Origin of the sequence: Brevibacillus sp. SKDU10 (assembly GCF_001645205.1) — a bacterium.
Lineage (GTDB): Bacteria > Bacillota > Bacilli > Brevibacillales > Brevibacillaceae > Brevibacillus_B > Brevibacillus_B halotolerans.
This window is the reverse complement of record NZ_LSSO01000167.1, coordinates 1-54,648: the sequence shown is the minus strand read 5'-3', so window position 1 is coordinate 54,648 and position 54,648 is coordinate 1. Positions and strand designations below refer to the sequence as shown.

Below are 54,648 nucleotides of genomic sequence, written 5' to 3'. Positions count from 1 at the left end.
GTATTTATTTGTAATATATTCTTAAAATTCAATAATGGCCTATTTTTTCATAATAATAAAAGAATTACCTTTTTGAAAAAAAGTGAATATAGTAAATTTTAGCTTTTCGTCATATAGACATCGCTTGAAAGTTTAGGTATATTAAAAATATGGAAAATTTTTTTCAATAATATGCTTTTATAGTAAAGATTATCTTAAAAAGTCATTTTATTTCATAGCAGGAATGTGAATGCTATTTGCAATTTGTTTTGAATTTACTCACAATTCACTTATTAATTATTCGCTTCTAACAGAAAGTAGTTAGAGCACTTTATTTTGTTTGATTGAAGGTGATAGCTTAATCAGCATGCACTTTTATGAAAAGGAATGCAAGCGAAGTGTTGCATTGGGGCAATACGAATACCAAAGGGAGAGGTAATTTATGCTATCAAAACTAGACGAGCTACAGTCATTTATTGGTGATACACCTCTTTTACATTTGAAAAACGATACGATGAACCTTTATACCAAGCTGGAATTTCAGAATTATAGTGGAAGTGTGAAAGTTCGGCCGGCTTATTACATATTAAAATCTGCAATTGAGAGAGGCGAAATAACCTCTACTACTACTGTAATTGAATCTACTTCCGGAAATTTTGGCATTGCATTAGCCTATTTATGCAAAAAGCTCGAAATTCCCTTTATACCTATTATTGATAATAATATTAATGAGATATATGAAAAGATTTTACGTGTCACCGCTACCAAGGTGATAAAAGTAACCGAGCGAGACGAGACTGGTGGTTATTTATTAAATCGAATAAGAAAAGTAAATGAACTTCTACGTACAATCAAAGATTCATTTTGGACAAATCAGTATGCAAACCGGGATAGCTTCCTGGCTCATTATCATGGATTAGGCAGAGAAATTGCCGACGCCTTTGAACAACTGGATTATGTGTTTATCGGTGTTAGCTCGTGTGGAACCATTGCTGGTGTGTCCCGCAGATTAAAAGAAAAGTTTCCATCTGTTAAGGTTATTGCAGTAGATACAGAGGGTTCGGTGATATTTGGAAATAGTCCGAAAAAACGCTTTATTCCAGGGATTGGATCTAGCATGGTCCCAGAAATACTGAAGGAGGCTAGGATCGACGAGGTAATTCATGTACCTGAGTATCGAGCAATCCAAGGGTGTCACGAACTGCTAGAAAAGCACGCTTTATTTGTAGGTGGCTCATCGGGCAGCTCCTATTATGCTATCAAGCATTATTTTGCAGACAAGACATTTCAAACACCGCCGAATGTAGTCTTTATTTGTCCTGATAGCGGTTTATCTTATGTGGATACAATTTATAACAAAGATTGGGTAGAAAAATTCTGCCTACACCAATCATAACGAGATAAAACGTCCTATCACGATTATCTATCATCAAGCATCTATTTTTGGGGCGTTATTTATGACTAGTAAACCAAAATACGTAATGGGGGAGTGATGGATACATGAGAGATTTAGCATTTGTGTTTTCTGGACAAGGCTCACAATATGTCAATATGGGAAAAGAGTTATGCGATCATTACGCCATTGCTAGAAGGACCTTTGAAGAGGCCGAGCAGATCGTAGGATTTGATTTACGTAAACTATGCATCGAAGGCGATCTTGAGGAGCTGACCAAAACGGCCAATGCTCAACCAGCTATTTTAGCTACAAGTATTGCTCTTTGGCGTGTTTATATGCAGGAAATAGGTGTCAAGCCTCATTTTGTCGCTGGACACAGCTTAGGTGAATACTCCGCACTTGTTTGCGCTGGTGCAATGAATTTTTCACAGGCAGTTCGTTTCGTTCACAAGCGCGGTCTACTTATGCAGGAAATAACGGCTCAAGGAACTGGAGCGATGGCATCTGTTACGGGAATAGACAAGGCTGACATTGAAAAGGTTTGTTGTGAATATTCAGATGAGGCGAACTTTGCGCATCTTTCTAACATTAATTCTTCACGTCAAGTAGTTATTTCCGGTCATCGCCAAGCGATTGAAAAGGTAGCAAAAAAACTGGAACAGATGGGAGCTACAGTCATATTCTTGCGTGTTAGTGCCCCGTTTCATAGTCCACTGATGCAATCAGTTGCTTCCTCTTTACAGGCGGAGCTTCAACAAAATAGCTATCAGCCTATGCGTTACTCTGTCATTGCGAATGTCGATGGACAGCCATACACAAGCAGTGATCAAATTGTAGAACATTTGACTACACAAGTGACGGCCCCGGTTCAATGGCTTGCCACTATGCAGTTTTTATACCAAAAGGGCATTCGAAAAGTAATCGAGTTTGGACCGAATAAGGTCTTGCGCAATTTAATGAAAAAGGAATATCCTGATGTACTTGCCTATTCATATGATGCAGCACAGGATGTTGTTGGCGTGAAAGAAATGATGGGATTCCCGACGGATTATCAAGCATTTATTCCTAGTGTAATTACAAAATGCCTAGCTGTTGCTGTTGCAACACCAAATCGAAATATGGATGCTGAAGAATATCAAAAAGGTGTGATTGAACCATATCGACGGATTCAAAAGCTACAAAATGAGCTGGAAGAGACAGGTGCAGAACCGACCGTAAAACAAATGCGTGAAGCCCTTGATATGCTGACATCAGTATTTTTAACCAAAAAAACTTCAACTGAAGAACAGAAAAAACGCTTTGATGAAATTTTAGACGAAACAGGGACGGGCTATTTGCTTCCTGAGTTTCAGAATTACCGATTTGAAAATTGATTGTACCGTCACCTTTACTATGGGAAGGAAAAGGAGCTTTTCACTTGGAAAAAAAACCAGAAGTAACCAAAATTTATCCGCTGACTCCCTTACAAGAAGGCATCTTATTTCATTCCATTGTACATAAAGATTCAGGTGCCTACTTTCAGAGCTTGACTTTTTCGATTGAAGGTCATGTAGATATTGATCTGTTTTTAAAAAGCGTCAATGTATTAATTGAACGACATGATATTTTACGAACAGCCTTTGTATATGAAAAAGTAAAAAAGCCAATGCAACTAGTGCTTAAAAAACGGGAATTGACTAGCATTCATTTTGAGGATATTTCCAGCGTGCGTGATCAGGAGGAATATGTACAAGATTATTTGAAAAAAGACAAAACACAAGGATTTCATTTATCTAAAGAAGTCCTTATTCGAATTGCTATATTCCAGACATCAAAAGAGTGCTATAGAGTGGTTTGGAGCTACCATCATTTAATTATGGATGGCTGGTCACTTGGTATTATGTTCCATGAATTTCTACAAATTTACGATTCCTTTGCGTTCCATAAAACGCTAAAGCTGGAACCGGTCCATTCCTATCAGCAATTTATTCAATGGCTAGAAAAGCAGGATAATGAGCAGGCCAAGGAATACTGGGGAGGTTATCTGGAAGGCTATGATCAGTTGGCCGTAATGCCAAGTTTGATCAATAAAACGAATGCTACTGGGTATGAGGCAAAAGAAGCGGAATTTGAGATCGATAGGGAAAAAACACAACAGCTTAATAAGATTGCACGGCAAAATAATGCTACATTAAGCACGGTATGGGAAGCAATATGGGGACTGGTGCTCCAACGATATAACAATGTAGACGATGTAGTGTTTGGATCTGTTGTGTCTGGCCGAAATGCTGAAGTAGCAGGCATTAACCAGATGGTCGGATTATTTATTAATACAGTTCCCGTACGTATTAGAACGGACCGGGTAGAAACGTTTGCACAGCTTGTACAAATGGCTCAGGAAAGCTCAACTAGAGCAAAGATGTATGATTTTTTCCCGCTTTATGAGATGCCAGTAGGCACAAAGATGAGTCAAGGCATCATTGATCATGTTTCTATTTTTCAAAAGTCACCAATTGATATGAGTGAATCAAGCAATGATTCAGGCACGAGGGGACTTGCTCAAGCAATCACTCATATTGAGTTATTGGAACAAACCAACTATGACTTTAGCATAATGGTCATCACGGGAGAGTCCTTGATCATTCGTATGGGCTACAACGCGAATTTACATAGCTACGACTTTATCAAAAGAATCTTTGGTCATATCGAAGAATTGATAGAGCAAGTCATAGCGAATCCAGAAATCGAGCTTAGCCAGCTCAAGATTACGACTCTAACAGAAGAGAATGAGCTGCTTGAGCGATTCAACGACACCATGCTTCCATATGATCGTAGTAAGACTATTCATGAATTAATTGCGTTACAAGCTAAAAAAACACCGGATCAGATAGCGGTCGTATGCGAAGGAGCTCAGCTAACATATTGTGAATTGGATGAAAAAGCCAAGAGAGTCGCTTGCAGTTTGATTGATAAAGGAGTAGGTCCCAATACGATTGTTGGGTTAATGACCGAACGTTCATTGGATATGGTAATCGGCTTACTTGCGATTCTTAAGGCCGGAGGAGCATATTTACCAATTGATCCGACATATCCTGAGGAGCGTGTGAAATACATGCTTACAGATAGTGGCGCTGCATTGATTCTTACCCAACGGCATTTAGTCTCAGATAACCAAATGGGGAAGGAATACATTTATCTTGACGAGACGTTAGCGTATGAAGAAGAGCCCTTGTGGAAAGCAGATACTGCTGTGTCAGAGGATTTAGCGTATGTGATTTACACTTCTGGTTCAACTGGGCAGCCAAAAGGAGTCATGATTCCTCATAGGGCAGTTCATAATTTTATCCAAGGAATCACTGAGAAACTTGCCTTTACTGAAGGAAAATCAATCCTGGCTCTTACTACCATTTCCTTTGATATTTTTGTATTAGAGACGTTAGTGCCACTCACTCAAGGAATGCGTGTAGTTGTTGCAACAGAAGCACAGCAGCGTGACCCAAAATTATTAAATGAGCTGATCAAGGTCCAACATATCAATTTCTTGCAACTCACTCCTTCTCGACTGCAATTGCTTTTATACAGTGAGGCAGATTGTTTTAGCCAATTAGAACAAATTCTGATAGGAGGAGAAGCTCTTCTCCCTTCCCTATTAGCTCAGCTTAAAGAACGAACACAAGCTCAGATATTTAATATGTACGGTCCTACAGAAACAACGATCTGGTCGTTAATACAGGATGTGACGAATACAACTGCTATTACAATTGGAAAACCAATAGCCAATACACAAGCTTACATTCTCAATAAGCACAATAGCTTACAGCCAATCGGTATGACAGGCGAATTGTGTTTAGCAGGTGACGGCTTATCTAAAGGTTATCTGAATCGAGAGGAACAGACTTCCGAAAAGTTTGTGATAAATCCATTCCAAACAAATCGAATGATGTATCGCACTGGTGATTTAGCGAGATGGCTTTCAGACGGAACGATTGAGTTTAAAGGTAGGATCGACCATCAAATCAAGATCAGGGGCTTCCGAGTTGAGCTTGGCGAGATTGAGAATTGCTTGGTAAAACACCCAGCGGTTCACGAAGCAGTGGTGATCGTGGAGGAGGTTGGCGCTTCGCAGAATCTCTGCGCTTATTACGTAGGGCAGCATGATGTAAATCCGCATGAACTCCGTCAGGTACTTAGTCAGGAATTACCAGAATATATGGTTCCAGCACACTTTGTTTTTTTAAAGGAGCTTCCGCTTACAGCTAACGGGAAGATCGATCGAAAGCAATTACCTAAACCGAGCGAAGGTGTACGATCAAGTGAAGTGCTCATTCAGTCTCCTAATACGGAGGTTGAGCGAGAGCTGGTGGAGATCTGGAAAAATGTATTGAACCGGGATGTCATTGGTTTACATGAAAGCTTTTTCGATTTAGGCGGAAATTCCGTTCTGCTAGTTCAGATGCATGCCCAAGTAGATAAAAAATATGCGGGGAAAATAGATATTGGAGATGTTTTTTCCTACTCTACCATCGCGAAGCTAGCCAGCTATATTGAATCAAGGACAGTAGAGAATCTACCATTGATTCAAATTCCAGCCATCCAGCTCCCTTCAGAATATTTTCATGTAAATGAGGGTCATAACAGTACGCTATTCACTTTTGCTTTTCAGGAAGAAATGGTTGCTGGCCTACATATGGTAGCAGATCGGTACAGTGTCGAGATAGCTGATATTTTACTTGCAATGAATCTGTATTTGTATGCTGAAGTCGGCGAACTGACTGATGTCACTCTTCAGTTACAGACAACGGATAATAGAACCATAGCTATTCACGTAAATATGAACAGCATTGAAGATTTTGGAGACTTATTTAGACATGTAAGAGAAACGCGAATACAGCCAAATCCCCTTTCTCTATATTCTATTCAGTCATTGGAAAAGAGCTATACAAGTAAAACGAATGAACAAATATGGCCGTTATTTACCGAATATTCTTCTCAGTCAAATGAATTTAATCGCTTGTTTGATCTCATATTTGAATTGCAAATCGAGCCAAAAATGATTGCTTTTGAGTGTCGATATGATCAAAACAAATTAAACCATGGAAAAGTCGAAGAACTCATTTATGGGTATCTCAAGCTGCTTTCTCTCATGCTAGAAAATGAGCATCATGCAACTATCTAATTGAGCTGGAAAAGAGGGGAGATAAGTGAAGAAAAAATTACTGGATTTAACCGGGGTGAATTTAACACAAAAAGACGAGCGTACGGTTGTTCAGATGAAAAGTGTGAAAAAAAATGACATCGCTATAATCGGAATCTCTGGACGCTTCGGTGAAACGCAAAATTTGAAGGAGTTTTGGGAGACATTACGTAATGGAAACGATTGTATTCGTACGATCCCAGAGTCACGACAAAAGGATATTGATCGATTTATTAACCATGTTCAGCCACATATCCAAAAGCGGTATTTACATGCTGCCTATTTAGAAGAAATTGATCAGTTCGATTATCAGTTATTCTCGATTTCACCTAAAGAAGCTAGTTTAATGGACCCTAATCAACGTCTATTTTTAGAAGAAGCATTCTCAGCAATTGAAGATGCTGGTTATGGCGGTCAAAAAATTATGGGAACCAGAACAGGTGTTTTTGTTGGTTATAGCGCAGATGCAGACTCAGGGGAGGACTATAAGCAATATATTAAAAATGTTGCTCCAGCTCTGTCTGGGGCAGCCATTCCCGGTAACATAAAGTCTATCATTGCGAGCAGAATTGCCTACACGCTCGATTTGCACGGGCCAAGTATGGTAGTGGACACAGCTTGTTCTTCTTCTTTGGTTGCTGTTCATCTGGCGTGTCAGGCGATCATTAATGGTGAATGTGATATGGCTCTTGCAGGGGGAGTCAAAATTATCATGCTTCCCTTAGAAGGAGACTTTAATTCAGGAATCGGCATTTCTTCACAAAATGGACGAGCGAAAACCTTTGACAATCGATCAGATGGAACTGGCTTTGGCGAGGGTGTTGGCGTTGTAATGCTAAAAGCCCTTGATCAGGCTATACAAGATAAAGACCATATTTACGCCGTAGTCAAAGGCAGTGCTTTCAACCAGGATGGTCATTCAATTGGAATAACGGCGCCTAATTCACTAGCGCAGGAAGACGTGATTGTCAGGGCTTGGAAACATGCAGATATAGAACCGGCGACTATTCAATATATTGAGGCACATGGGACCGGGACCTCACTAGGTGACCCTATTGAAATTAATGGGATTCAGCGAGCTTTTGCAAAGTATACAAATCAGCAGCAATTTTGCGGTATCGGTTCGATAAAAACGAACTTTGGGCATCTCGACCATGCAGCAGGAATTGCTGGTTTACTCAAAAGCATTTTATCGCTAAAACATAAGGAACTTCCTCCTACAGTTAATTTCCAATATCCCAACCAAAAAATCCTGTTCGACAGTTCACCGGTCTATGTTAACGACTGTCTAAGGGAATGGGAATCGAATGGGCATCCGCGTCGTTGTGGAATCAGTTCATTTGGCTTGAGTGGTACGAACTGCCATATCGTCTTGGAGGAAGCGCCTGCACCTAAGCTGCGTCCTCAATTATCAGATCAAGCATCTAAGCCACACATTTTGTCCCTCTCCGCAAAAACTGAGGATGGACTGCGTCAGCTAGTGGATGCTTACATTCAGTATATGGAGAAAAATGAAAAGGTAAGTATAACTGATCTTGCCTATACGTCTAACACAGGCAGAGGACATTATGAATCGCGATTGGCGTTGGTAGTGCGTGATCGTACTGATTTAATAGAAAAGCTTTCCTTATGTAAAAAGGAATTATTTGCAACGGAGGAGCGGATTGGTTGCTATTCGAATTCATTTAAGATCATACATGATCAGAAACCAAACCGAAGTGAAAAAGAGATTACGGAAGCAGATATCAGACAATTGAGCGAACAGGCAAATGCTTTAATTAGTCAGCTTGTTATGGCAGAGTCTTCCGAAGTGCTTCTTCATCAGTTGAGCCAATTATACGTCCGTGGAGCAGAGGTGGATTGGGAAAGACTGGTGCAGAAAGAACATGCTCATAGGATAAGTCTTCCCGTATATCCATTTAATCGTAAGCGGTGCTGGGTGGAGCCGGAAGCCGTAAATTCTTACCCGCTTATAAAAAGATCAGAAAAAGAGCTTGATTTGCCTCTGCTAGATCGATTAGAAGCAGAATCCATTGATACTATTATTTATGCAACTGATTTTCATGTAGATAAACACTGGGTGCTGCATGAACATATCGTCAATGATAAATTTGTTGTGCCGGGAACTACGTATCTCGAAATGCTGCTTGAAGCCTGCTATCAACAAATACCAACTAGACAAGTGAAAGTAGAAGATATTGTTTTCCTTGCGCCATTCATTTGCGAAAAAGGAGAGTCTCATAAGGTCCAGACCATTTTAAAAGAAAATGGACAAGCTTATGACTTTATCATTGCCAGTCGTTACAACGGAGAGTGGGTGCGGCACGCTCAAGGGAAAGTAATAGTTGGCTTAGATGATCATGCTCCGTTGTTACAACTTGAAGAAATAAAAAATAGATGCAGCATCGAGCGCAAAGAATTTATTCAATACGAAGAGGATTTCTCTGGTTCAGGGGCTATCATTACAGGACCTCGCTGGAATAATGTGCAGCAGGTATATGTTGGTGATGGTGAAGTGCTCGCACACTTTAGTCTGCCAGAACGCTTTGCAGCAGATATAGATTTGTATCATTTCCATCCTTCTCTGATGGATAATGCTGTTAACTTAGCGATTAACACAGTTAGTCAGGATTTTTATCTGCCGTTTACCTACCGTATTTGTAAAGTGTACAACACAATGCCCAGCAGATTTTACAGTCATCTCAGACTAAAGCCTGATCAGTCTGAAAGTAAGGAAATTATTAATTTTGATGTGACACTAGTAAATGAAGAGGGCGTCGTATTTGCAGAAATTGAAGATTATGCGATAAAACGTGTACACCAAATGGATTTGGGAGTAAACAAAGCAAAAAATGCTAGCTTTTATTATGGCTTGCATTGGATTGAGAAGGAAATAAATCTTAAAGATGAGCGCTCCAAAGATATGGGGACTGTACTTATCTTTAAAGATGAGACAAGCATTGGTGAACAAATGATTCAAGCATTTGATTCCATGGGCAGGCCGTGGATTCAGGTTGAATGGGGAGCCAAGTTTGAAGAGCTTGACCAGCGCACTTATAAAATAAACGGCCTTCAATCCGACTATATGACTTTAATCGGATTACTAAAAGAAAGAGGCATTACTCAAATCGTGCACTTGCTATCTATTGTGAAAAAGCAGGATGTCAACGATCTTGTGGACTTGGAAGAAACGCAGAAAAGAGGCTATGAGAGTCTCGTTCGCCTGACGAAAGCTCTTTTAGAGCATAACATTCATGATGAGATAGAGATTTTGCTTGTAGCTCCATATGTATACGAGTTGAATGAACAGCAGGAATACATTCAGCCGCATCACGCTACCTTGTTCGGATTGGGAAAAGTGGTAACGCAGGAGTACCCGCATCTATTGTGCAGAGCAATCGATATTGACAAATGGACTACTGCAGAAACCATCCTTGCTGAACTAGGGAGTAAAGACAAGGATTATCTTGTGATGCACCGTAAGGATCAACGATTTGTAGAGGAATTCTGCGAGTGGAATTTAGATGATATTGCAGATGATTCTATCGAAATTCGCGAAAATGGAGTTTATTTACTTACAGGTGGTCTTGGTGCAATTGGGCTCGAAATGGCTAATTATCTTGCTTCGCAGGCTTCTGTCAATCTTGTATTGATTAATCGCTCTTCGTTGCCAAGTAGAGAGCTTTGGGATCAAGTAGAAGAGAAGTCCCAGCCAAAATTATATCGACAAATCACAGCTATCCGCCAGATTGAAGCGTTGGGAAGTCATGTCACGGTTCTAAGCGCCGATATTAGCGATCAGGATGAATTACAAGCTGTACTTGCTCAAGTTCGGTCACAATTTACGACGATCAATGGCATCATCCATAGTGCGGGTGTAGCTGGCGAGGGATTTATCCTGCGTAAAGAGGAAGCTAGTAGCCAAGCGGTGTTATCTCCAAAAGTAAAGGGTACATGGTTATTAGACCATCTGACGAAAGGTGATCAGCTTGATTTTATGGTACTGTTTTCCTCCATTAACTCACTGTACGGTGGAGTTGGACAAGGGGACTATGCGGCTGCCAATGCTTACCTAGATGCATTTACTTCCTATCGTAATCGCCATTCTGGGAAGACATTGACTATCAATTGGGCGGCATGGAAAGAAGTAGGGATGGCTGTAGAATACGGAGCTAATCATGATGTAGGATTCTTTAAGTCCTTGTCAACTCATCATGCCATCCAAGCATTTCAGCAGGTTTTGCATAAGCAATTGAAAAGAGTAACCATAGCAGAAATCAATTATGATAACACCTCTGAACATTTGGATGCTCTATCATTTAATCTCGCAAACCCAATTAAAACCAAATTGGCAAAAATGGGGAGATTAAAAGATAGAAGACAAGGAGCAGTACCATCCCAAGGATTACCAGACATTACGTTGCTAGGGCGTAATGCTGGTGAGAGTTATTCTGCCAATGAGCGATTATTAGCGCAGGTTTTTTGCTTGGAATTAGGACTCGATGAAATAAATATCTATGATGACTTCTTTAGTCTCGGCGGAGATTCTATTATTGCCGTCAAGATTGTCAATTCGGTTCAAAAGTATCTGAATAAGAATATTGGGATAAGTGAAATATTCCAAAACTTAACGATTTTTTCACTTGCGGCACATCTTTCTTCTCAAGAAGAGGGTACGAAAGAAAGCACCAGCTCTGAGCAAGCTACAGAAGCATCGAATTTGGTGCCGAAGTCAGAGGAAGGAATTGAGCTAACGGGTATGCAACGTCATATCTACTTCCTTCAATCCTACAATCCTTTGATGACTGAACTTACCCTATTGATTGAACAAGAGCTTTCTTCATCTATTGACATTGAGTTGTTTCAAAAGGCGATTGACGTAGTTACTCAACAGCACGAGGCTCTGCGGACAATTTTCCGTGAAGAGAATGGACTACCCAAACAAGTTATTTTGCCAGCTTTGAGTGTAGAGACAGAATATGAGGACCTCTCCTATGAGTCAGATGCACATCAATTAGCTAGAAGAAAGCTGAAAGAAGCTAGAATTCGAGCTTGCGAGCTTTCAAAGTCAACATGGCGTCCCATTTTATATCGTTTACCAGAAAAGAAAACGCTCTTTGCTCTCATTATCCATTCACTGATTGCAGACCAATCAAGTTCTGAGTATATTGCGAGTGAGATTCTTCAGGTCTATCACGCTCTAAAAGAAACTAAACAAATAGTGCTTTCACCAGAGGGTAGCTATATCTCCTGGATACACGATCAGCTTAGCTGGGAAAAGAGTGAAGGATTTCAATTAGACCAGGCATACTGGCAACAGGAATTACGGAATCCACTTCCTCAATTAAACCTAGCAACAGATTTTCAACGTCCTAAGACTCCAAGCTATCAAGGAAGCTTTTTTCCTTTTCAGGTAACGGATAAAGAGGTCTATACATCCATTCAAGAAGCAATCAAACGAATAGATATTCCTTTGGAAACCTATCTATTGTCAGCCTATTATCTTCTGTTACACAAGCTTACTCTTGATACGGACATCATCATAGGGATGACAGCTCGTCACCAAGGCCATTCAGATAGCAATGAAATGGTGGGAGCACTAACGAACATCTTCTGTATGCGTGTGAAGATAGAAGAAACAGATACAATCCAAGCGTTATTTGCCAAGGTAGAAAAAACGAGAATCGCCGCTACTACACACAGTCGTTACCCATTTGATGCTCTTGTCGCCCAGGTTAATGCCAATCGTAGTCAACGAAGTCCGATCTTTTCTACGATGTTCCAATGGCATGAATCAATGCCTGCTAGAAACGATGGTGTAAGTTTGTATGATCTAAGCTTGGTAGGCGGAGCTGACACAGAACAACTGGATTTTAGATTCGAATTTGATGTGAATCTTTTCAAAATAGAAACGATAAGTAAGCTAGCCGACTATTATTTGAATATCTTGTATGAAATCAGCAAGAGTGGTTTGCGCATTCCTGACGTACAGCTTTTGTCCCAAAATCAGATGCAGGAATGGAAAGAATCACAGGTATCAAGCATCATGGGAGAGTTTGAATTTAATTTCTAACTTATAAAACAAACTAGAGGAGAATCTCTATGCTTACGCAACCAACTTCCATATTCGAACAACTAGAGTCTAATGTCCGTTCTTATTGCAGATCCTTTCCAGATGTATTTATAAAAGGAAAAAACTCAACGATGTATACCAGATCAGGAGCAAAGTTCATTGATTTCTTTGCAGGAGCCGGGGCTCTCAACTACGGGCATAATAATGATTTTATTAAAAAAAAGCTTATCGATTATTTAGAAGGGGATGGGCTTGCTCATGGTCTAGATATGCATACCTCTGCCAAGGAAAGTTTTTTGCAGACCTTTGATGAGTTGATTCTTCGTCCCAGAAATTTGGAATATAAAGTAATGTTTTGTGGTCCAACGGGAGCAAATGCGGTAGAAGCGGGACTAAAGATCGCCCGCAAGACGAAGCAACGCTCAGGTATTTTTGCTTTTACAGGTGGCTTTCATGGTATGTCTTTAGGTGCTTTGTCTGTTACCGCCAATAGCTACAATCGGCAGGCGGCAGGTGTTGATTTGCCTCAAGTCACATTTATGCCGTTCCCTACTGATTTTACGTTCGATACGATTGAATATATGGATAAAATGCTTAGCGATAGCCATTCGGGCATTGCTAAACCAGCCGCAGTCATTTGCGAGACGATTCAGGCAGAAGGGGGCATTAACGTTGCCCCTATCCAGTGGCTTCAACGATTACGCCAATTGTGTGACAAGCATGATGTGCTGATGATTTGCGACGAGGTTCAGATTGGATGCGGTCGAGCAGGTTCCTTCTTCTCATTTGAAAGAGCGGCCATTGTTCCGGATATTGTCGTACTTTCCAAATCTATCAGCGGTTATGGTCTACCAATGTCTCTCCTGCTGTTTAAACCAGAATTAGATATCTGGCAACCTGCGGAACATAATGGAACATTCCGCGGTAATCAACTAGCCTTTGTTGCTGCCGAGGCCGCCTTACATTACAGAGAGCAAGAACAATTAGAAGCAGAGGTTCTACGTAAAGAAGGGTATGTAAAGCAATTCTTACATGAGCAGATTGCTAGCCTGCACGACCAGATTGAAGTTCGTGGAATGGGATTAATTTGGGGTGTGGATGTGGCTAAAGCTAGTGGTTCAGATGTAAACGCTGCGAAAAAGATAGCAAAACGCTGCTACGAGCGCGGTTTAATCATCGAGTGTGTAGGCCGCAATGATACCGTGGTTAAGCTTCTGCCTCCATTAACCATTGAATGGGATGAATTACAAAAAGGCTGCGCTATCTTGCAAGAATCAACGAGGGAGATCTTGAACGGTTTAGAAACAAGCAAGATGTAAAAAGGGAGAGGAGATTACCGAATGAGATATCTACATGAAAAGGACTTGCTGACCATCGGAATTAACTGGGCTGAAACGACTTCTGTTATTGAACAGGCAGTGAAATGCTTACAGCAGGATGACTTTTCCCAACCAATAAAACCTTATTTACGCTATGGACAAGAGCAAAATCGAATTATTGCTATGCCTGCTTATGTAGGCGGTACGATTAATCAAGCAGGGATTAAATGGATTGCTAGCTTTCCAAATAATATTCATCAAGGTATTCCACGAGCGCACAGTGTCACTATTCTAAATAACGCAACGAATGGGGTTCCAGAAGCCATTGTTAACACAGCATTACTTAGCGTTATTCGTACTGCTTCTGTCAGTGGAATGATTATGAAACATTATGATGACGTTCGCAAGCAAAAAGATATCACGGTTGGCATTATCGGCTGGGGTCCGATCGGTCAATATCACTTTAAGATGGTCACTTCATTACTGGGAGATCGAATTAAAAATATTTACTTATATGATCTCAAGCCAATTGACATCACATCGATTGACCCATCTGTGAAAGAGAAGGTTATCATTGCAAAGGACTGGAAAGAAGCCTATCAACATTCGGATATCTTCATGACATGCACAGTCTCTAAAGCACCATACATTGATGCAGCACCAAAAGCAGGCTCACTTCTACTCAATGTTTCGTTACGAGACTTTACTACAGAGATTTTCCCGCATGTAAAAGGCTCAATTATTGTAGACAACTGGGAAGAGGTATGTCGGGAAAAAACGGATATAGAGTCTATGCATTTGCAATGTGGTTTGCAGAAAGAAGACACAAAATCGATTATTGATGTGGTTTGTCATAATGCCATATCTAGTTATCGTGAAGATCAGACTATTATGTTTAATCCTATGGGGATGGCTGTTTTTGATATTTCGATAGGGCATTATTTTGTGAAAAAAGCAGAGGATTTAAAGGTAGGACAACTATTGGAATAAACATAGCATGTAAAAAGGGGGATTCCAATGAGCACCAATTTTTTGCATAACATTTTACTTGCAAGCGGGCAATTTGAGCAAGAACGCTCCTACTGGCTTCAGCACTTGGAGGGTGTCGCTGATTTTAGTGGTTTCCCCGTTGAAACACGCCCCCTTGCCAATAAAGTAGAGGACATGAATTCAGTCAGTTATCCAATTCCACCAGCGATAGTGGAAAGGATTATGCGAATGAGTAACAACTCAAACTACGGCATATACATGTTTCTGCTTGCGGGGATCAAGTATCTATTGTCTACATATCAACAGCGTTCCGATATTATTGTCGGAATGCCTGTTTTTCAACAAAAAGAGGGTGGTAAGCAGGCTTTTTCCAATGTCTTGCCGATCCGCAGTTCCTTAGATCGTTCCCTAACCTGGAAACAGGTGCTTCCTACATTAAAAGCTACGATAGCCAATGCAGTGAAACATCAAAGCCTGCCGCATCATTTAATTGCTAGCTTATTGGGGATGTCAAATGAGGAAAAAAGCAGACCGATCTTTGGAACCATCGTTCTGCTAGATAGCATACATGATCAAGCAAGTGTAGAGTCTATTCCTGCTGATATGGTGTTTTATTTTAAAAAACAAGATAAGGGTCTCATTCTCCAATTAGATTATCACCCAGCTCTCTACAGTGATGAGGGTGTTGGACAGCTAGTGAATCGTTTGTTTGTTGTTTTGCACTTGATAACCAGTAAAACGGGGGATTCACTGCAAGCAATGGATCAACTCCTCACGCATTGGAATGGGTTACTGACGGGTGTTCCTACCTTACAGCTACCATTGGAGCATTCACTTTTACACCATGCCCCAAACAAATGGGGAAATATTGAATTTACTCTTTCAAATGAGGAAAGCAAACAACTTACAAAACTAGCAGAAATAGCTGGTAGCTCTCTTTTTGTTACGCTATTGTGTGCCTGGCAATTGCTTCTGCATCGTTATACAGGTGAGAATGGCATTGTAAGCGGATGGATAAGACAGGATGATCCTAGCAAAGATTCTCCGCTCTCTATCTACAGTGACTTCTCTGGCAATCCCAGCTTCAATGAATTGCTTCTGCGTGTCCAGCGTACAGTAGACGCTATCGCTTTTGAGCAGGAATTTTCGGTCTATCGACAGTCTGCCTTTCAGATTTTATTTGTAACGGGTGAGATAGATGAACCATTCTGGAGTGATGATACAGAGCTTGCTCTTGCTATTTCCCAGCGAGAAGCAGGTTTAGTAGGGACCATCATTTTTGATGCGGAACGCTTTGGAGAGGAAACGATCAAACGCTTAACAGGGCATCTAACTACAATGCTTAGAGATATCATGGTTCACCCGGAAACTTCGATTGGGCAGGTTTCTCTGCTAGATGATTCCGAACGTAACCTACTTCTTACGATTTGGAATGAGACGAATATTCCATTTCCTAGTCAATCGCTTGTTCAAGAGTTATTTGAAGAGCAGGTTAGACGATCTCCAGACCACATCGCAATTATTGACGGAAAAATTCAGCTTACCTATCGAGAATTACATGAGAAATCCAATCAGATGGCTCATCGACTTCAACGATTAGGTGTGCAGCCAGACACGCTTGTGGGCATTAGCATGGAACGATCGCCAGAAATGATCATCGGCATTCTAGCGATATTGAAAGCGGGAGCAGCGTATCTACCGATTGATCTTACCTATCCTGAGGAGAGAATTTCCTTTATTATCAAGGACTCTCAATTATCTGTGCTGATTACGAAACAGTCTCATTATCAACAGTTTTCAAACTATGATTTGACACTAGTGCTACTAGATAGCGACGATCAGGATCTTGATCAGGAAAGCTTATCAACACCTAATAGCAACGCTACGGCTATGAATATGGCCTATGTTATCTATACCTCTGGATCAACAGGTATCCCAAAAGGGACAAGGATTACACATCAGGGGATTGTTCGTCTCGTAAAAAATCATTCCTATATAGAATGGGAGCCTAGCGATCGTTTAGCCCAGATTAATAACACATCCTTTGATGCATTTACCTTTGAGCTATGGGGGACGCTACTGCATGGTGCGACGCTTGTGCTTATTGCGCCAGACGTTGTTCTATCTCCGTACGCTTTCCAGAAAGAGATTCATCGTTATGGGATAACCGTGATGTTATGCACGACTGCCCTGTTCAATCAATTTGCAGGGGAAAGTCCTGACATGTTTACAAATATGACGGTTTTATTCGGGGGAGAAGCGGCTGATGCGAAATGGGTAAGAGTAGCCTTAGAAAAAGGTAAGCCGAAGAAGCTGATTAATGTTTATGGTCCGGCAGAATGTACAACGTTTACTACGACCCATCATGTTACGCAAGTCCCTGCTGATGCTTTATCAATTCCAATCGGGAAGCCTATTGCTAATACCCAGGTCTATGTTCTCGATCAATATTTACAAGTCGTCCCGATCGGAGTTCCAGGTGAGCTGTATGTGGGAGGGCCTGGTCTTGCCCTAGGGTATTTACATCGACCTGATATCACAAATGAACGCTTCATAAAGAATATATTTTCTTCAAACGAAACGGATCGTTTATATAAGACTGGGGATATTGTTCGGTACTTGCCAGATGGGACTTTAAGCTACATCGGACGCAAGGATGACCAGGTGAAAATTCGCGGATTTCGAATTGAATTAGGTGAAATTGAAGCCGTTTTGGGGCAGCATCCAGAAATTCGAGATGCCGTAGTAATCATGCGAGAAGATCAAAATAGCAACAAGCAACTGATTGCTTATTTTACTACCTACAATCAAGAGATACTTCCCGCTAGTGAGCTTCGCAGCTATGCAGAGAAGAAATTGCCAGTGCATATGATCCCTGCCACGTTTATTTATTTGGATCATGTACCGGTTACTCCAAATGGGAAAGTAGATCGAAAAGCATTGCCGGCTCCTTTGATAGAACGAGAGGAAAGCAATACACCGTTTATTGAACCTATTACAGAAACAGAGGTCATTTTATCTGGATTTTGGAAAGAAATAGTAGGAATTGATCGCATTAGTATCATTGATGATTTTTTTAATAGTGGTGGACATTCTCTGCTAGCTACTCAGTTGTTATCAAGAATATACCATACGTTTCAGATCGAGATATCCTTGCGAACATTCTTTGAAAATCCAACGATCCAAGCAATGGGAAAACAAATTGACGAAATCATAGCTTCCGGAGAGCAATCTGTATCAGTTCCATTAGTTCCTGTTTCACGCGATAGTGATCTTGTCCTTTCGTATACACAGCAGGGAGTTTGGTTTATTGAACAGCTTGAGCCTGGAAGTGCAACCTATAATGTCCCAGTGGCAAATACACTCAAAGGGAATTTGAACATTGATGCTCTGGAGCGTGCAGTAAATGAGATTATTCGTCGACATGAAATTCTGCGCACCAGCTTTATCTCAAAAGACGGAAAACCTTATCAAGTCAGTTATCCATTCCAGCCTATTCGCATTCCGGTGATTGATATGAGTGACGTTGTGGCTTCAGAACGCCATCAGCGTATCATTGATATGGCCAATGAAGATGCTAATCGACCGTTTGATTTAACGAAATGTCCGTTGGTGCGTTTCCTATTATTCAAAAAAGATGATGAGAATTATGTCTTTTATTACACCATGCATCACCTTATTATGGATGGTTGGTCCTTACAGATATTTACACATGAGTTATCTGTTTTATATGAAGCATTTAGCCAAGGAAAACCGTCACCTTTACCAGAAATGCAGCTACAATATGCTGATTTTGCGGCATGGCAGCGTAAATGGCTAGATGGTAAATTGATGAATCAGCAACTAGCCTATTGGAAAAAGCAGTTGGCTGGAGATTTGCCTGTTTTGCAATTACCAATAGACCGGACTCGTCCGAGTGTAGCCAGTGGTGCAGGTCAGCGGGAGACGTTAGTTATGCCGAAAGAGCTTGTCACTAAATTACATGTTCTTTGCAAGCGTCAAGGTGTGACTCTTTATATGGCTTTGCTGTCAGCGTTTAAAGTATTGCTTAGTCGATATTCGGGCGAAACAGATATCCTAGTTGGTTCTCCAATTGCTAATCGGACACGCTTGGAGACTGAGGGGATGATTGGATTCTTTGCTAATACAATTGTATTACGCTCTCAATTGGCGGATAATCCAACATTTACTCAACTTTTAAAACAAGTGCGCGAGGTTACGCTTGAAGCGTTTTCCAATCAGGATGTTCCATTTGAAAAATTAGTGGAGGTATTACAACCTGAACGTACCAAAAACATCACGCCCATTTTTCAGGTGATGTTCACATTGCAAAATACTCGTCGCACAGATTTTAAACTCTCTGATGAGACGCTGATTCATCCGGAAATTGATAGAGGAACGTCTATGTTTGACCTTTTGTTTGATATCGCAGAGCATCCAGACGGCCTGCTGTTGGTAGCGGAATATAACATGGATATCTTTTTTTCTACCACCATTAGCCGGATGATGGAGCATTATCGAGAGCTGCTTGAATCCATTGTGGAGCATCCAGAACAACCTATTTCTGATCTTACTATGTTGACAAAACAAGAAAAGAAACAAATTCTCGATGATTTTAATAACACCACATGTGATTTTCCAATGGACAAAACGGTGCATGAATTATTCGAAGAGCAGGTGGAATGTCGACCTACTGACATTGCTGCGATACATCGGGATCAACAAATCACGTATGAAGAGTTAAATGCTCGGGCAAATCAAATGGCGCGGTTTATCCATAGAACTGGTTTGCAAAAGGAAGAGATTGTTGCTGTTTTCTTAGAACGCTCCATTCCCATGATGGAAAGTATTCTAGGGATTTGGAAAGCAGGTGGCGCTTATATCCCTATTGATACGGCCTATCCTATACAGAGAATTATAGGTATTCTCGAAGATTCAGGAGCAACGGTATTGATAACTACATCTAAATTTGTAACTCCTGAGATTAAACAAAACTACAAGGGCACCATTCTTTGCCTCGATGCTCAAATGGATGCCATCAATCAGGAAATGAAAGATAACCTCAGAGTGAGGGTTGAGCCTAATCAACTTGCTTATATCATTTATACATCAGGATCAACGGGCAAGCCAAAAGGGTCGATGGTGGAGCATATCGGACTTAATAATCATCTACATATGATGAAACAGCGGCTTAATTTGGGTCAAGATTGTCGAATCGCTCAAACAGCTTCTCACTGCTTTGATATTTCGGTGTGGCAATTTTTTACATCTATTATCTTAGGTGGAACGACCATTATTTATGATAATCAGATGACAATGGAGCCTGACTCTTGCATTGAGCAGATTATTCAAGATCGGATAAATATCTTCCAAGTTGTACCATCTGTTTTGTCCGTGATGCTAGATCATGTGGAAGAAAACAACTTATCGTTAGATTGTTTTCGATATGTAAGCGTCACAGGAGAAGCAATTAAACGTAGCCTGGTAGCGAGATGGTTCAAGCTCTTCCCGCATATTCCGTTAGCGAATGCTTATGGGCCTAGTGAGGCATCAGACGATGTTACGATTCATATAATAGATCAATTGCCTCAGAGCGAAATCGTTCCAATTGGTAAACCTCTGCACAATTTTAAGGTTTACATCGTGGATGAAAAAATGAATCTTTGCCCGGTTGGAATTAAGGGCGAAATTTGTGTGTCTGGTTTAGGGGTTGGACGAGGCTATTTACATGATCCAGAAAGAACCGCCAAAGTATTTATGGACGATCCATTTGCTCATCATAAAGGGGTACGACTTTACAAAACAGGAGATATGGGGCGTTGGCTTTCTGATGGAACACTTGAGTTTTTTGGGCGTAAAGATTATCAGGTTAAAATACGGGGATTCCGCATTGAATTGGAGGAAATTGAGAATCAGATCAACAATCATCCCAATATTTTAGAAACAGTAGTAATGGATATTGAGGATGCAAGAGGTCAGAAGAGCTTATGTGCATATGTGGTGCTAAAACAAGATATGCCAATTAATCAGTTGAAAAGTCATTTAGCGAATACATTGCCTGACTATATGATTCCAGCCTTCTTCGTAAAAATGGAGAAACTTCCCTTGACTACAAATGGGAAGGTAGATCGCAAGGCATTGCCAAAACCTGATCGAAATGTAATAGAAAGCAAATACGTAGCACCGCGTAACAAGATTGAAGAAAAAATAATTGCTATCTGGGAAAGCGTGCTTGATACGACTGGGATAGGTATTGAAGATCATTTCTTTGAAAACGGTGGTCATTCACTCAAGGCAACGACCGTCATCTCACGTATCAATAAGGAGCTGCAGGTAGATATCTCATTACGGGACTTTTTTGACAGACCTATCATCAAAGACTTAGCACAGCTAGTAGCGAGCAGTGGAAAAAAAGCTTATCCGATGATCCAACCTGTCAAAAAACAAGAAGCCTATCAGCTTTCTTCTGCACAAAAACGTATGTTTCTTGTAAATCTACGTGATTCAGAGAGTATCGCCTATAATATTCCGAATATGTTTATTATTAAGGGAAAACTGGACAAACAGCGTCTACATCAAGCCTTTCAAAAACTGGTGCAGCGTCATGAGATTCTTCGCACTGCTTTCGGGTGGGAAAGAGGAGAGCCTGTTCAATATGTTCAGGAGAAGCTGGAGCTAGACATAAAAGAAGTGACATCAACACACGAACAGCTTTACACCGTTGTGCAGTCACTTGTGGCTCCTTTTGACTTGAGCAAGGCACCACTACTGCGTGTTTTCGTGGTCACAGTAGAAGATGAATACCATGTGCTTGTCTTGGATATGCATCATATCATCATGGATGGGTCATCCATAGCCATTTTGTTAGATGAACTGGTGCAATTCTATCAGGAAAAGCAACTTCCAGAACCAAGAATTCAATACAAGGATTTTTCAGCTTGGCAAAACAAGCTACTGGCGTCTGATGTCATGCAAAGTCAAGAAAAATACTGGTTAGAGCAATTTAGCGGTCCATTACCTGTGCTTGGATTGCCAACAGATTATCCACGTCCGTCTGTGAAAAGCTTTGAGGGTAGTTTTGTTGAGTTCTTTGCTGATAAAGAATTGACGTTAGGATTGCGTAACTTGGCTAGCTCTACAGGTACAACACTTTACATGGTGTTACTTGCTGCCTATCACGTGCTGCTATCAAAATATGCTCATCAGCAGGATATCATTATTGGAACACCGATTGCTGGTAGACATCATGCAGATTTGGAAAAGGTAATCGGTATGTTTGTCAATACATTGACCATCCGTTTACAATCTGATACGCAGCAGACATTTACCGAGTTCCTGCTTATGGTTAAGGAGCACGTGTTACAAGCCTTTGATCATCAGGATTATCAATTTGACATGCTCGTAGAAAAGCTAGATGCAGCAAATGATGAGTCCAGGAATCCGTTGTTTGACACCATGTTTATCCTGCAAAATATTGAGGAGCCTTACATCACAGAAGGTAATGATGCTACTGATAAGCTATCCATATCACGCTTTGATTATAAATATCGTATGTCTAAATTTGATGTAAGCGTCATTACGATAGAAGCTGATGAGGAGTTAGTATTTCAATTTGAGTATGCCAATACATTATTTACAGAGAGTACGATCAACATTCTCGGAGAATCCTTTCTTAAGCTGCTAACGATAATTGTTAATGAAGCGGGGACAAAATTAAGTGATATAGAGATTGCTGAATCCTATGACTTAATCGAAATGGATATTTCTGATCAATTGGATTTTCAGTTTTAAATAAAATGGATTGGAAGTAAGACCTTGGGATAAAAACCATGGTCTTACCTTTCTTCCTTATTTTATTATAGTATTAGTGAAAATTTTTTAATTGTATGATATTGTTAAGTCATGGAATTTTTTGGCGTATGTAAAATTTTTCTTTTTTCATCAACTTCTTTTTTTATAAGTACGTTTATGATCTGATAGAAGGCCGACACGAGTACAAATGGAGTGGATGTATATGGGGGAAACAATGAAGATTGACAAAGCGAACGTCGAAGAAATTTTGGGATTAACGCCTTCTCAAGAAGGGATATTATTTTACTATTTATATAATCTTGAAAGTAGAGAGTATTATGAACAGTTGTCGCTGAATTTGGAAGGCAGTGTTCAACCAGAGCTAATGAAACAAGCATGGGATTACATGGCCCAACAGAATGAGATGCTACGTACTATTTATCGGTGGGAAAACTTAGAAAAACCAGTGCAGATCATTTTAAAGGACAAGCCCGTTTCTTTTAAACAGATTGACCTGTCGACAGTGCCTGCAGAACAAAAATTGGAGAAGCTTGCCAACGTAAAGCAACAGGATCTCCAGGAACCCTTGCATCTACATATCGAGCCATTCCGTGTTACTTTATGTAAATTGATGGACAATCAATATGAAATGATTATTACGAATCATCATATTTTGTATGATGGCTGGAGTAATGGTGTTTTACTGAACGAATTTTTTCAAGCTTATCATAATCTTAAAGCAGGACAGGAACAGACGGCAAAAGAGAAAAGTAAATTTAAGGATTTTATCAAATGGAGTCAGTCTCAGCAGAAGAAGGAAGAAGTTGTTTTATTTTGGAAAAACCTGCTTGATGGATTCGACACAAAATCAGACGTACTTGCACGTAAAGAATATAGTCTTGAAGCTACGAAACAGGGGAAAAGCTATACATATGGTTTCACACAAGGCTTGACCAAACGCTTACAAGCATTTGTCCAAGAGCAGAATATTACGATTGCTTCCTTTTTTTATACCGTTTGGGGCTTGGTATTGCAACGCTACAATAACAATCAGGACGTTGTGTTTGGCGTAACGAGTTCGGGACGTACAGCACCGATTAAAGGGATCGATCAAATGGTAGGTCTCTTTATCAATACACTACCGTTCCGTGTACAAAACCTTTCAGACGAGACAATTATCGATCTGCTGCAAATGGTTCATCAACAAGTGAAAGCCCGAGAAGCTTTTGAAGCAATTCCACTTGTTGATGTTAAAAAATGGACCCAATTGGATAATCAGGAGTCAATATTTGATTCTATTATGATCGTTCAGAACTACCCGATGGATTTTAGTCTGATGAACAAATTTTCCGATTTGTCAGTACGGTCCTACGAAATGAACGAATTAACCAACTATCCGCTCTGCTTGGAAATCGTCATGAACGAGGATGTAGAATTACGAATTACTTATCACCAAAATCGCTTTGACGAATCTACCATCGAGCGTATTGCTGGGCATGTGCTACAAATGACAGAAGGGATACTAAGCGATTCAAATGCAAAACTCTTCTCGATTGAGATGATGACTCCTTTCGAGAAAACATTGATCCTTGAGAAGTTTAACGATACAACAGCAGAGAATCTACAGAAGCAAACTATTCATCAGTTATTTGAAAATCAGGTTGAGCGTACCCCAGATCAAGTTGCTATCGTCTATGAAGGGGCGCACCTTACATACCGTGAGTTAAATGATCGAGCAAACCAATTGGCACGTACTCTGAGAGCAGAAGGAGTAGGTCCTAATCAACTTGTTGGTATTTTGGTCGAGCGTTCCTTGGACATGATGGTTGGGCTACTAGGAATCCTGAAGGCAGGGGGAGCTTATGTCCCGATTGATCCAGTGTATCCAGAAGAGCGCATTCGCTACATGCTAGAGGATACGGGTGCCAAACTGGTAGTGGCACATAGTCATTTACAAGAAAGAATCACCTTTGCTGGAAAATGTATCGCTGTGGATGAAGAATCTTCCTATCAGGATCTCACAACCAATCTTGAACCGATTAGTACCCCATCTGATTTAGCCTATGTTATGTACACATCAGGTTCAACAGGTAGGCCTAAAGGAGTCATGATTAGTCATCAATCAGTTATCAATCAGGTGGATGGCATTACGGATCGAATTGATTTTTCTCCAGGGAAGTCGATCCTTTGTATTACGACGATTTCATTTGATCCATTCATTTTGGAAACGTTCCTTTCGCTAAGTAAAGGGGTAAGGGTTGTCATAGCTAGTGAAGCTCAACAGGCTGATCCAAAAGTATTGAGTGAAATCATTTGGAAAGAGAAAATTGATATGCTTCAAATGACACCTCCTCGTATGCAAATGTTATTGTCTTCCATGCATGGCACAGAGCGTGTCAATTGTTTAGAGGGAGTTCGTGAAATTATGCTGGGTGGAGAAGCCCCGCCTGTTTCATTGCTACAAACCTTGCGTACCTACACGGGGGCACGACTGTATAATATGTACGGTCCCACGGAAACCACTGTTTGGTCATCTGTAGCAGAAATAAAGACAGGAGAGGCTATCACAGTCGGTAAGCCGCTTATGAATAAATACTTCTATGTTGTAAATGCTCAAAATCAGCTTCAACCAATAGGTGTGGCAGGTGAGCTATGCATTGCGGGTGAAGGACTAGCAAGGGGCTACTGGAACCTTCCAGAATTAACGGCTAAAAAGTTTGTAGAAAATCCATTTGTGCCGGGGAGCCTGATGCATAAAACAGGTGATTTGGCAAAATGGCTCCCAGATGGAACCATCGAGTGTTTAGGGAGAATCGATCATCAGGTTAAAATTCGAGGCTATCGCATTGAGCTTGGAGAAGTAGAAGCACAGCTTGTGAAAATAAAAGAAGTGCGAGAAGCTGTCGTAATCGCGCGGGAAGATCATGATGGGACCAAGCATTTGTGCGCTTATTTTGTGGCGGATAAGCAATTAACGGTAAATGAACTAAAAAGAAGCTTGTCGTCTGAGCTTCCTAATTACATGGTTCCCTCTTATTTTATGCAGTTAGATAAATTACCTCATTCACCAAATGGAAAGATTGATCGTAAGTCTCTCCCTGCTCCAGAGGGGATTAGCATCAACACAGGAGTAGAATATGTAGCGCCTCGTACAGAGCTAGAACTCAAAATGGTGCAAATCTGGAGTGAAATTTTACAGATGGAAAAAATAGGAATTCATGATAATTTTTTCGAACTGGGTGGACATTCACTTAGAGCATCCCAATTTGTCTCGAAATTACGAAAAGTCTCTGACAAACAGCTTTCGCTACGAGCAGTATTCCATACACCAACCATTGCAGAATTAGCGTCATTGGTAGAAAGTGAAGCATCTATAGCGTACGGGCAAATTGAAAAAGCACCTGTACAGGATTATTATCCGATTTCTTCTGCACAGAAGAGATTGTTCGTGTTAGATAAAATGGAACAGGGCTCAACAACCTATAATATGCCAGGAATGATCACACTAAAAGGCAATGTAGATCGTAACCGAATGGAAAAAGCATTTCATGAATTAATTGATCGCCATGAGGCTTTACGGACATCCTTTCATTTTATAAATAATGAGGTTGTTCAACAGATTCATTCGAAGGTTAACTTTTCCATATCCGAACACTCGTTATGGGGGAATATGGATGAAGAAATAGGTCAGTCTGAATTGATCACACAAATAGTAGAAGCCTTTGTGCAGCCGTTTGATCTACAACAAGCACCACTCTTAAGAGTCAAGCTGGTATATATAGAGAAGGAAGAATATCTACTTTTGTTTGATATGCATCACATCATTTCAGACGGTTCAACGCTTGAGTTATTTATCGAAGAGTTCATGAGCTTATATGCAGGCGAGTCATTACCTGAATTGGCTATTCAGTATAAAGATTATACGGTTTGGCACAATTCACAGATATCCTCAGATGAATGGGCTAAAAATGAGCAGTATTGGCTGTCACAATTTGCTGATGAAATTCCAATCTTGCATCTTCCAACCGATTTTGCCCGTCCTCCATTAAAAAGCTTTCGTGGAGATTCTGTATGGATGGGGTTGAATAAAGAAGAGACTGCCGCCATAAATCAATTTGCCTTCGAAAACAACGTAACTCCATTTATGGTGCTTCTTGCAGCATATCATTTCTTACTGGCTACATATTCAGGACAAAATGATCAAGTGATTGGATCGCCAATTGCAGGAAGAACACATGCTGATTTGCAAAACGTAATGGGGATGTTTGTAAATACGTTGCCGATTCGTAATCGTGTAGATCAAGAGGATAGCTTCGTTTCCTTTCTTGCAAGAGTGAAACAAAACGTATTGCTAGCATATGAGCACCAAGAGTATCCGTTTGAGGAATTGGTCCAAAAGCTGGATGTTGAACGGAATGTAGACAGAAACCCAGTGTTTGATACTATGTTTATTTTACAGAATATGGACAGCAAAGAGCTGGCATTAGAGGATATTTCCATTAGCCAATTGGAGTTTCCAAATAAAACATCTAAATTTGACCTAACCCTTGAAGCAAAAGTAAGGGAAGGACGATATCATTTCCGTCTGGAATACTGCAAAGACTTGTTTCTCAAAAGAACGGCAGAGCAACTATTAAAGCATTTTATCCATTTCGTGCAAATGGTTACGAAGAATCCTGATTTGACGCTTGAAAGTTTGGAATTATTGTTGCCTGAAGAAAAAAATCAGCTTCTCGTTGAATTTAATGATACGGCAATGTTCTATGACAAGGATAAAACAATTCATCAATTATTTGTTGAACGTGTAAAGCTAACGCCTAATCAGATCGCTCTCATGTGTGAAGAACGATCGCTAACGTATCAGGAATTAGATGACAGGGCTAACCAAATTGCTCATTATTTACTTGAGCATCATCGGGTACAACCGAATCAATTAATTGGAATCCTGATTGAACGATCTGAATTCATCTTAATCGCAATGCTTGGAATTCTAAAGGCAGGAGCCGCCTATGTACCAATTGATCCCGTATTACCCGATGATCGAGTCAAGGTAATCGTAAATGAAGCAAGCATAAGTGTTGTCCTATCCACTTCGCGTTTTATCCATCAACTTAATGCGTTGCAGTGGGAATGTCCAACTTTAGATACCTTTGTCTGCCTTGATAAAGATGAGATTACTTCTATAGACTCCACCCATACGAACGATCTGATTGATCAGAAATTGTGGAATCATATCGGTTCAGTTGGAAATGATGAGATTTCAATTGGCGGCTGGGTAAGCAGTTATACAGGACAGCCCTTCTCTTTAGAGGAAATGAGTGAGTATAGTAAAAACGTGCTGCATAAGCTAAAACCTCATCTAAATTCTCAGACGAGAGTTTTGGAAATTGGATGCTCATCAGGTTTGACAATGTTTGAGCTAGCTCCATATGTTGGTTCTTATTATGGTACGGACTTATCTGATGTGATTATTGAGAAAAATAGGCAAAGAATGCTACGTGAAGGTGTTTCGAACATGAAGCTTGCCACTTTGCCTGCTCACGAAATTGACCAATTGGATGAACGAGATTTTGATGTAGTGATTTTAAATAGTGTCATTCAATATTTCCCTAATCATAATTATTTACGTTTTGTCCTAGCAAAAGCGCTAGAGCTGATGGGGAAAAATGGGGTTTTATTTGTTGGCGACATTATGGATTTGTCGTTGAAGGAAGAGATGATACGGTCATTAACGGAGCATAAGAAAACACAGATTCAAGATGATAAGCATCGTACAAAAACTGAATTTACAACTGAATTGTTTATCTCGCGTTCTTTCTTAGAGGATTGGCTATCGAAGCATGACGAGGTTAGACATGTGACTTTTTCTCAAAAAGAACACACCATCGAAAATGAGTTAACTCGATATCGATATGACGCTTTATTTACGATTGATAAAGTGTGTCTATCAGAGGATGCTTTGACGAAAAAGAATGTGAGCAATCAACGCAGACAACAACATGGTGCTTCTATGATAAATAGTCAGTCTACAGAAGCAATCAATACTTCAATAGACGCTAATTCGCTTTGTTACGTTTGCTTTACTTCTGGTTCAACCGGGAAGCCAAAAGGTGTAATGATTGAGCATCGCGGAGTCCATAATTTTATAGAAGCTGCTGTGAAAATCATGCCTTTCCAAGAGGGAAAAAGACTTGTCTCTGTTACGAATATTAGCTTTGATGTGCTAGTGCTAGAGACCTTTGTCCCATTGTTAAAGGGAGTTACTGTCGTGATCGCTACGGAAGGTGAGCAACGTGATCCTAAACGCTTGAGCAGGTTAATCATCAACAAAGAGGCAAGCATGATACAGGTCACTCCATCACGCCTTCAGCTTCTGATGAATGATAAGGAATGTCATCACAGCTTACACTTGCTTGAGGTCATTATGATTGGCGGAGAAGCTTTTTCAACTGTTCAATTAAATGGACTGCAAGCCATCACACAGGCCAAGCTGTTCAATTTGTACGGGCCTACTGAGACGACGGTTTACTCGGCGATTGCTGATTTGACCAATAAAGACACAGTAACCATCGGACAGCCAATAGGAAATACTAGTATCTATATTGTAGACAAACATTACAAGCTAGTCCCCCTTGGCGTTCAAGGAGAATTGTGTATAGCGGGTGATGGTGTAGCAAGAGGTTACTTGAACCAGCCTAAGCTAACCTCTGAAAAGTTTGTGTCCGATCCGTTTCATGCTGACAGTTCTGTTCGCATGTATCGTACAGGTGACATAGCAAGATGGTGTGAGGACGGAACGCTTGAATATTTGGGAAGATCTGATCATCAGGTAAAAATAAGAGGATATCGAATTGAATTAGGGGAGATTGAGCAACGCTTACAAAGCCATGATGAGATTACGGAAGCGATCGTTCTTAGTAGCGAGGATACGTTTGGCAACAAAATATTGATTGCCTACATTGTCGCTCACACCGAGCTTTCGGTTGCTCCTCTGCGTGAGTTTGTAAAAGAAGCACTGCCAGAATATATGGTTCCGGCGCATTTTGTTCAAATAGAGAAGATGCCACTTACACCAAGCGGTAAAGCTGATCGCAAGGTACTTGAAAATACGACATCCAGACTTTCTACAGGTACGGCATTTGTCGCTGCCTCAAATGAGATAGAGGAAGTGCTACTTACTATTTGGGAAGAATTACTTGGAGTCACTGGCTTTGGTGTTCACGACAATTTCTTTGACCTCGGTGGAAATTCTTTATTATTGGTGCGGATGCACAGCCGTGTGGATGAAAAATATCCCAATCATGTGACGGTTACCGATATGTTCACTTACCCATCGATTAGTAAGATCGCGAATCTAATTATGCATGGCGATAAGGAGCAAGCCAGAGCCTTTACACTACCAAGCATTTCTATGGGGCGAGATTATTTTGCTAGTAATCAGATGAGCGAGCCGGGTTCTATATTTGAAGCAGAATTAACATCCGCCGCTGTGCTGAAATTACAGCGATTGGCGGAAGTAGAACAAGTGAGCATAGACGATGTATTTGTCGCTGCTTATGCATTTTTGCTATCGCAAATTAGTGGGTCCGAGCAATTGTCTGTTCAGCTACTGATGCAAGTGCCTAATCAGTTTATGTCACTAGATGTAGATATAAGCTCAATGACTAATTTTTCTGAGTTGTTCCGCTATGTTCATCAGAAGCTAAAAGCAGAAGAGGAGATCAAGGTATACGAGGCAGATAGGCTTTCTGGACTTGTTATGTCCAAGGAACCATTTACTGTTACTCCGTTACTTTACCGAAAAGGACTTGCAACGAAGCGCAGTGAGATAAATGACATATTTGATATCCTGCTCGAGATCGAATCAGGTAGCAACTATATCAACTTCCGTCTCGACTATCAGCCTCAAAGGCTTAGAAGCGAAAAAATGAAAGAACTACTTCATGCTTATATGAAACTCCTTGCAATGATCTTAGAAAATTAGTAACTTTTGACAGGATCGGTATTTTCAAAAAGATTGTTGCCTGATTCAATCCGTGGCAAGTATCGAGGGATCAGGCAACAGTCATTGTAACCTGAAGAAGTAGGAGTGAGACATCTTTGCTTAATTTTCATTCATTTAAACTAGATAACTTAATCAGCGAAACTGAGAGTGACATTAAAGCTGTTGATAAAAAATCGATTGCAATTATTGGTATGTCTGGTCAATTTCCTAAGGCATCTCATTTGGAAGCTTTTTGGAATAATCTCTGCGATGGAGAGGATTGTATTGGTCCTTTCCCTGAATCTAGGCAGGCCGATACAAAAGCGTATCTACGTACGATTAAATCTACGGCTGAAGCTACTTACTATGAGGGCGCCTTCTTAGAAGAAATCGACAAATTTGACGCTGCATTTTTTCGGCTCTCACCTAAAGAAGCCTCATACATGAGTCCAAGCCAGCGTTTGTTTTTGGAAACAGCATGGCATGCTCTTGAGGATGCGGGCTACGGTGGTGAAACATGCAAAGGCAGCAAAACAGGAGTTTACGTGGGATTCAGTGGAGATGCTTTGCATGATTACAAAGGGTTGATAAAAGAAGTGGGACATGAATCGATCCCGCTGTTTATACCAGGCAATTTGTCACCGATTATTGCCAGTCGAATCGCTTATTTATTAGATTTGAGGGGCCCGTCATTAACAATTGATACGACTTGCTCCTCATCGGCGGTGGCTATACATACCGCTTGCCAAGCTCTCCGTAACGGGGAATGCAATATGGCCATTGCGGGCAGTGTAGGTCTTCATTTTATGCCGTTAGACAATGAATTAAAACTAGGGATTGAATCATCGACACGACGTACAAGGGCTTTCGATAGGAATTCGGATGGAACAGGGATGGGAGAAGGTGTGGCCGCCCTTATTTTAAAACCGCTGCACCAAGCCATTCATGATCGTGACCATATCTATGCAGTGATTAAAGGAAGTGCGCTTAATCATGATGGTACGTCCAATGGTCTGACAGCACCTAATGTACTGGCTCAAAAAGAAGTAATTCTTGCCGCTTGGCAGGATGCAGGCATTGAACCTGAAACCATATCTTATATAGAAGCGCATGGTACGGGTACGGCGTTAGGTGATCCTATCGAAGTAGAGGCCATCCAAAAAGCATTTCGTACATTCACGGATCGACGCCAATTTTGTGCAATCGGTTCTGTTAAATCAAACATTGGTCATCTAGGAGCAGCAGCAGGCTTAGCAGGGATTATCAAATCAGTTCTAGCATTAAAACACAAGAAAATCCCACCGACTCTTCATTTTGAAATGCCGAATCGTCAGATTGCCTTTGAGAATTCGCCGGTATATGTTAATACGGCTTTGCGTACATGGGAAACAAAGGAAGAACCTTTGCGATGCGGTATTAGCTCCTTTGGATTAAGTGGAACGAATTGCCATATCATCTTAGAGGAAGCACCCGTACAGGAGGGTGAGGCAGCAGACTATTTGCCTCAGCGGAATGAGATGTTAGCGATTTCTGCCAAAAGTGTGACCTCTCTTCAAGCGCTGGTACAAGAATATATCCGTTTTTTGCCAGATAAATCAGATGAAAGTCTATCTGATATTTGTTATACGGCTAATAGAGGCCGCTCGCATTATTCTCACCGTCTTGCTCTTACATTTTCTACAAAACAGGAATTGATGGAGCAGTTAGAACAAGCAGCTACCGTATTATCAGCAGTTCATCCAAACGAATCCAGATCACATGTGGGTCATAACTTAATCTATGGAATCCATAAGATCGTACGCGAACAGCAGAGTGATCCTTCGAGAGGAAAAGTTAGCGAACGCGAAATTCAAGGATTTACGCAAGAAGCAAAAGAAGCGGCCGAGATATACCTAGATACAGACCGGACAAGTTCTGAAGCCTTAGTCAGCTTATGTAAGGCTTATGTGTCAGGAGCGATTATTGACTGGGACCTAATCTATAGGAAAGAAAATCGAAAACGGATCAGCGTACCTGTGTATCCATTTGATCGCAAGCGACATTGGATTGAATCCCGAACAGCATGTATCGACGAAAGCGAGGGAAATATTGTGAATGCACAATCTAACATCTCTGAAATAAACAACGATCACTTTGAGAAACAGAGAGTGGAAATGATTTTACAGAACGTAAAACACATGGTGTGCACACAAGCAGGAATAGACGAGCAAGAATTTGATGTGCATGCTAATTTTTATGATCTAGGATTTGACTCTATTCTATTTATTCAACTGAACAACCAAATTAAAGATACATACGGTGTTCAAATATCCTTTAATCTGTTTTTTGAAGAATTAAATAACACATACAATGTAGCAAATTATCTAGCGCAAGTTTTACCTGACAGTTTTTTTGTCACTTCCTTGATGTGCGAAGCTATGCCTGAGAAACCATCTGAAGAAACTGTACAGGCAGCAAGTAGCGAGTCTTCTCACCCCCACGTTCCTGACTATCAACCAGTTCTCACGGGTAAAGGACAGACCGATCTAGGCGGGCTTGAGCAATTGATGAGTCAGCAATTAGAAATAATGGCAAAACAACTGGATGTATTTCGTTTACTGCAGCCGAATGGTCAGACGGAGAGCTTAGCCCCGGCTCCCGTAGCAATGGATGAGCATCGTGTACAAACTAGAGGAGAAGCTACGAATGTACAAGGAACTCCCGTTGGTTTTAGAAGTCTAGCAAAAGAAAACAACAAAAAAGAAGTGTTTGTTCCCTATCAAAAGGTTTCTTTTGAGTCCACGCATAACGCAACAATGCAGGAACGTAGCCATCTACAGGATTTTATAACTAGGTATTCTGACAAAACTCGCTCTTCCAAGCTGTTAGCGCAAAACTATCGCAATGTACTTGCTAATAATCGAAATGTGGCGGGATATCGTTCCAACTGGAAAGAAATGATATACCCAATCGTTAGCGATCGAGCTAGGGGTTCTAAGCTGTGGGATATTGATGGAAATGAATATATAGACATATGCATGGGATTTGGGGTTAACTTGCTTGGACATAATCCTGCCTTTATCACAGAGGCTATCAATGAAGAGTTGAAGCGAGGCTTCCCTGTAGGTCCCATGTCACGATTAAGCGGAGAAGTGGCTCAATTAATTTCTGAAATCGCAGGAGTAGATCGGGTTGCCTTTTATAACTCAGGTACGGAAGCGGTTATGGTTGCTGTCCGGATAGCGCGAGCTTATACGGGACGCTCGAAAATTGCTATCTTTGCAGGCTCTTACCATGGCAGCTTTGACGGTATCTTAGCTCGCACTGATACGGCTAAAGACGATGGTAGCTCCAAACCGATGGCTCCAGGTGTTCCAGCAAGCATGAGTGATGATATTTTGGTGCTTGAATATGGCAGTGAGAAGGCCTTGCAAATCATCCGGGAAAATGCCGATGATCTAGCAGCGGTATTGGTTGAACCAGTTCAAAGCCGCGATCCAGAATTACAGCCAAAAGAGTTTTTACACTCCTTGCGTGCTCTGACAACTGAGCTTGGCACAGCCCTTATTTTTGATGAAGTGATTACCGGTTTCCGAATCCATCCCGGAGGTGCCCAAGCATGGTTTGGTGTTCAGGCTGATATGGTAACCTATGGGAAAATTGTTGGAGGCGGGATGCCTATAGGCGTTGTTGCTGGAAAAACTGCCTATCTAGATTGTATTGACGGAGGATGCTGGCAATATGGCGATCAATCTTATCCACCAGTTGCGGAAAAGCGTACATTCGTCGCAGGGACATTTTGCCATCATCCCTTGACCATGGTAGCCGCAAAAGTGACTCTAGAGCATCTGAAACAACAAGGAAGTGCCCTACAAGAAGAGGTAAACCAACGAACAGCACGTATGTGCCAAACGCTAAACGCTTATTTTAGAAAACAAAATATCTCTATTCGAATGGTTCATTTTGGCTCTTTGTTCCGTTTTGTATTAAAAGGTACCCAAGAAATATTATTTTACCATCTGCTGTTCCGTGGTATTTATACCTGGGAAGGAAGAAACTGCTTCTTGTCCACTGCTCATACTGATCAAGATGTCGAAAAGATCATTGACGCAGTTAAAGACAGCGTAGAGGAGATGAAGAAGGCAGGTTTTTTTCCTAAATCTCCCTTAGAAGAGAGCCTGGATAAGGGAGTTAAAAATAAGCTACGGGTACCATTATCAGAAGAGCAAAAGCAATTATGGTTTTTTTGTCAATTAGGAGAGGAAGAGTCGCGTTCGTATAATGAATGCTTCGTGCTTCAACTAACAGGTCAATTGAAATTGGATGGCATGCGTCAGGCAATACAGCAACTTGTTGATAGACATGAATCCCTACGAACAACGATAAGCGCAGATGGCGAATATCAGTGTATACATCCCAAAATGGTGATTGATGTTCCATTGGTTGATTTTTTAGATCAACCGGGCGTGGATGCCACAAGCCAAGCACAAGATTGGATGGACAACGAGGGTAAACAAGTCTTTCATCTGGAAAAAGGTCCGTTATTCAAAGCCTATATCCTGCAAATAGAAAAAGATGTTTATCAGCTAGTATTCATTATTCATCATATTATTGCTGATGGATGGTCAGTAGGTATTCTTGTAAAAGAATTGGAGTCCCTTTATACCGCTGCCTATCATGATCAGAAAATAGTTCTCCCTGAGCCTATGCAGTATAGAGATTTTATCGCATGGCAAGATAAGCAGCAGAATCAGCTTCCAGAAGCAGTAACTTTTTGGGAGCAACAGAGTACAAAACCGTTTGAAGTGCTTGATTTTCCAAGTTCAAAAATAAAGCCTGCAAAACGTAGCTACATAGGAAATCACACAACTCTCATTCTACAGGCCGATGTAGTAAACAAATTAAGAGAGTTTAGTAAGAAGCAGAAAAATAGCTTATTTTTGACTCTTTTAGCCTCTTTTCAGGTATTTTTGCATAAGATAACAGGCCAAAATTCGATGTTCATTGGTATCCCTAGTGGAGGACAGGCGCTTGCAGGCTCCTCGCATTTAGTAGGGCAATGTGTAAATATGCTGTCGATTCATGGGCAAATTGAGCCAGATATGACCTTTGAAAAGGTTAGTAGCGTAGTGAAAAAGAATGCCTTTGAGGTTTACCAATATCAGCATTGCTCAATGGCTTTAATTGGCAAAATGCTGGCAGCTCAATCGAATAGTCCTAAGCTGCCTGGAATTACTGCAACCTTCAACATGGATCGGCCGACAGGCAATTTGCAATTTCCTGAATGTGCTGTAGAGTTTGTACCTTTTCCAAAGGTTACAACCAAGCAGGATATCGGACTTAATGTTATTGAAGTAGGGGCCGAATTACTTCTTGAATTTGAATACAATGCTGATCTCTTTGAACATGGAATCATAGATGGATGGATCAATGGATTTGCTAGATTAATAGAGGACTTAATACGTTATTCTGATTGCTCACTTTCAGGTATACCACTGCTTACACATCATTTGGTAGCGTCGCAGAAGCTGAAAGAGCAAGTCCTTCTAGAAAGTAAGGGACAATTGTTTATTCATGAGCAGGTAGAAAAGTGGGCGTTAGAGCATCCTGACAAGAATGCTGTTTTATGCGGTAATAGCGAAATTACGTATCAATCCCTTCATGAGCAGTCTAATCAATTAGCGCGCTGGATACAGCAGATGAATCTCGAACCAAATCAGCAAATGATCATTTGCTTACCTACTTCTATAGAAGCGATTGTAAGTATTCTTGCTGTGATCAAAGCAGGCTACACGTACACCTATCTAAATGAAGAAGCGAGCGATATATTACAGCATGCGGCAGTCATAACACGAGAAGCGACACCATTTGTCAAGGAGCACGCTAAGCAGATTATTGATCTTCAGGAAATACAGGAAGATGTAAAACAGATAGCTTCTACAAACCTACAATCGCAGAATAGCAAAGACAAAATTGTGCAAATCGTACAAGATGTTGGCGGCCTTACGCATCAACAGCTCATGTGTTATGCAGAGGCAGTAAAAGAAAAATGCGAGCTTACAAGCTCGGATTGTGTGTATATTGCTTCGGCTGATGAAGTAGACTTCTGGGAAAAGCTGTGGATACCAGCTCTAGTAAATGGAGCGACTCTGCGAATTGCTCATCAAGAAGATGCTTTGCTTGGGAGAAGCAATGACACAGGAAAAACCATTTTCATTCATAAAGGTAGTCAGCTAGACGAGCATACAAAGCGTATACTTACTTCCCTACAAGAAGTTGATCGGCTCAAGCTTATTGTCCTTGATGCAGAAGTATTATTTTACCATCACCTACCTCAATGGAAGGAATTTTTGCCGAATGGTTCAAGGCTGTTGCGCACCTTTAGCATGAAGAAAGTTCCGATGCTTATTACATCACATGAAGCATTTGATCGAGAAGGGGCGGTACTGCAAAAGGTTCCATTAGGTTATCCAATAGGCTTTTTTCAACCAGAGATCGTAGATGATCAGAGACAGTCAGTACCAGTGGGTGTAGCAGGGAATTTGTACCTTACATGGGGACATGGTGATAAACAAAATGTGTATGCTACCAGGGAATTAACTCGATTCTTACCAGAAGGTGAATTGGAGTATATCGGAAACACAGATAAGCAAGCGATACGTAATAACCATCGCATTTATACACAAGAAATTGAAGCCGTGCTGGAGCTATTTCCTGATGTAGATCGAGCAATCGTGAAGAATGCTGATGATCAGGCCCACAATAAAGAGCTTCTGTCTGCGTATCTCTTTACTAGTCAGCCAGATCAATTGAATATTCAAAAGCTTCGCTCGTTCTTATCGTCCCGTCTTCCAGAATATATGCGGCCTACTCATTTTGTAAAACAAATGGGAATGCCTCTGCGCAGTGATGGAGGGATAGATCTTTCTGAATTACCTGATCCATTTTCCTGCCAAGAAGTTGAGAGTGGTTTTACTTTACCTGCCAATGATACAGAGGAAAAAATTTGGGCGATTTGGAGTGATGTTTTAGGAAGTAAGCAATTTGGCACGGAAGATAACTTCTTTGATTTAGGCGGTCAATCTCTACAGGCATCTAGCATTGCTATGAGAATGCAGAAGGAATTTGATTGCTTTATCCCTTTGCATCATATGTTTCTCTATCCAACCATCAGGGAGCTAGCGGCAAATACTGTACAGGGAACTGGCATGAGTGTACCTCTTATTACGAAATTGACAAAACAAGATGATTATCCGGTTTCTTCTGTTCAAAAAAGGTTATACGTTCTAGCAGAGCAGGAAGCCCATAATGGAACTAGCTATAACCTGCCTGTCGGGATTTGTATCGAAGGAGAACTGGACTATGCAAAACTTCGTGAACAGATTAAGCATGTCATTTCGCGGCATGAATCATTGCGAACATCTTTTCACCTTAGAGAGGGAGAGATTGTTCAACAAATTCACGATGAAGTAGACATTCCATTGGCGTTTAAAGAAGGAACAGAGGAACAGCTAAGCAGTTTGACAGAGGAATTTGTTCAACCCTTTGTGCTTTCTGAGGCACCCCTAATACGCCTGCAACTAGTAAAAGTCGCAGAGGAAAAGCACATTTTGCTACTGGACATGCATCATATTATTTCAGATGGACTAAGCATGAATATCTTGATAAAAGAACTGCTTCATTTATATCAGGGTAAACAGTTGCCAGAACTAAGTGTCACCTATAAGGATTTTGCAGCCTGGCAGAATTCATTTTTATCTACAGAAAATGTGCAGAAGCAAGAAACCTATTGGCGTAATCTATTAGCTGAACCGCTTCCTGAATTAAATTTGCCGGTTGATGTTGACGTGAATACGGCTCAAAATGGCCGGGGTCATGTGCAAAGTTTCAAGATTGATGCAGAAACAACAGCAGCTCTCAAAAAAATCAGTGATCAGTGCAAGGCAACCTTATATCATACTCTATTTGCCGTGTATGAGATTTTTCTTGCTAAATGCTGCTATACCGAGGATATAGCGGTACTCACAGTAACCTCTGGTCGTACTCATCCGTTAGTCGAAAATATGGTAGGTATGTTTGTCCATACACTACCTGTCCGCTTACAAGTGACGAGTAATAAAACATGGCTGCATATAATTGAAGAGATGAAACAGCAAATTGTGGAAATGATAGAAAATCAGGATTACCCACTAGAATACATGGTAGAGCGGCTTCAATTTCCTATCGAAAAGGTTCGCGCAGGCTTTACATATCAAAGCACAGATCATGAATTGCCAAATACCTTATCAGCAGGGGATTTAATGCTGACACCTTTTGAGGTTACAAATTCAGCTACTCGTAGTGATGTAAGCTTGCTAATCCAAGAAACGAATGATGGTTTATCCTGCCTTATGGAATGCAATGCTGCTATTTTTAACGAAACAAAGCTGGATGTATTGATCGATTGGTTCAAAAAGCTGCTGATGGAATTGCTTGAGCATCCAATGAGCGAAATTAGCAAGATACAAATAAGTAACGGGACGGAAAACTCATTATTTAACCATTTAGCCTTATCAAAGGCTGATTATGAATGTGTTTATCCATTGACAACGACTCAACGAGACATGTATTACGATATTTTGCTTACCCAAAACAATGGGCTATGTTATCTTTTCGCCACCACCATCGATCTCCCAACAAAGATCAATCAAGAGCGATGGAAGCAGGCAGCCGAGCATGTTTTTAATCAGACTCCGCAGCTTCATGCTCATCTACTAAAAGATGGCGCTGCACTTTATCAAGCTGTAAAGAAAAATAGTCCGTTTTCCTACGAAGAATACAAAACAGATGGAGCCGAAACAAGCAGTGCTTTTATAACCAAGCTGATTGAACAGGAGCTAAACGTTCCATGGAACTTATTTGAGCCAAAGCTTGTCAGATTCGTATTTGCTGCTGATCAGGCTGGGAATCATACGTTTTGCATTTTAGCTCATAATCTCATCATTGATGGTGTAGGAGTCAAAATTATTATTGAGCATATCGTAGCAAGCTATGAAGCTTTGGAGAACGGTACAGAATATAAACCAAAGGAAACAGAGAGCTTCACTGCTTATGTTTCGGATAACTTACAAACGTTTGATACCAATATCATCAAAAACTATTGGAAGGAAAAGCTTTCTAATGTGGAGCAGCTTTCCACTAGTGGTATAGAAAAGGAATCAGCAGTCGTAAGTCAAACCACTCAGATACCAGCTGAACTGTTTGCACAGATCAAGAGATATTGTGAAAAGGAGAAGGTGCGGCTTTCCCATTTCTTATGGGGGGTATATGGTTTGTTGGTTAAAATTTATAGCAACCAGCAATCCGATTTTCTGATCCGCAATATTATTAATGGACGTTCGCCAGAGTACTCCCATACTGTCGGAAACTTTTATCAAGTGACACCTCTATTGTTTCCACGTCATATTTTCAAACCAGAGATGGAAATGAAAGACTATTTCGCTCACTTGATGAGAATGAAATCAGAAGAGGTTGCATATCGAGATATTTCCATGATGGAGCAAAAAAATATCCTAGGGGAAGAAGAGGTATCTTTTTACTTCAATTATCTCAACTTTACGATGATTCCGGTTTGTCAAGAGATGACTTATATTCACTATTATCATCTTCATTATTCTGAGCGACAGGTGAATATATGGGTCAAAGCGTTATCAGATACCGTTGAGCTTTCCATTTACTATGATCAACAGGTATTTGCGGGTGGATCATTTTTAGATTGCTTCATTCATATAGCTAAGCAGATTACAGATGGTAAAAATACCTTGTCAGAATTAGATTATCTGGGAAATCAAGCGGAGATTATTGATCAATTTAACGCAACAGAGCGAGATTTTGATACAGAACGTTCGATTTACCATTATGTAGAAGATTGCGCGTTGAAACAGCCTGATAAGGTAGCGCTGCAATACCAAGATTGTCAGATAACCTACCAAGAATTAAATGAAGGGGCGAATCGACTTGGTCATCTTCTAAGTAAAACAGGACTAACAACAGAAGGATTGGTCGGTATTTACATGGAGAGAGCCCCACGTATGGTAGAAAGCATCCTTGCTGTGTGGAAGGTAGGAGCTGCTTATACGCCAATTGATCCAGAATATCCGCTGGATCGTGTGCTTGGAATCCTGCAGGAATCGCAAGCAAAGGTACTGCTAACTACAAGTGATTTGGTTAGCGACACAGTAAGAAGTGGCTTTGCGGGAAGAATAATCTGTCTCGACCAAATAAGAGATGATCTGATAAAGGAAAGTGCAGATAACGTAAACATACCGCTTGATATGAATCAGTTGTCGTACGTCATTTACACGTCTGGCTCTACTGGAAAGCCGAAAGGTGCGATGGTGGAGCATATCGGGATGATGAACCATATTTTTGCGAAGGTTGATGGAGTAAAAATAACATCAGAAAGTATCGTTGCGCAAAATTCTTCCCATTGTTTTGATATTTCGGTGTGGCAGTTTTTTGTTGCCCTTGTATGCGGCGGAACTACAGTGATCTATCCCAATGAGCTGATTCTCAATACAAAGCACTTCATTGATCAAGTAGGACAAGACAGTGTGACTGTACTAGAGGTGGTTCCTTCTTATTTGTCAGTCATGCTTGATCTATTGAAAAAAGAGTGTCAAGCCTTCCAGTCGCTTGAGTACCTGTTAGTCACAGGAGAGACTCTTAAACAAAACGTAGTAAAGAAATGGTTCAGCCTCTATCCTTCCATTCCAATAATCAATGCTTATGGTCCTACGGAGGCATCTGACGACATCACCCATTATTATATGGATACAGTACCAAATATGCCGACTATTCCAATTGGACAGCCATTGCAAAACTTTAATATTTACATTGTGAATGAAAACCTTCAGCAGTGCCCAATTGGCGTGAAAGGTGAAATTCTTGTCTCTGGGATTGGAGTAGGCCGTGGATACCTGTATGATACCAAGCGGACTCAAGCAGCATTTATGGATGATCCGTTTACTGTAGAAAAGGGACGGCGTATGTATAAAACAGGGGATTTAGGAAGATGGCTCCCGGGCGGAATCATCGAATTCTATGGACGCAAAGATCATCAGGTAAAAATTCGTGGCTTCCGCATCGAATTAGGTGAGATTGAGAGCAAATTGGTTCAAATTCCGTCCATCAATGAAGCAATTGTCACTGATCTTGAAGATGAATTTGGCAATAAGTATCTTTGCGGATATATCGTCTGCAACAGCCAGATCAATAACGCAGAAGTGAAGGCAATCTTATCGAAGGTATTACCTGCCTATATGATTCCTTCCTACCTGATCCAATTAGATAAGATGCCTGTGAATACAAATGGAAAGGTAGACCGTAAAGCGTTACCTGTACCTGTAAGCGATGAAACAAGAGAGTCAGTGAAAGCAGAAAATATTACAGAAGAAAAATTGCTTCAAATATGGGAAAGCGTGCTTGGAATAAAGGGGATCAGCGTGACCGATCATTTCTTTGAAAACGGTGGTCATTCATTAAAGGCAATCATGCTGTTATCACGTATTCACAAGGCTTTTGATGTCGAGATGAGTCTACGGCAAATCTTTGAAATGCCGACGATCAAGGAGCAGGCTACGTATCTTCATAGTGCGCAGAAAAGCATGCATGTTTCCATTCAGCCAGCTCCAAAAAAGGATTGTTATCCATTATCTGACGGACAGAAGAGTCTCTTCCTGCAGCATCAATTGAATATGGAAAGCACCAGCTATAATATGCCGGGCATTCTGCTGATGGAAGGTGAGCTGGACAAAGGACGCCTTGAAAAAGCATTGCAAGAAATCGTATATCGTCATGAAAGCCTACGCACCTCGTTTGACCTAGTAGATGGGGAACCGATGCAGATTATTCAAGAAGAAGCTCAGCTAACTCTCAATTGCATAAATGTAGAGGAGCGAGAGATTGATGAACAAATCAAACTGTTTGTCCAGCCGTTTGATTTGAGCAAATCTCCATTACTTCGGGTTACAATCGCGGAGTTGTCGGCTAAAAGACACTTGTTATTCGTTGATTTGCATCACATTATTTCTGATGGTGTGTCTGTGGGAGTATTCATTCGGGAAATGATGGATTTATATCAAGGTAAAAAGCTTGCTCCACTGTCTATTCAGTACAAGGATTTTACCAATTGGCAGACGCAAGAGGGCAAAAAAATCATGGATACACAAGGGGAATACTGGAAAAACATGTTTGCTAATGAAGTTCCAGTTCTCTCGCTTCCAACGGATTGGGATCGCCCGAAAATGAAGAGTTTTGAGGGTGAACGGATACGTTTCGTGCTTGATTCGGATATAAGTCAAGGAGTATTTGAGGTAAGTAAAAAAAGCAATACAACCATTTTCATGGTGTTAATGGCGGCCTATCAGATATTACTGGCCAAATATGCCAATCAAGAGGATATTGTTACAGGTACTGCGGTTGCAGGGCGTTCGCATTCTGATCTTGAAAACGTTATGGGGATGTTCATTAATATCCTACCAATACGTACTCAGCCTCAAAGCGATAAAACATTCGTACAATATCTTGGCGAAGTGAAGCAACTTATCCTTCAAGCATTTGAGCACCAGCATTATCCGATGGAGCAATTGCCGGAATTATTGAAGCTTTCACGTGATCTTAGCCGCAACCCGCTATTCGATACGATGTTTAATATGCAAAACATGGAAATCCCAGAAATAGAACTGGAGGGCATGCGAGTTTCACCCTATCCATATGCTACTAAAGTGGCAAAATTCGATCTTACGTTAGAAGCAAAAGAGCAAGATAATCGACTTCATTTCGAACTGGAATATGCGACAAGCCTATTTACACAAGAAACCGCGGAACGAATGACCAGAGATTATCAGCATATTCTGCGTACGATTGTGTTAGACGATCAAGTAAAATTACGAGACATCGCCTTGGAAAAAACCTTTACTAAAGTTAAAAAATCGATTCAAACGGAAATCGACTTTCATTTCTAAAGGTGTAAGGAAACACAGAGCCTGATCACCCTTAAGCGGAAATTTTGGTCCTGAGGGTGGTCGGGACTTATAAAGAATACCTCGAGGAACTGACATAACCTGGGGTAATCATGCAAATGGAGAGGAGAAAAAATTAGCGATGGATAACATTACACAGAATCTGCTTCTCTCAAGCGGTGAATTAGAAGAAGAACGACACTACTGGTTAAACAAACTAGCGGGAGCAGAACAGTTAACCATTTATCCACCTGATTTTTCAAGAGGTGAGCAGAAAGATGCCCACAAGACGAGTATACCTTTTACTTTTCCTGATGAAGTGAGTAAATGGATGATACAACTGGTTAACGGGTCAGAGCATGGCATCTATATGGTTCTGCTGAGCGGGATCAATTGTCTACTCTATAATCATATTGGTTACGAGGATTTGATCATTGGAATGCCTGTGTTCAAGAATGATGCCACTATAGACCTAAGTCAACTGTTAGCCATTCGAACACAGATGACGCCAAATGATACCTTTCGCACCATCTTGCATCAAGTGAAGCAATCAGTCATGGAAGCTGATCAATATCAAAATATTCCTATCATGAAAATTTTTAATGAATTAGGATTGGTACCCGAAGATCAGCGACTCCCCGCTTTTCCCGTGGTAGTAAACCTTCGCAATATTCATAAGGATGTACATAATGATTCAGACCTTCGTTTTCAGTTTCATTTTTCTGGGGAACAACTGACGGGGGAAATTGTTTATTCGAATGACTTATTTCACAAAGAAACTGTGAACCAAATGTCCAAGCATCTCTTCCAGATATTTACGAGTGTAATGGAAAACTCTTCCCGACCATTAACAGAGCTACAAGTAATGAGTGAAGAGGAGGCTAATCAGATTATCCATGGCTTTAATCAAACAGAGAGAGCCTTTGCACGAGACAAAACCATTACAGACTGGTGGGAAATACAAGTTACCAAGACTCCTGATCAAATTGCAGTCGTGTATAAAGATCAGGCACTTACCTATAAAGAGGTAGATGAGAGAGCAAATCAGATTGCTTGGCATTTACAGCGTCATGCCTTTATTCAGGCCAATGATTGTGTGGGAGTAATGGTTGAGCGGACAGAGGAAGTGGTGATTAGTTTACTAGCAGTGCTTAAATCGGGAGCAGCTTATGTACCGATTGATCCTACGTATCCAACCGAGCGGATCGCTTATATGATTCATGATAGCAAGATGAAGGCAGTGATTACTCAATCTGCTTATTTGAATCACTTTGAGCATAAAGATTCTGCTGAATACAAACCTATTTCTCTTGTGGTTCTTGATCGGGATCAAGAATTGATAGATAAGGAACCAACTCCTGGGCTAGACACGATCCGTAACGCTGACAATCTAGCTTATGTTATCTATACGTCAGGCTCAACAGGCAATCCGAAAGGTGTTATGGTAACCCATAGAAATGTAGGGAATTTTTTTGTCGGGATGGATGAAAGACTACAGCCTCTAGAGAGTGATACGTTTCTATCGGTGACAACCATCTCATTTGATATTTCTGTTTTGGAGCTATTATGGACAATGACTAGAGGAATTCGTCTTGTCTTGGTAAACACGCAGGAGGATACGTTTGGTAGCTATGATCATTATCTTGACCAACCGCATGTTGAGATGATCACGATGATGCAATGCACACCGTCCCGACTTAAACTGTTAATGGATGCGCCTGACTCCCAGCGTTTGTTACAGTCTCTTCGGATTTTGTTAGTAGGCGGAGAAGCATTTCCTGCTCAATATATAGACGATCTCCATAAGAAAACCAATGCAAGAATATTCAACATGTATGGTCCCACAGAGACTACAATCTGGTCTGCGGTTCATGAAATACCTAGACTAGCTACAAAGCACAACGAAAATATAACAATAGGAAAGCCAATCGCAAATACGCAAATCTATATTCTTGATCAGCATCAAAAGCTGGCTCCCATCGGAGTGCAAGGGGAGATTTGTATAGCTGGTGAGGGAGTAGCGAAAGGATATCTGAATCGCATTGAATTGACTGAGGAAAAGTTTGTAACGAATCCCTTTGGTAAAACGAGGGATGAAAAAATGTTTAAAACGGGGGATATTGGTAAATGGCTTTCGGATGGAACGCTACAATGTCTCGGGCGTGCCGATCATTTAGTAAAAATACGTGGGTACCGAATTGAATTAGGTGAGATTGAGCATACATTAAATCAGCATCATGGAATTTCTAATTCTATCGTGCTTGCCGAACCAGACCATCAGGGAGATATGCAGCTCTTAGCCTTTCTAGTCATGAATTCAGAAGGAGAGGGAGGAACATCGACACAAGAAATACGTGAATATCTAATGCAGCATTTACCTGCGTATATGTTGCCACATTTTTTCAGCAAGATATCTAGCTTTCCGCTTAAACCAAACGGGAAAATTGATCGTCAAGCGCTCTCCCTGCTGACTAGAAGTGATATAGGCTCCACTGTGTTTGAAGTGGCCAGAGATGAAGAGGAAGCGGTACTTATCAGTGTTTGGAGCCAGGTACTTGGCGAGGATAAGATTAGTATTCATGATCGCTTCATCGATTTAGGCGGAGATTCAATAAAAGCCATGAGGGTCGTTTCTGAGCTTTATAAGCGTGGATACAAGCTTCAAGTGAAAAGCCTGTTTGAATATCCAACGATTATCGAATTGCGGCCACATCTACAGCCAGTCAATCATCGGGCTGATCAGGAAATTGTACAAGGAATCGTTCCTCTGACGCCTATTCAACACTGGTTTTTTGCCCAGCCGATGGAGGAAAAACAGCATTATAATCAATCAGTGATGTTAGATAGCAAGTCTCCGATTGACTATGAAAGCTTGATTAAGGTTCTGGACAAGCTCACTGCTCATCATGACGCTCTACGGATGGCCTTTCGACAGGAAGAAAATGCTATTGTGCAGACGATTCGGGATACATCTCAACCGGTCTATGAATGTCAGGTTTTTGATTTGACAGGTAAATCAAAAACAGAAAAAGAGGTGAAAAGTGACATTCAAAGCATATGTCGAGAGCTACAATCAAGCCTTGATTTGTGGGGTGGCAAGCTATGTAACGTTGGGTTATTCCACACGGATTATGGGGATCATTTATTTCTTACCCTCCATCATTTGATTGTCGATACCCTTTCTTTACGAATTTTATTAGAGGATGTAGAGCAAGGCTATCAGCTTGCAGTGAATAATCAAGCTGTTTCGCTTCCTGATAAGACAGATTCTTATCTTGCCTGGTCACAGCAGCTATACGAATATGCAAACTCATCTGATCTGCAAAAAGAGCTTTCTTACTGGGAAAAAATAAGAGAGGACTCTGTAGAAGAAGACCGTGCCGTGGGGAACATGAGCGAGAACGAGCGGCTGGTTGGCAGACTTTCAGCATCAGATACTCAGTTATTGCTAAAAGAGGTTCACCGTGCCTACAATACTCAAATGTATGACATTCTCTTAACGGGGCTCGGCATGTCTCTTCGCTCATGGAAGAAATCGGACATGATACTCATTGATGTCGAGGGACACGGACGCCACGAGCTGAGTGACCAACTGGACATAACTCGGACTGTGGGATGGTTTACTGCACTATATCCAATTCTTTTGGATATGAGACATCATGCTGATCTCTCCATGCAAATAAAGGAGATGAAAGAACTGTTAAAGAGAGTCCCCAATCAAGGAATCGGTTACGGACTACTCAGATATCTTGGAACGGACATGAATAAACAAGCATTGTCAGGTGGATCGCAAGCGACTTTCTTATTTAACTATCTTGGAGAAATAGATGAGGAAAAGGAAGATGCTATTTTTCAACTTTCCTCCATCCAACCAGATCATACAATCAGCAGTGCCAACAGTCGCACCCATAAGCTAATCTTTACAGGAATGATCCAAAATGGAGAGCTGACATTTTGGATGGACTACGGCAGAAATCAATTTTCGCGAGATACGATGCAAAATGTATTGGATGGTTTTTTCAGACATCTACAAGAAATTATTCGTCACTGTACGAGTAAAAAGACTCAAGAGTTTACGCCAAGCGATTTTGGGGACAACAATTTATCTATGTCAGATTTGGATGACATTTTAAGTCTATTAGAAGAATGATCTCTTATACATGAGCAGAGGTGAAATATGGAGACTAACAACGCACAAATTCAGAAAATATATTCACTCACTTCCACCCAAGAAGGAATGCTGTTTCATTCCATGCTTGATCGTACATCGGGAACATACTATCAGCAAGCCGTCTTTACCGTAGATGGCTTGCTTCAGCCAGAACTTTTAGAGAAAAGCTTTAATATCCTGATTGAACGGTACGAGATTTTTCGGACAATGTTTGTATATGAGAAGATTCAAACGCCAAAACAGATTGTATTAAAGGAACGACCACTACAAATCCAGGTTGTCGATATATCACATCTTGATGAGGAAAAGAAAGAGTCCTATATCGATGAATTTGTTAGGTCAGATCGTTCAAAAGGGTTTGATCTTACTCATGATACTTTATTTAGAGTTACAGTCATTCAAGCGGCAATTGATAGCTTTTACATTGTTTGGGGATTTCATCATATCCTTATGGATGGTTGGTCATCAAGTATTGTCCTAGATGAGCTTTTCCATATTTACGATTGTCTTCGAAATGAAAAAAAATGTGAGCTTAAAACGGTACAGCCCTTTAGCCAGTTCGTTAAATGGCTAGAGCAACAAAATCATGAGGAAGCGAGCGCATACTGGAAACAATATCTGGATCAATATGAGCAGCCAAGGAGTCTTCCAGCCTTTGGTGAAGGTAGCGCATCTGGAAAATTTAAACATGGCGAAGTTATCTTCGAATTAGATGAGAAGATTACCGAAAAGCTAATACAAATTTCTAAGCAACGCCAAGTTACGATTAATACAATATTTGAGGCATGCTTCGGTATCTTTTTGCAGAAGTACAGCAATCATACAGATGTTGTATTCGGTTCGGTTGTTTCGGGTCGCCCTCCTACGCTACTCGGCAGTGATGAAATGGTTGGTTTGTTTATTAATACCGTTCCAAAACGAGTGAAATGCGAAGAAAATCAGGTTTTCTCATCCTTATTACAAAAAATACAGCAAGCTTCCCTTGAGTCTAAAGATTATGAGTACTATCCTCTTTATGAGATTCAGTCACAATCTCAGTTGAAGCAAGAGCTTATTTCACACCTTTTGATTTTTGATAATTATCCACTCTCAAAAGGATTAGAACGTTTGCAAGATAAACAAAACATGGGCTTTTCTGTAACAAACATTCAATTTACTGAACATCCAAATTATGATTTAACTTTGCATATTCAACTTGATCAAGTAGTCAAGATAAAAATTATTTTTAATGAACTGATTTACATAAAAGAACAAGCGGAACAATTCAAGAAGCATTTTATGCATATCCTTCATACGGTGACGTCTGAACCAGATCGTTTGATCGCTCATATAGAATTATTGGATCAAGCAGAAAAAAATCATATCATTCATACATTCACGAATGAGGAACTAGTCTTATGTGATGAAAAAACAATTCAAGAATGGTTCCAGGTCCAAGTCACGAAAATTCCAGATGAGATCGCAATCGTTTATGGCGATAAAACATTGACTTATCGTCAACTAGACGAGCTTTCTACCCAACTTGCCCATTATTTGCGGGAACAGTATCAAATTAAGCCAAATGATTTGGTCGGAATCATGCTAGAACGTAGTGAGCAGATGATCGTATCTCTGCTGGCTATTTTAAAATCCGGGGCAGCGTATGTACCTATTGATCCAACGTATCCAGTTGAGCGCATTCGTTATATTATCAACGATAGTCAAATGAAAGTGCTTGTCACAAAATCACGTTTTCAAAATCGAATGGGTGATAGATCTGAAACGGCTATCCTACTCCTTGATGAAGTAGATGCTAAGCTGGCAAATCAATCAATTACTGTTCCACATGGGATAAACAAAGGATCGGATTTGGCCTATGTGATCTATACATCGGGTTCGACTGGTAATCCAAAAGGCGTAATGGTTACGCATGCAAATGTAAGCAACTTTTTTACAGCAATGGATCAAAAGCTGCAGCCAAATACAACTGATGCTTTTTTATCAGTAACAACGATTTCCTTTGATATTTCTGTTCTAGAACTATTCTGGACGCTAACACGCGGAATCCAGGTTGTCATAAGCCCTGATGATACGTATGAAAACTACGACAGTTTTTTAACGAATACGGAACAGCCACAGATGGATTTTAGCGTATTCTTTTTCTCAAGCTACGATCATCAACAGGTAGATGATAAATATTCATTGCTTTTGGAAACAACCAAGTTCGCAGACAAGCATGGCTTTAATGCTGTTTGGACTCCAGAACGTCATTTTCACGAGTTCGGTGGACTATATCCTAATCCGTCCGTAATCAGTTCAGCGCTTGCTATGATTACCCAAAACTTGCAGATCCGTTCTGGTAGCATCGTATCTCCCTTGCATGACTCTCTACGCATTGCTGAGGAATGGTCAGTCGTAGATAATCTTTCAAAGGGACGTGTTGGCCTATCGTTTGCACCTGGCTGGCATGTAGACGACTTCGTTTTACGTCCGGAAAACTACGAAGAGCGTTATGATCTTATGTTTAGACAAATAAAAGAAGTCCGCCAATTATGGCGCGGTGAAAAAGTAACGCGTATAAATGGAAAGGGATACCCTGTAGAAGTCCAAGCATTTCCAAAACCAATTCAATCGGAGGTTCTTGTTTGGGTGACAACAACAGGGACAGCCGAATCCTTTATTGAAGCTGGAAAAATGGGAGCTAATATTTTAACGCATTTTCTTGGACAGGATATTTATCAATTAGAAAAAAATATTCGTCTTTATCATGAGACCCTCCGCGAGAATGGATATGATCCAAAGCTGTTCAAGGTGTCACTCATGCTACATACCTTTATTGATGATGATCTTGATTATGTACATGACAAAGTAAAAAAACCATTTTGTGACTATCTAAGATCTAGTGTTAGCTTGATACGTAATCTGGCCAAAAATCTTACTATCGGGACAGATATGCTGGATATGAACAACGTATCAGAGGAGGATATTGAACAAATTCTGGAAGTCGCTTTTCAACGCTACTGGAATACGGCGACCTTACTTGGGACACCAAAGACTTGCCATAAATTAGTTGAGCAGCTCTATTATATCGGTGTGACTGAAATCGCTTGTTTACTCGATTTTGGTATTGATCATGCTTCTGTTATTCAAAGCTTGCATCACTTAGCTGCTTTCAAGGATAAGTTCGCTAGAAAAAGCGAGGTCAAAGCTTTAGCTAGCGATACAACTCCGAGTATCCGGCCGATCACCATGATGCAAACAACACCGTCACGGCTCAAAATGATTGCCGCTGATCCTAGCTCTCAGAAGTTTTTACATTCTCTTGAGACCTTGCTAGTGGGCGGTGAAGCTTTCCCTGCTTCTCTGATGCATCAGATACAAACGCAAACAAAGGCAAGCATATACAACATGTATGGTCCGACCGAAACAACAATTTGGTCGGCGATCCATCAGATAGCTGAGACAGATCCAATTGCCTACATTGGGAAACCGATTGCTAACACCCAAATTTTCATTCTTGATGAGCACCATCATATTCTACCGATTGGGGTGATCGGTGAGATTTATATCGGTGGAAAAGGAGTAGTGAAAGGTTACTGGAATAAGGAAGATTTGACTAGTGAGAAATTTATTCCGAATCCATTTTCTTCCGATTCACAGTCTCGATTGTACCAAACAGGTGATTTGGGGCGATATCGAGCAGATGGAACACTTGAATTTATAGATCGAAAAGATTATCAAGTCAAAATACGAGGCTATCGCATGGAGTTAGGCGAGATTGAAACAGCGATTCTTAAACATCCAGATATTGCAGAAGCAGCGGTTACTACTCAAACGGATGAAAATGATGATAAACAACTCGTTGCCTACATTGTCTGGAGTGCGGGAACAAATAAAATAAACAAAAATGTAACTCAACTGCGCAGTTTCCTTGCGGAGAGGTTACCGGGATATATGATCCCTGCCTATTTTGCTTCTCTGGAACAATTACCTTTAACTCCAAACGGCAAAATAGATCGGAATGCTTTACCAGTAGATTGGACCTTGATAGACACGGGCGTTGAATATGTGGAGGCTTCCAATGATAAAGAGGATGCATTAGTTGCTGTTTGGCAAAAAGTCCTAGGTGTCACTAATGTAAGCGTTCATGACAATTTCTTCTCGCTAGGTGGAGATTCGATACGTGCGATACAAGTGTCTTCCTTAATTCAAAAATACCAATACAAAATTCAAATACATGATTTATTCAAGTACCCAACCATTAGAGAGCTTTCTATGCATGTGAAACAAATGAAAACAAAACGGACAACGAACCAATTAGTTGAGGGGAACGTACGTCTAACACCTATTCAGCATTGGTTCTTTCAGCAAAATGTAACAGATGCCCATCACTACAATCACGCAGTCATGCTTCATCATGAACAAGGCTGGGACGAGCTATTGCTCCAAAAGGCATTTACCCGGCTTGTTGAACACCATGATGCCCTGCGTATGACGTTTCATGTAGAAGGGGAGCACGTTATACAGAATATCCGTGGACTTACAGATCGGTTGTTTGATTATACATGCTTAGATTTCAGAGGTAAGCATGCGACGCCAGCTATGATCGAAGCCGAAGCATCTAATATTCAGGCTGGATTTAAACTTAGCACAGGTCCGTTGATCGCGATTGGACACTTTAAAACGGATCATGGTGATCATTTATTGATAGCGATTCATCATTTAGTAGTTGATGGAATATCTTGGAGAATTCTGCTTGAAGATCTTGCCAGTGGTTATATGCAGGCACAAAATGGAGAAGCAATTTCTTTTCAGGATAAAACGGATTCTTTTAAAGAATGGTCAACAGAGCTTCATGTTTATGCCAATAGTCAAACCATTCTAAAGGAATCTGCATATTGGGAGCAACTGGCTAACGTACCGATAGCCCCCTTGCCTCAGGATCATATTGTCATTGATGATCGGATGCAGGATAGCAAGACATTAACCATGCATCTTAATCAGGAAGAGACTACCCATTTATTAAAAGAAGTTCACCATGCCTACAACACAGAAATAAATGACATCTTGTTAACGGCACTTGCTCTTACAATGAGAGAGTGGACTGGTGACAATCGCGCGCTCATACACGTAGAGGGGCATGGTAGGGAGCCAATCAGTGAGAATATAGACATTTCGCGGACGGTTGGCTGGTTTACCTCTCTTTATCCAGTGTTGCTTGAAACAAAAGATACAGATATCGCCTATCATATTAAATATACCAAAGAGTATCTGCGCAAGGTTCCGAATAAGGGAATTGGCTATGGCATCTTACGCTACTTAACATCTGCTGACATAGAAAACGTCAGTCATCTAAAAGTAAAGCCGCAAATTATGTTCAATTACCTGGGACAATTTGATCAGGATATCTCAACCGATGCCTTTACAATCTCACCTTTTAGCACAGGTCCAACCCTGAGTCGCAGGGTACAGAGACAGTACAATTTTGAAATTGTTGGTATCATTCAGGATGGTGCATTACGACTTCACTTTGAATATAACCAAAACATGTACGATTTTAGTACAGTACAAAATATGATTGATGTATACAAAAAACATTTGCTTGACATTATCAATCATTGTCTCAATAAGAAAGAAAAAGAGATCACTCCAAGTGATGTAGGGAATAATACGCTCTCTATTGAAGAATTAGCTGATTATCTAGAGAATTTATAGAAGGAAAAGGAGAGATTTGCATGCTGCGTATAAAAGAGCTTGAGCATCAAATCACGATGGAAATGGAGCAGGCCCGTGTACCGGGTCTGGCCATCGCCATTATTCATAATAAGGAATTAGTCTATACAAAGGGATTTGGTGTAACTAGTGTGCAGGATTCAGGAGCAGCGGTAAGTCCACAGACATTATTTCGTATAGGCTCGATTTCGAAGCTGTTTACCGCAACGTTGATCATGAAATTAGTAGAGGATGGACTTCTTGATTTAGATACTCCCATCATCAATTACATTCCCTGGTTTTCACTCCAAAATCCCACGTACAATAGTCTGTTAACTCTTCGGACTTTATTGAGCCATTCGGCAGGATTTAATAACGGCGGAGATTATCTTGGAAGTCGCGAATCAGATGGTTTACGGCGACATGTTTCTGAGGAGCTTTCTAAAATGACATTGATGGCTCCACCGGGAAAGCTTCATACATATAGTAATTTTCATTACAATCTAGCAGGCTGTGTAGCAGAAGAGGTTACAGGAAAAGCTTTTGCAGCCTTGATTCAAGAAGTAGTCTTTGCTCCTCTAAAAATGAACAGCAGTACATATGATCCACTGTTTGCAATGACCCATTCACTGGCGTTGCCGCATTATATACATGATGATCAGATTTGTGTCCTGCATCGCTTTGTAGAAAATACAGCATATTATCCATCCTTTTTTGCGATGTCAACAGTGACAGATTTAGCTAAGTTTGCCCTTTTACATATGAATAATGGGTGTTACTTGGATAAACAATTCTTTCAGGCCCAATCCATCCAGCAAATGCATGAATATAACACGCCATTATTTAACACGTACCAAAGTGGGTTTGGATTGGGATTTTTCTTGCAAGAAACAGAGACAGGTCATCGTATTTCCCGACATTTTGGCGATATTAGCAGCTATAGTGGTGATTTTGTTATGCACACAGAGGCGGGGAGTGCTGTCATTATCCTTAATAATCGCCCCTTTCCGCATGAAAAAAATATCCGTCTCGTGTTTGATCAATTGCAATTTCCGCTTGTCCAAGCCAAAACATCCACCGAGCTTCTTAAAGATCCGAATA

General features: G+C 40.7%; 12 protein-coding genes. All 12 read left to right on the top strand.

Annotation, left to right across the window (positions count from 1 at the left end):
* Window positions 1-421: 421 nt before the first annotated feature.
* Window positions 422-1,375 (top strand): 2,3-diaminopropionate biosynthesis protein SbnA, encoded by a 954-nt coding sequence (gene sbnA / locus AYJ08_RS13900; RefSeq protein WP_064018231.1) that lies wholly within the window; start codon window positions 422-424, stop codon window positions 1,373-1,375.
* Window positions 1,376-1,479: 104 nt separating this feature from the next.
* A complete protein-coding gene (gene fabD / locus AYJ08_RS13895; protein ID WP_064018230.1) occupies window positions 1,480-2,748 on the top strand; it encodes an ACP S-malonyltransferase in 1,269 nt (422 codons plus the stop codon).
* Between the two features lie 44 nt (window positions 2,749-2,792).
* The gene (locus AYJ08_RS13890; protein WP_064018229.1) at window positions 2,793-6,530 is read left to right on the top strand and encodes a non-ribosomal peptide synthetase; all 3,738 of its coding nucleotides are present in this window, start codon (window positions 2,793-2,795) and stop codon (window positions 6,528-6,530) included.
* Between the two features lie 25 nt (window positions 6,531-6,555).
* Window positions 6,556-12,621: an SDR family NAD(P)-dependent oxidoreductase gene (locus AYJ08_RS13885; RefSeq protein ID WP_064018228.1), complete on the top strand. Its 6,066-nt coding sequence runs from the start codon at window positions 6,556-6,558 to the stop codon at window positions 12,619-12,621.
* 29 nt (window positions 12,622-12,650) lie between these two features.
* Entirely contained in the window at window positions 12,651-13,940 is a 1,290-nt protein-coding gene (ectB, locus tag AYJ08_RS13880; RefSeq protein WP_064018227.1) for a diaminobutyrate--2-oxoglutarate transaminase, read from the top strand.
* 21 nt (window positions 13,941-13,961) lie between these two features.
* A complete protein-coding gene (locus AYJ08_RS13875; protein WP_064018226.1) occupies window positions 13,962-14,930 on the top strand; it encodes a 2,3-diaminopropionate biosynthesis protein SbnB in 969 nt (322 codons plus the stop codon).
* Between the two features lie 27 nt (window positions 14,931-14,957).
* A complete protein-coding gene (locus tag AYJ08_RS13870; RefSeq protein ID WP_064018225.1) occupies window positions 14,958-22,721 on the top strand; it encodes a non-ribosomal peptide synthetase in 7,764 nt (2,587 codons plus the stop codon).
* Window positions 22,722-22,944: 223 nt separating this feature from the next.
* The gene (locus AYJ08_RS13865) at window positions 22,945-30,705 is read left to right on the top strand and encodes a non-ribosomal peptide synthetase (protein ID WP_064018224.1); all 7,761 of its coding nucleotides are present in this window, start codon (window positions 22,945-22,947) and stop codon (window positions 30,703-30,705) included.
* Between the two features lie 116 nt (window positions 30,706-30,821).
* Entirely contained in the window at window positions 30,822-43,688 is a 12,867-nt protein-coding gene (locus AYJ08_RS13860; protein ID WP_064018223.1) for a non-ribosomal peptide synthetase, read from the top strand.
* A gap of 139 nt (window positions 43,689-43,827) precedes the next feature.
* Complete coding sequence (locus AYJ08_RS13855; protein WP_064018222.1) at window positions 43,828-47,835, top strand: non-ribosomal peptide synthetase; 4,008 nt, start codon at window positions 43,828-43,830, stop codon at window positions 47,833-47,835.
* Between the two features lie 27 nt (window positions 47,836-47,862).
* Entirely contained in the window at window positions 47,863-53,550 is a 5,688-nt protein-coding gene (locus AYJ08_RS13850; protein ID WP_064018221.1) for a MupA/Atu3671 family FMN-dependent luciferase-like monooxygenase, read from the top strand.
* A gap of 20 nt (window positions 53,551-53,570) precedes the next feature.
* Window positions 53,571-54,648, top strand: a 1,078-nt coding sequence (locus AYJ08_RS13845) for a serine hydrolase domain-containing protein (protein ID WP_064018220.1), incomplete at its 3' end; no start/stop codon positions are given.

Bases quoted from the DNA above. Each gene is read 5' to 3' on its own strand.
- sbnA (WP_064018231.1), top strand. From the start codon at position 422: ATGCTATCAAAACTAGACGAGCTACAGTCATTTATTGGTGATACACCT.
- fabD (WP_064018230.1), top strand. From the start codon at position 1,480: ATGAGAGATTTAGCATTTGTGTTTTCTGGACAAGGCTCACAATATGTC.
- ectB (WP_064018227.1), top strand. From the start codon at position 12,651: ATGCTTACGCAACCAACTTCCATATTCGAACAACTAGAGTCTAATGTC.
- AYJ08_RS13875 (WP_064018226.1), top strand. From the start codon at position 13,962: ATGAGATATCTACATGAAAAGGACTTGCTGACCATCGGAATTAACTGG.
- AYJ08_RS13870 (WP_064018225.1), top strand. From the start codon at position 14,958: ATGAGCACCAATTTTTTGCATAACATTTTACTTGCAAGCGGGCAATTT.
- AYJ08_RS13865 (WP_064018224.1), top strand. From the start codon at position 22,945: ATGGGGGAAACAATGAAGATTGACAAAGCGAACGTCGAAGAAATTTTG.
- AYJ08_RS13855 (WP_064018222.1), top strand. From the start codon at position 43,828: ATGGATAACATTACACAGAATCTGCTTCTCTCAAGCGGTGAATTAGAA.
- AYJ08_RS13850 (WP_064018221.1), top strand. From the start codon at position 47,863: ATGGAGACTAACAACGCACAAATTCAGAAAATATATTCACTCACTTCC.